We start from the raw sequence: 56178 nt of genomic DNA, 5'->3' as shown, positions 1-56178 counted from the left end.
TGCTCAATGCGCGGCGGGTGGCGGAAACCATGAGTCATAAAATCACCACCATTACGCATGAACAGGGTTTATCGGCAAATCTGGTCACCGCACTGTTAGTCATTTTTGCCAGCAAGCTTGGCATGCCAGTCTCCACTACCCATGTTTCGGTAGGTTCATTATTCGGCATTGGTTTGGTCAGCGGCAAGGCCAATTCAGGCGTGATCACGTCGATTGCCTTATCCTGGCTGTTGACCTTGCCGTGTGCGGCTGTCTGTTCCGCCGCAATCTCATACTACCTAAGCGCCTATCTTCAATAATAAATAATACGAGAGCTCTCATGACTACCAGTATCGAAATCAGCGAATCGGTTCGCCATTATTACGGTCAGGTACTGCAATCCAGCGACGACCTGAAAACCAGCGCCTGTTGCAGTATCGACGCCATGCCAAGCTATTTAAAAGCCTTGCTGGCCGGCCTGCATCCGGAAGTATTGGAACGGTTTTACGGTTGTGGTTCGCCGTTGCCGCCGGCCCTGGAAGGTAAGACCGTGCTGGATTTGGGCTGCGGCACCGGCCGCGACTGTTATCTGCTGTCGAAACTGGTCGGACCGACAGGCCGGGTAATCGGCGTGGATATGACGCCCGAGCAGTTGGAAGTCGCTGTGCGTCATCGCGACTGGCACGCCGAGCGCTTCGGGTTTGCCAACGTTGAATTTTTACATGGTCATATCGAAAACCTGCACACGGTCGGTATCGCCGATAACAGTATCGATGTGGTGGTCTCTAACTGCGTCATTAATCTGTCGCCGGAAAAGCCTAGAGTGTTGACGGAAATCTTCCGAGTGTTAAAACCGGGCGGCGAATTGTATTTCTCCGACGTGTTTGCCGACCGCCGTATCCCGATTGAATTGCGCCAAGACCCTGTATTGTTAGGCGAGTGTTTGGGCGGGGCTTTGTACTGGGAAGACTTCCGGCGCATCTTGCAGGACTTAGGCTGCCCCGATGTCCGCAAGGTCAAGCAAAATCCCATCAGCATCGACGACCCCGAGGTGTTCGCCAAAATCGGCATGGTCAACTTCGATTCAGTCACGGTGCGCGCCTTTAGAATGCCTCTGGAAGATCGTTGCGAAGACTTCGGCCAAGTCGCCGTCTATTTGGGCACTATCGACCTACACCCGCACAGTTTCGATCTGGACGATCATCATCATTTCGAGACCGGCCGGCCACTAAGGGTGTGCGGCAACACCGCCGACATGCTGGCAGGCAGCCGCTATGGCGATCACTTCCAAGTGTTGGGCGACAAATCCCGGCATTTCGGACTGTTCGATTGCTCGCCCAGACCCGGCAGCGAATCGGCCAAGGCTGATAGCGCATGTTGCTGAGCGCCGAGATGAACACATCCAATCAATTGAGCGAAGCATTATTGGCCGAACATCGGCCGGTGCTATATCGCTATGCCTTGCTGCAACTAAAAGATACTGAACTGGCTGATGACGCCGTGCAAGAAACCTTGCTGGCCGCTTGGCAAGCGTCTGCCAATTTTGAAGGCAAGGCTGGCTTACGCACCTGGCTCATCGGCATTTTGAAACACAAGATCGCCGATCACTGGCGGCGCAGTGCACGTGAAGTCGTCACCGCTGAGTTCGATCAAATAGATAACGACGCAGATGAAGTCGACGAAGACGATTTTTTCATGAGTAATGGGCATTGGATTGGTGGCCCGACCACCTGGAACGATCCCGAGGCGGCCCTCAAGCAACAGGAGTTCTGGGCCATCTATGAAACTTGTCAAAACAATCTACCGCCGAAAATGGCCAAGGTATTCATGTTGCGCGAGTTGGTCGGTCTGGAAGCATCCGAAGTCTGCGGAGAAACCGGCTTAAGCGACGCCAATTATTGGGTCACCATGCATAGAGCCCGATTGCGGCTGCGTGAATGCCTGGAAGTTCGCTGGTTCAATCAGTCAAAAAAGGAGAATAATCATGCGTAGTTGTCGCGATATTACCGCCCTAGTGTCACAGGGCTTGGACAAGAAACTCAGCGTTAGCGAACGCCTGGCGATTGGAGTGCATGTGATGATGTGTTCCCGCTGCCGTAACTTCCAGAGTCAATCCCAGTTCATCCGCAAAGCCGCGCTTGGTTATACGGTGCAATTGCAAAAGCGCTTGGATAAAAAAAACTGAGTGTCACATTCAGGCTTGAATGATGGTCGCTGAATAGATGCTATGCCGCGTCTCAGTAGTACTTTACTTGCAACGCCGCAATCAACGGACAACTCACCTCGTTCCGATTGGTTTGGCAACGTCCGATCAAATCCTGCAAGGCCATTTCCATACGGCGTAACTCGGCGATGCGCTGTTGGACATCTTCGAGTTTATGCTCTGCCAGTGTACGTGCCTCGTCGCAATGTTGGCTGTCCGCCAGTTTTAGCAAGTCGGCCACTTCTTCAAGACTGAACCCCAACCGTTGCGCGGATTTGATGAAAACGATCCGCTGAACGTCCGTCGCACCATAACGCCGGATACCGCCCAACGGCCTATCTGGTTCCGACAACAATCCCCGACGCTGATAAAAGCGTATCGTTTCCACACCAATCCTCGTCGCTTTGGCTAATCCGCCAATTGTCAGACTGTCCAGAGTTTTGTTCATTACTATTGACTCCGTACTTGACTACGGGAATAAGCTTACCCCAGTTTCATCAACCAGGAAAATCCATGCCCGAATCGCCCTACAGCCGTTACTTTTTGTTCGTTAGCGGACTGGGTGCCGCGCTGGCGTCTCTGTGTTGCCTGGGACCGCTATTGTTAGTGGCACTGGGTTTCAGCGGTGCTTGGTTAGCCAATCTGACGGTGCTGGAACCCTATCGGCCCTTTTTTATCGGTCTTTCGTTGCTTGCCCTTTTGTTTGCAGGACAACGCATCTTCCGGTCGATGCCCGCTTGCCAGGCCAGCGAATCCTGCTCTCAATCGCCACAACATAAACAGAGCATTGTCCTGTTTTGGGTCGTATCGACGTTGATTCTGCTGGCGTTGATTTTTCCTTATCTTCTTCCCTGGTTTTATTAGGCAACCATCATGAAACGATACTTTGCTATGTTGATGATGGCTGTCGCTGTTATCCAACCGGTTTGTGCCGAATCTCGTACCGCCGTACTCACAATCCCCGGCATGAGCTGTGCAGCCTGTCCGGTCACGATAAAAATGGCGCTGAATCGGATCACGGGCGTCACAGGCATGACATTCAACGTCGATAGTCGTCAGGCCATTGTGCATTTCGACGCGGCTAAAACCACTGTCGAAGTGTTGCTACGCGTCGCCGACGATGCGGGCTATCCCGCCACACTCAAAGAGTTAAGACCATGAATAACGTTATTTGGGAATCCACTTTAACCTGCCCGGAATGCGGACATCACAAAACCGAAGTCATGCCCAGCGATGCCTGCCAGTGGTTTTACGAATGCCAGGGCTGTCATAGCCTGTTAAAACCTAAGCCCGGCGATTGTTGCGTATTTTGTTCCTATGGGGACGTCCCTTGTCCGCCGATACAGTTGCACGGCAAGCAGGCCGGGTGTTGTGGCTGATCCTGACCTCATTCAAAACCGATCACGTAACCGCCGCAGCCAGCTTTTGCCGTTGCCAATATCGACCGGCAAATACGGCAGCGATTCATCCAGTAGTCTTGCCAGCAAATCATGATCAATCAGCGCTTGTAAATCCGCTGCACTGCCTTTTTGCATCGTTGGTTTTAGTGTCAGTTTGCCTTGCTGCTTTTCCAGAGCAAAGCCGTTACCACATACCCGGCAAAACACCTGGTCACCAGCTTTCTGGTGTTTATGCACCACTACAACCGGTCCGCACACCGGGCATTCGCGCATCGGAATACCGCTATCGCTATGTCCGATAATGCCATCCAGCTCATTGGATTTTGCCAACTCGATGAAATGGCGACCGAAATGCAGATCAAATTGTTGGTCCAAATTCATCTCGATCTGCTCGATGGCAGCTGTCACCGGCATACCCTTCCGATAAGGCCGGGTGCTGGTCATCGCGTCAAAGGCATCTGCAATCCCAACGATACGCGCGGATTCAGGAATCTTTCTACCGCCTAAACCGGACGGATAGCCCCGGCCATCAACGCGCTCATGATGACTTAGCACCGCATCCATTGCCAACGGCGCCAAAGGATGCCCCTCTAACACTTGAGCGCCCAAGGCCGGATGGGTTTTCATCACGGCATATTCCGCATCGGTAAGCTTGCCGGGATTATTAAGAATACTGTCCGGCACGCCGACTTTGCCCAAATCATGTAAAAAGCCGCCCAACCCAGCAACCACAGCGTCCTGTTTGGAAAACCCGCACGCCAATGCCAATCGCGTCGAATACTGCGACACCCGCCATAAATGCCCGCCGGTATAAGGATCGCGGGCTTCCACCAGAAACGCCATGCTATACAAGGTGTGCAGCAAATTTTGAGTGTGACTTGCATTTTGTATTGATTTCATCGGCATCTCCTGTTTGGCAATACTGTATTCAGTAAATTTTTCTTTGTCGTGAGAATGGATGATTTCCTTACACAGGTTTTATACGACCTGTGTAAGGATTTTGACCGGGATGCGACTGATAGATGCCCTGTTGCTAACTTAATCCGTTAAACCTCCAGCGATAGGATTACTTCTTTTATTAATAGCGCATCAAACTTGGGTGAAGTCTCTTGAAAAATCAAACAGTCTTTGATTTAGCATTGGCAAAGCACGTGGCCGGTGAAATTGTCGATGCCGCCATCGCTTACCGTGAAATGCTTGCCGCCGACCCGGATCATGTAGAAGCTTTGCACTATCTCGGCGTAGTCTTGCATCAGCAGGGAAATACAGCGGAATCTATCGAGATGATTTTGCGTGCCCTGCAACTAGATGCATCCAGCCCGGAACGTTACAACGATCTGGGGAACATTCTCACGGAAAACGGACGTTTCGCCGAGGCGCGCCAAGCGTTTTCCGCCGCGCTTGAATTGAACGCTACCGATGCCAATCTCTGGAACAATTTGGGGTCGGTGCTGCACCGGCTAAATGAGTTGCCCGAGGCGGAAACAGCTTATCGACATGCAGTCAGTCATAGTCCGAATTTCGTGCCCGCGCTAAACAACTTGGCTGCGCTGCTGGCGGAACAAAACAAAGTGGAAGAGTCTTCTTTTTTCGCTTGCCGAGCATATGTGCAGCCACCTCTGACCGACAAACCCTTGAAGATGCTAGGCATTGCTTACTATCGGCTGGGACTTGTCGCCGAAGCCGCCGACTGTTATCGAAGCTGGTTGGATGCCGAACCCGACAATCCGTTGGCCAGACATCACCTTGTCGCATGCACCGGTCAAGACATCCCGACTAAAGCCTCGGATCGTTATCTGATCAGTCTATTTGACGACATAGCTGAAAATTTCGATAGCAAACTGGTCGGTAATCTCGGGTATTGCGGTCCCGATATGGTCTGTAGCTTGCTGAATGACTGCTTGATGGCGAATGCAAATCTGTCGGTGCTCGACGGTGGCTGCGGTACGGGGCTGTGCGCGCCAGTATTAAAACCTTACGCACGTCTGCTCACGGGCGTAGATATTTCGTCGCGCATGCTTGGCAAGGCGGCGGAAAGAGCGCTTTACGACGATTTGGTAGAGTCGGAACTGACGGGTTATCTGACAAGGAAACAGCAAGCGTTTGATTTGATAACAATGGCCGACACCCTGGTTTATTTTGGCGACCTAAGCGAGATTTTCGTATTGGTCCGACAGGCATTGTCGCCGTTAGGGACGTTTTGCTTCACCGTCGAACAGACTAGCTCGGTTGAGGTCCCACTCGGTTATCAACTCAATACCAGTGGCCGTTACAGTCACAGTAACCGCTATCTCACAGACTTACTAAATGCAAACGGGTTCATGCTACTACGGGAACACGAGACAAACATCAGGCACGAGTTTGGCAAGCCTACGCCGGGCATGGGGTTCTTGGCACGGGCATTATGCTAAGAAAGCATCGAAAAAAATTTGTAAGGAATTCAAACTGACTCCGACTGATGGAGCAGGAAGGCATTGTTGCTTGTCCTCATTATTCATTAATCCACTGGAGAGAACACCATGAACAAAAAAACCTTATCTTTGACTTTGAGCAGTGCTTTGGCTTCGACTTTACTGAGCGCGGCCCCCATCATTCAAGCCGGCGAAAATCCGTTTGCCATGTCCAGTATCCATCCTGCCCAACAATTGGCGGCGGCGGACGGCAAATCTGCTGAAGGGGGTTGCAGCGCCAAGATGAAGGAAGGTAAATGCGGCGAAGGTAAATGCGGTGCCAACAAAATGAAGGACATGAAAGGCGCCGAAGGCGGTTGCAGTGCCAAAATGCCTGAAGGTGGCTGTAGCGCCAAGATGCCTGAAGGTGGTTGCAGCGGTAAAACCGCAAAATAAGCCAGAGGGACCGCCAATGACCACTTCCAATCCTTTCGGTCTTATAGGTTCCGGTTTAGGTTTGCGGCGCGCGCTGTTGCCCGCGTTGCAAACCGGCGTACCGGACAGTATAGATTTTTTCGAAGTTTCGCCGGAAAACTGGGTGGGCGTCGGTGGTCATCTCGGTAAGCAGTTTCGCAGCCTGACCGAGCGTCACCGTTTCGTGGCGCACGGTTTGGCCTTGTCGCTGGGTGGTCCCGCGCCGCTCGATACCGTATTTTTAGCCGAGCTGAAACAGTTTCTCGATCATCATGATTTTGCCCTGTACACCGAGCATTTGAGCTTTTGCAGTGACGAGGGACACTTTTATGACTTATATCCGATCCCTCTTACCGAGCAGGCGGTCAGGCATGTCGCCGGACGTATCCGCCAGACTCAGGATATTCTGGAACGGCCTATTGCTTTGGAAAACGCTTCTTACTATGTGCAGCCGCCGCAGGCGGAAATGGACGAACTAAGCTTTATCAATGCGGTATTGAGCGAAGCCGACTGTTATTTGCATCTGGATGTCAACAACATCTACGTCAACAGCGTCAACCATGGCTACGATCCGGTGGCGTTTTTACGCGGTTTGCCCGGCGAGCGCATCGTTTATGGGCATGTGGCCGGTCACGACCTGGAACCTTCGGGCTTGATCATTGACACCCACGGCCAGAACACCATCGAACCTGTTTGGGAGTTGCTGGCCGAGGCCTATCGACGCTTTGGCGAGTTTCCGACCTTGGTGGAACGCGACAGTAACATTCCGCCATTGGCCGAGTTACTGACCGAAGTGGAACGAATTCGTGCCTTGCAAAAAAACCATCGGCATGGCCGAAGCGCACAAGGCATCAGCGAGGTAGCGGCATGAGCCAGCCACCCGCATTTCAACAACAGCAACGGCAGTTTCTGCATTACTTGCGGCAACCGCAAACAGCGCAGCTACCTGTGGGCTTCGCCCCTGAGCGGCTGGCCGTGTATGTCGACCTGCTCTACAACAAATTCGACGAGAGCCTGACGGCCTGTTTTCCGGTGATTCACAGCATCTTATCCAAAGATGACTGGCGGGCGTTGCTGCTGGATTTCATTGCAAAACATCGCTGCCTGACACCCTATTACCGGCAGATTCCCGACGAATTTTTGCAGTATCTTCAACAGGAACGTGAGCATCCCGATGATTGGCCGTTTCTGGCCGAACTGGCGCAGTTCGAATGGATCGAATTACAGTTGTCAATTGCCGAGGCCGAGCTGGTCACGCGAAAGCAGTTGTCTGATGCCGAATTGCTGGCCAATGTGCCTGTGTTTGCACCGGTCATGCAATTGCTGCATTACCACTGGCCTGTGCAGGACATCGGTCCAAACTTTTTGCCGAGTGAACCGCCCGAAACAGCTACCCATGTCCTTGGGTTTCGCGATAGCGAGGATCAAGTGCAGTTTGTAACCCTGAATCTGGCCACGGCCAAGCTGATCCTGCTGTTAAATAACGGCTTGACTGGGCAACAGGCCTTGCAAGCAATGAGAGGCAGCGAACTCCCTGATGCGCAATTTTTAGAACTCACCCAATTCGGTCAGCAGATTCTGGCCGATCTACATAGCCAGGGCGCGATCATCGATATTCGCCCGGTTTGAACTTTGGAGCCTCACTGATGAACGACCTCGCTAAATCCGCCCAAGATCCTTGTACAGCTTGTCTGATTCCTTCCTGCATCGAGCGGCTATGCACTATGCCCAGCCTGCTTTCTCGCTGTTTCGACAGTAATTTACAGGGCTTGGCGCCAATTTTTCTACGTCTGTTGTTGGCTTACGAGTTCGGCGAAGCCGGCCTGGAAAAACTCCATGGCGATAACTGGTTTGCCGATGTGAGCTTCCCATTTCCGTTCAGCTTATTGCCCACGGATTTTAGCTGGACCTTGGCCACCGGCTTGGAGATCATCGCCCCGATTGCGTTGATATTGGGATTCATGACCCGCTTTTTTAGCGCGGCGCTAATGGTGTTGACCGTGGTGGCCATCGCGGCCGTACATTGGCCCGCCGAATGGCACACATTGGCCGAATTATGGAAAGGCTATGCTATTACCGATCAAGGTTATGGAAATTACAAATTGCCGTTGGTTTATTTGTTCATGCTCGGTTCGCTGCTGTTGAGTGGCAGTGGCGGCTTGGCTATTGATACTTGGTTGAAACAACGCACAGCAGCTTAAACATGAAAAAATTCTGCTGGATATTTTTAACGATGCTACCGATGAATCACGCGGCGGTTGCCGATAATAAACTGCCTATCGGCGAATTTAGCCAAAATCGCCTGGAGGGTTGGGAGCATAAAAGTTTCAAAGGCGAAACCCTATACCGTCTGCAAGCAATCGATGGCGTGACGGTATTGACGGCCGATAGTCGTGCCGCCGGTTCCGGCATGTTCAAAGAGCAGCATATCGATCTGGAACAAACCCCGTTCCTGAACTGGTCGTGGCGCATCGGCAAGCGTTTGGCTGGCTTGAACGAACAAAGCAAACCCGGCGACGATTACGCGGCGCGGGTGTATGTGGTAGTCAAAGGCGGTCTGGCGTTTTGGCAAACCAAGGCCATCAATTATGTCTGGGCCGGCAACACGAAAAAGGATACCGTCTGGCCCAATGCCTTTGCCGGTGATCATGCGATGATGTTGGCTTTACGTGGGCCGGAAGCCTCACTGAATGTTTGGCAAACCGAAAAGCGTAATATCCGGGCCGATTTCAAGAAACTATTCGGTGAAGACATCAGCACTATCGATGCCGTCGCCATCATGACCGATACTGACAACAGCGGCGGACAGGCTAGCGCCGCTTACGGCGACATCTGGTTTTCCAAGGATTAAGCATGCACGACACCAAACCTCTGCTGATCGACAGCGACTTTCCGGCCCTATTCCGCAAGCCGTTGGAAGTGTTGCAAATCAATCTCGGCTACCTGTGCAATTTGAGTTGCGTGCACTGCCATGTCAACGCCGGCCCCAAGCGTACCGAGATGATGAGTCGGGAAACCGTTGATCAGGTGCTGGCTTTGGCCGAAGCCTCCAACATTCACGCGCTGGATTTGACCGGCGGTGCGCCGGAAATGCATCCGCAGTTTTTGTATCTGGTTCGTTCTGCGCGCCGATTGGGTATTAAAGTCATAGACAGATGCAATCTGACCATTTTGGAAGACCCACGTTATCGATTTTTGGCCGATTTTCTAGCGGAACATGAGGTAGAGATCGTTGCTTCCTTACCGTGTTATTTGCAGGAAAATGTCGACAAACAACGCGGCAAAGGCGTGTTCAAAGACAGTCTGGCAGCCTTACAGCGCCTGAACCGCTTGGGTTATGGTCAACCGGACAGCGCCTTACAGCTTAATTTGGTTTTCAACCCGCAAGATGCTGTGTTGCCGCCCGACCAGCAGCAACTGGAACAAGCTTACAAACAGCACTTGCAACACCATTACGGCATCGTCTTCAACCGCCTGTTTGCCATCGCCAACATGCCGATTCAGCGCTTCGGCAGCACATTGATCAGCCATGGTCGCTTCGAATCGTATCTGACTTTACTAAAAGACAGCTTTCGCGCCGACAACCTTGAAAACCTGATGTGCCTGAATACCCTCAGTATTGACTGGCAAGGCACTGTCTACGATTGCGATTTCAATCAGATGCTGGATTTACCGTTGGGCGCCGCAGCCAAACCCAAACTACATATCAGCGAGTTGTCCCTCGCACAACTGCAAAACGCACCGATAGCCACCGCCGCCCATTGTTACGGTTGCACCGCCGGCCAAGGCAGCAGCTGCGGCGGAGCTTTGCTCTGAGTTTGGCCTTATCCGGGCTTAAGCAAGCAATTAAAAGCGCCTGCTTGGATGGTTTTGTGCATTGAATGAAACGTGCGAGAATTTACAAAATATAACCTTAATGATATATTTTGAACAAAGAGCGTGACTTAGCGTTTTTGTCGAGAGCGTTTAATTGCATGGCTTTATGCGCATTGATTTTTGCCGTACAGCGCGCTCAAAATCTACATTTTTGTTAGAGGTGATCCTGGATGTTTAAGTGGATGGGTTGCAATGACGCAGTAGGAAGTTGCTTTGCAAAATTACTTGATCTGCACCGAACTGCCACCCGGCTAGGCATATACCGCCGCTCCGGCAAGGTCGCCTTAGTCGTCGGCACCCTGTTGAATTTGATCAACCAACCGCAAGCAGTGTTCGGCCTGCTGTGTTTGGATTACCCGGCGATGCAAAGACTCGATGTGGTCAAGGCGCTATTAACCTATAGCGTGCCTTTTCTGGTGGCCACTTACGGCGCTTTAACCGCAATTGCTCATCAGCGGACAGACCCGTAAAGCCAACCATTCACTTCACTTCACTTTACCTAGCCCCATTCCCTTAACGCCATACAGGAACGCGACATGTCCATACCCACCGAATCCATAGGCAGTATTCCCCGTCCGCCGCAATTGCTCGAAGCACTGCGGGATTTTCGCGCGGGCAGCCTATCGCAACAACGTCTCGATGCCTGCTACGACGAAGCGGTACGCGACACATTGCAACGTCTTGCGGACACGGGTTCACCGGTGATCTCCGATGGCGAACAGACCAAGTCCAGCTTCGCCACCTACCCATTACAAGGTTTGCACAACATCGCCGAGGACGGCATCGTGATTCCTTTTGCCGACGGCCACACCCGGCAACTACCCAGATTAACCGCAGGACCGTTTCGCTACGGCGTCTATGCCGGCGCATTTGTGCAGGCCGCCAAACGCTACACCACGCGCCCACTCAAGCAGGCGGTGATTTCGGCTTCCGCCTTGAGCCTGCTTTATCCGCAACAAGGCATAGACGGCTACTCGCGGGACGCTTTTATCGATGACTTGATCAAGGAAACGGTGGCGGATATTCGCGGTTGTTTGGACCAAGGCGCACACCATGTGCAAATCGATTTCACCGAAGGCCGCTTGTCGGTCAAACTCGATCCGTCCAAGCAATTGCTGCGGAACTTTATCGACCTGAACAACCGGGTATTGGCACACTTTACCCCGGAACAACGCCAACGCATCGGCGTGCATACCTGTCCCGGCGGCGACCATGATTCCACACACAGCGCCGATGTCGATTACGCCGACCTGCTGCCGAGTTTGTTCCAGCTCGATTCTGGTAATTTCTATATGCAAATGGCCAGCGAACCTGATCCGGAACATGTTTTAGCCATCATCAAGGACAATATTCGTCCTAACCAACGGGTGTTTGTTGGCGTTATCGACGTGCTGAACCCCGACGTGGAAGCACCGGAATTAGTGCGAGATCGTGTATTGCGCGCAGCCGAATACATCCCGCTGCATCAGCTCGGCACCACCGACGACTGCGGTTTTTCGCCTTTCGAAGACGACACCTCGACCGGGCGGGACACGGCATTCGCCAAAATCAAAGCCCGCGTCATTGGTACGGAAATGGCTACCAAGGTGTTGAATAGCTGAATGCGGTGCGATTTGCGGTTCGAACGGGCCACAAAGCGTAATGGCTAAGGGGTAATGCACCGAATGTTAAACGAATCCATACGGCGGAATAAGGCTACGACAATTGAGTTCCTTCGTATTACGCTCTACAGCAATAAATGCCATTAACGTAATATTTGAAATGGCCCGGCAACTTGGTCACGGACAACTTGGATCCCAAACCAGGCGCCCTATGTTGGTCAAATCGACGTTTTTATTCACCGGACAGTCCGGGCAATCCTGGCGATTGGGGCGATTCTGACAATTCCCGCATTGGCGGATCAGCATATCCGCCCGTTCCAGATCGCGATCCAGTTCTTCCAAATCCTCCAGCAAGCCCCGGATTCTGGTGCGCAAGTCATGCAGGATCGGCCTCATCGCGGCTGATGCTGCTTTGCCGGAAGCACATCGCTGTCGGGTTTGAGCGAGTTTTTGCACCGATTCCAGCTCGATGCCGACCCGACCAAGCTGCAACGCGATAGCCATGCGCTTCAAATCTTTCCGGGCATAAAGACGGGTGCCGCCCTCGGTGCGGTCAGGAGCGATCAGTCCAAGTTCCTCGTAAAGCCGAATGGTTCTTGGCGTGGTGCCAAGTTCATCGGCCAATTCACCGATTTTAAGAACATCGCGCTGGTGTTTAGGCGGCAGGCGCATAATGGGTGACAAAATATAAGGTAGACGTCACATAGTGTAGGTATTGCACTAACCGAACACAAATTTTGCCTATCAGGAGTGCCTGAAAGAATCTTGATCTACTAAGTGGCGATGATGTCTATTAAACCAGTGAAATTAAATTTGCCGAGATAGTTGTCAGGAATGACTGGCAAACACGACTAACAGGCAAGCCCAATAGTACTTAAGGAACATAAATGTTTAGCCAGACAAACCGCCAACACCCTTCGAAGCCTAGCCCACTCAGAATTGGTAGGTCGGCATGAAAACCTCCAGACTTTTGTTATTGCTGGGTATTGCCGCATTGGTGGCAACATTTTTTGCCTTGGACTTGCAGCACTATCTGACGCTGGATAACTTGAAGGCACAGCAGACCAGTAACGCCGATTACCGTCAGGCTCACCCAGTACTGGCTATGGCACTCTATGCCGCGTTGTACATCGCGGTCACTGCGCTGTCATTACCGGGGGCGACGATATTGACCCTGGCTGGCGGCGCGGTATTCGGATTGTTATGGGGTACCTTGATCGTCTCGTTTGCTTCCAGCATCGGCGCAACCCTGGCGTTTCTGGCCGCACGGTTTTTGTTGCGCGACTGGGTCAAATCTCGGTTTAGCGCCCGCTTGCAGGCCATAGATGAGGGCGTGAGTCGCGACGGCGCTTTTTATTTGTTTACCTTACGTCTGGTGCCGTTGTTTCCGTTTTTCATGATCAATCTAGCGATGGGTTTGACGCCGATCAAGACCAGGACGTTTTACTGGGTTAGCCAGGTCGGCATGCTGGCCGGTACTGTGGTTTATGTCAATGCCGGTACCCAGTTGGCGAAAATCGATTCACTCTCCGCTATTCTGTCTCCAAGCTTGCTGGGTTCGTTTGCCTTGCTCGGTGTATTTCCTTGGGTGGCCAAACACATGCTCGAATTTTTCAAGCAACGCAAAATTTACGCGAACTGGCCTAAACCCGACCGTTTCGACAACAATCTAATCGTGATCGGTGCCGGCTCAGGTGGTTTAGTGTCGGCCTATATAGCTGCTGCCGTGAAAGCTAAAGTGACCTTGATCGAAAAGCACAAAACGGGCGGCGACTGCCTGAACACCGGTTGCGTACCCTCCAAGGCGCTGATTCGTTCGGCCAAGTTGTTGTCGCATATCAAACGCGCGCCCGAGTTCGGCATCGCCAAAGCCGAGGTTGAATTTGATTTTGCGGACGTGATGGAGCGGGTGCAACAGGTGATCAAAACTGTGGCGCCGCACGATTCCGTCGAACGATATACCGAGCTGGGCGTGGAGGTCATCGAAGGCTCGGCCAAAATCGTCTCGCCCTGGGCGGTGGAAGTGGCTACCGCCGAAGGTGTGAAAACCATCACTACGCGTTCGATAGTCATCGCCGCCGGCGCCCGGCCTTTCGTACCGCCGATTCCCGGACTGAAAAACATCGATTATCTGACCTCGGATAATATCTGGAACTTGCGCGAATTACCCAAGCGCCTGCTGGTGCTGGGCGGCGGCCCGATAGGCTGCGAATTGACGCAAACCTTCGCCCGCTTGGGCAGCCAGGTCACACAGGTGGAAATGGCGCCGCGTCTGATGCTGCGGGAAGATGCCGAAGTGTCGGACATCGTCCAGGCCCGTTTCCGCGCAGAAGGCGTAGATGTACGCGTCAATCACACTGCCAAGGAGTTCGTCGTCGAAAACGGCGAACACATTTTGCTGGCGGAAACTGACGGGCAAATCGTCAGAATCCTGTTCGACAAAGTGATTATCGCCATTGGCCGCACCGCCAATGTGCAAGGCTATGGTGTCGAGGAGCTGGGCATTGCCTTGTCACCGCGCCTTACCCTGGAAACCAACGCCTTTCAGGAAACCAACTATCCGAATATTTTCGCCGTCGGCGACGTCGCGGGACCGTATCAGTTTACTCACACCGCCGCGCATCAGGCTTGGTACGCAGCGGTCAACGCCTTATTCGGACACTTTAAGAAGTTTCGTACCGATTATTCGGTGATCCCCTGGTCGACCTTTACCGACCCGGAAGTCGCTCGCGTCGGTCTGAATGAACAGGAAGCGCAAGCGCAGAATATCGCTTATGAAGTATCGACCTACGGAATAGCCGATCTGGACCGGGCGATTGCCGACGGCGAAGCGCATGGCTTCGTTAAAGTGCTGACTGTGCCGGGCAAGGACAAAATACTCGGCGTCACCATCGTCGGCGAACATGCTGGCGACTTACTGGCTGAATGTGTGCTGGCGATGAAACACAACATTGGTCTGAATAAGATTTTAGGCACTATTCACATCTATCCAACCATGGCGGAAGCTAATAAATATGTAGCGGGCGTCTGGAAACGCAATCACGCGCCCATGGTATTGCTGGAATGGCTGGGCCGTTATCATGCTTGGCGGCGCAAGGCTTGAGGGACAAATTCAAGACATGACTTACCAGCTTAGTATCGTCATCCCAGTTCTCAACGAGGCCGGACAACTCCCTGCTAAATTACATGCCTTGCAAGGTCTGCGTGATCGTTGCCAGCTGCTGCTGGTTGATGGCGGCAGTCACGATGATAGCCCGGAAATTGCCAAGCCTCTGGTCGATAAGGTCATACTCGGTTCTCGCGGTCGTGCCATACAAATGAATGCAGGCGCTTCGCAAGCTGAAGCCGAGGTATTGCTGTTTCTGCATGCCGATACTCGGTTGCCTGACAATGCGATTGATTTGATCAACCAGGCCATGGCCGAAGGTTTTCAGTGGGGTCGTTTCGATGTGGCCTTCGACAGCCCTAAACCTATCTTCAAACTGATAGCCTTCATGATGAACCAGCGCTCACGGTTGACCAGCATTGCCACCGGTGACCAAGCTTTGTTTATAACCCACTCAGCATTTGCAGCGGCGGGCGGCTTTCCGGAGATTGCCCTGATGGAAGATATTGCCATCAGCGGCAAGCTGAAAATACTCGGTAAACCCTGTAGTTTAAAGGCCAAGGTGCTGACTTCGGCACGGCGCTGGCAACAACATGGACTATTCAAAACCATCCTACTGATGTGGTGGCTACGCTTGGCGTATTTTTTTGGTGCCGATCCCAATGATCTGGCCATGTGTTATGACGGGAGACGGTGATGGAAGCCATGCTGCGCTTTGGCGTGTTTATCGGTATTTTAGTGTTGATGGCGAGTTGGGAATTGCTAAGTCCTACTCGGTATTTAAGCATCCCACGCCGTCAACGCTGGAGCATCAATCTTGGTTTGGCGGCCTTGAATGCGGGTGTGATGCGCATCAGCATCGGTGCGGCGGCCTGGCTGGCAGCGAACTGGGCCGTCGACCAACAGCTTGGCCTGTTTAACAACTTACCCGTACCTGATTGGCTAAACATTTCGCTAAGCCTGCTTTTACTGGATTTGGCGATTTACGCGCAACATGTCGCGGCCCATCGTTGGCAATGGTTCTGGCGTCTGCATCAAGTCCATCACAGCGACCTTGATTTCGACACCACCACCGCCGTGCGCTTTCATCCCTTAGAGATCATGCTGTCCATGGCTTACAAAGTATTGCTGGTGATTGCACTCGGTGCCGATCCTCTGGCCGTCATCGCGTTCGAAATCATCCTGAATGGCTGCGCATTGTTCAATCACGGTAATGTCAGCCTGCCGCCGCTTTTCGAGCGGATGCTGCGTTATCTGTTGGTTACGCCGGGCATGCACCGGATTCATCATTCCGCCCGGCAACAGGAAACCGACAGCAATTTTGGCTTTTCCTTGTCGTGCTGGGACCGCCTGTTCAAGACCTACTGTCATCGATCACAGCAACCGCAAACCGAAATGACTATTGGCTTGAACGGATTTCAAGACCGACAAGAGCTGGGTTTCTTCCAGTTATTAGCCATGCCGTTTCGACCTTTGCGGAAGCGCTGATCTATGGTTTATCAATTTCCCGACAGCGTCCTGCTAATTTTTTGCAAAGCACCGATTCCCGGCCAAGTCAAAACCCGGCTACAACCGGCCTTGAGCGCAGAAAAGGCGGCTAAAGCCCATCGGCAGCTCACTTATATGACCCTGGATCGGGCCTTTCAGCAGTCTTTGTGTCCAGTCGAACTTCATTGTGCGCCGGATACCAGCCATGCCTTCTTTCAAGATTGTGCATGCCGCTACCCGGTCACACTCAGGACTCAGCACGGTTCCGATTTAGGGGAACGCATGCAGCAAGCCTTCGAAGATGCATTGGGCCGACACCGGCATGCATTGCTGATGGGTTGCGATTGTCCTAGTCTTTCCGGTGACGACCTGCGTTGGGCACTGACGGCGTTAAACCAAGGACACGATGCGGTCATTGCACCCGCTGACGATGGCGGTTACGTCATGATCGGCTTAAACCAGGTGCAACCGGGACTGTTTGGCGACATGAGCTGGGGTCATGACCAGGTCATGTCGGCCACCCGTCGCCGGGCCAAGGACATCGGCTTGAACCTTGGCGAACTGGACAGTCAGTGGGACGTAGATATTTACCAAGATTGGCAACGCTACTTACTGTTGGTAAATGGCTGAGGCGGCAGAAGACTCCGCCGCGCCCAAAACCTTGAATTTACGGATTACCTCGACTCATTGACCTTAAGGCGTCGGTGGTCACGGGTTGTCCGCCAACGCCCCATTCGCCTGACGCGACATCTTCGATCAATACCCAGGTGACCGGGCGCAGGCCTTCGCCTTCCACCGAGACAATAGCATCGGTGACTTTGCTGATGATGGCCTGTTTTTGTTCTAGCGACAAATAGCCGCTAATGCCTTTAATCTGTACAAGTGGCATAGTGTTACTCCTGATTTAATGATTGAGTATAAAAACTACGATGCGCCAACTCGAAAGAAGTGACGCATCCCCTGGTATCCGCTTATGCTGCCGCTCGATCCAGGAATACGTTATAGGTCATAGGCTCGCTGAACATTGGCCAGTTGTGTTCGATTGAAGCGTCGTACTGCTCTAAGCCGATAGTGGCGCTGGCATCGGTAATTCCGAACACGCGATAGCCTTTGTCGTAAGCAGCGCGCATCGTGGATTCGATACAAATGTTGGTTAACTGTCCTGCCAGGGCAATGGTGGTGATGCCATGTGATCGCAAAACAAAATCCAGATGTGTGCCGGCGAAGGCATCGATGCCTGATTTACCCTCAACGACAATATCGTCGGCTTGAATGTCGATGCCTTCGGCAAGGGCACTGCCCCAGGTACCTTTGATTAACGCACCGGCATTTTTTACCGCTTGCAGAATGCCGTATGGCTCATCGCCCATTTCCCGATAATCGGCCGAGAAGCCGATAGGCACATGCACGATCAGCATACCGCTAGCCCGTGCCGCCCGGATCAACTCGTTTTGGTGGGCTTTGACATCGTAGGTTTCCAATACCGGCTTCAATAACGGGTATAGTTTGCCGCCTTCTGTGAGAAAGTCGTTTTGCAGTTCCAATAAAACCACTGCGGTTTGTTTTACTTTCATGGTGTTTACCTATTGATGAGTCAATCGATCAAGCACACTGCCGACTGTTGCATTGCGCTGGTTCGTCCCAAGCTTCGGCCTGGAATGCGGTGTCCAATGGGATATTGATAATGTGGTTGGTGTAGTTGCTGAGGGTTTTGAATGCCACGCCCAACACCACTTCCAAAACCTGCGCCCGGCTGTAGCCTGCCGTGATAAATTTGTCTAAGGTTTGACCGCAAACTACGCCACGGTTTTTCACCACTGCACGGGCAAATCCAGCCAATGCCTCCAATTTGCTGTCAGGCAGCGGTTTACCGTTGCGCAGGGCTTCGACGATAGCCGAATCGGCTTTGACCATCTGTTTAGCGATCATCGAATGCGCGGCGACACAATAAGTGCAATTATTCTCGGCGCTAATGGCCAGCAAAATGACTTGCTGTTCGGTCGGGCTAAACGACGTTTGGTCAAACAAAGCCGTCAACTCGATGTAAGCTTTCAGAGCCGCCGGCGCTTCGGCCAAACCGCCGTGCAAATTGGGCACGAAGCCGTATTTTTTTAGCGAGCCTTCCAGTAAAGGTTTTGCCGTGGCATTGGCGGTCAGGATGGAATGAATTTGAAATTGGGACATGATGTCTCTCCTTTAATTTAAAAACATGAGGTGTAATGCCGATGCGAATTCGTTTCGACGGGGATAGGTTAAGAAAAACCATTGCTTCATCCCATGCGCACACTTCCGGCGTACTTGTCCGATATTCCGGGAGTAAACGATGGATGCCTTGACCCCGTTGATTAATGGATTGAATCTGCACGCCAAATTGGTCTATTCCGGTGGGGTGTGCGGGCGTTGGTTGATGGACCATAACTCGGAAACCTCGGTGTGGTTTCATTTAGTCAGTAAGGGACGCGGCTTTGTCCACTCGCCGCACTGGGCTGCACCCTTATCGCTGGATGTGGGTGATCTGATTCTGTTTTTGCCGCATGCCGCGCGGCATTTTCTGTCGTATAGCGCCGAAGATTTGCCGGATAACGATTGCGACACCCGAATGGCGCCTTGGGCTGAGGGTGACGTGGGGTTCGTCTGTGGCGAAATTCAACTGGCCGCGCCAAAATCCCTGTTGTGGCAGGCGCTGCCGGCCGAAATAGTCATACGGCAAAGCCAAGCTGGAGCGATCCTGACGCGATTGCTCGAACTAGTAATAGCTGAAGCGTCAACACCGCGGTTTGGCAGCGATTCGGTCGTGGAGCGCTTATGTGATAGTTTGTTCGTCTTGGCAATTCGGCATTGTATCGAGCAAGACTGGGTGCGCGAGGGTGTGTTTGCCGCCATGCAGGACAAGCGCCTAGCCAAAGCGCTGAGCTTGATTCACGAGCAGCCTTGGCAAGCATGGACGCTCAACACATTATGCACCCAGGCTGGTGTTTCCAAGTCAGTGTTGTCGGAGAAATTTGCCGCCTTGATTGGCCATTCGCCCATCGAATATCTAACGATATGGCGCTTGCAAATCGCTGCGCACTGGTTAATGGAGCCGAACATGACCGTAGAGCGCGTAGCGGAAAGGAGCGGCTACGAGTCGGTGCCTGCGTTCAGCAAAGCCTTCAAACGCCATATTGGGGTAGCACCTGGTGCCTTTAGACGCGTTTAGAAATTTGTCTGATATGGGAGGGTAAATTCTTGAAAGTCCGAACTTAGATCACAAGCGGCCATTCAACAGATTGATTCTTCATTATTCTGGATGTCTGGTTTTGGCCGATTGTGTTGAAAAAGGCGGTTATTTGAGTGTGAGCCGGAAGGGCGTTTTGATTGATTGCCGTAGTTTTGCAGAAGCTGGCAGGTGAGTTTTTTGCTTTCTGGTGCGTAAATACGGCTTATATTGCCGTTATGCTGGTATTAATTGGGGTACTGGCTCATTGATGGCCAACCTCTTCGCCATTCGCCTTAGATTTTGGGCAGTCGCTGCCAGTAGGAACTCATCTTTGGCATTACTGAAGCCTCGTAAACGTAGTTTGTCCATCTTCAATATGCGCTTGAGATGGGCAAACAGCATTTCCACCTTCTTGCGCTCCTTGCGTGACTGCTTATAAGCATCGGTTTTGGTAATGGCTCGAGCGACATCACGGGCTGATTCATGGGGGCTTCGATCGATTTGACGATTAGCCATGTTAGGACAACACTGCGATTTGAGCGGACAGGCTTGGCAATCCAATTGGCTGGCGCGATAGCGATAAGGGTTTTTCTGTTTGCTACGCCAAGCGGGTTTCAGACACTTACCCGCTGGACAGATATACTGATTATTGTCCGCCTCATAAGTAAAGTCAGAGCGGCCGAAGGTGCCATCAGTGCGTTCTGACTTATCGAATACGGGTACATGTGGTGCTATATCTTTTTCATCGACTAACCATCCGAGCATGGCAGCTGAACCATAATTGGTATCGCCCACCAAACGTTCGGGCTTCAGACCAAACGTCTCTTCTACCCGATCAATCATGGTCCGAGTCGCCTCCACTTCGGCGGCTTTATTAACCGCTGAGGCTTCTACGTCGAGGATGATGCCGGCTTCCAAGTCGATCAAGTAATTGGTTGAATAGGCAAAGAATGCGGGGCCACCGGGTGCCGCCGTCCAGGTAGCCGCTGGATCAGTCAGTGAAAGCGTCCGGGTGGGCTCTTTGGGGTTATTCGTTTCTTCTAGTGCCGCGAGATATTCACGGACCGGACGTTCTGCTTGAGCGGGATCGCCCCAGTCAATGTCGTCACCATTTTCTACTCGACGCTGCCGTTGTGCATCGGCTTTGATGATGCTGGCGTCGGTGGCAAAACCCTCGCCACGCACCAAGCCTTCCGCCATGCATCGTTTCAAGACCGTTTCAAATACGAGCCGAAAAGCCTGACTGTCCCGGAAACGGCCCAGGCGATTCTTGGAAAAGGTGGAATGATCCGGCACCGGATCGTCTAAATCCAGTTTGCAAAACCAACGGTAAGCCAAGTTGACATGTACTTCTTCACACAGGCGACGTTCGGAACGAATGCCAAAACAATAACCGAGGATTAACATGCGGATCATGAGTTCGGGAGCAATCGATGGCCGACCGATGGGGCTGTAATACTCTGCCAATTGCTGACGAAAATCACCCAAGTCCAGAAAATGGTTAATGCCTCGCAGCAGATGATCTTTGGGAATGTGGTTTTCGAGACTGAAACAGAAAAACAACTGCTCCTGAATCCCGGATTGTTGTCCCATCATGGCGTCACCTCATGATTGCGTGGCTGTTCGCTGTATTTTACTACTTTAGGAACCGTATATCAGGGGACTTTTTCAACAGAATCGGCCGTTATGACACAGTGATAATTTCAATTTGCTCGCCGAATTCCGGACATTCGAATGGATTACAGGATGTATTAATCGTTGAAATTGAATGGCCATCCCGACCGACAGGTAATCGCCGTATCGGGGTCTATCTTTCTAGCAAGCCCATTGGAACAATGCTCGTAATCTTGCAATCTCAACCGATGAATTTGTTATTGGCTTCGGCTTCAATTACCCTGCAATAACGTTGCACCGCATCTCGAATTTTTCCCAATCGATCGAGCTGTTGCCGGATATGGGCAAACTCGGTTTCCAGTTCTTCAACTAATTCCGCTTCCCAGGTGGGTTCGCCCTTCAGCAGATTGCCAAGCTGATAACGATAGCCACGGCCTTTCTTAACGTACTGCGCAATGGGCTTGGTTTGACCCTTTTGCCGCAACGTGGCCATGCGGTACCACTCAATGCTGAAAGCGCGTTGGTTTTCCCGGCAGCGGATGCGGACGCCGATTCGGCCCGATTCGCTTTTGCTGTGTTTCTGGCGCTGGCTTTTCAATTGGCGCCAATAATCATCGACCAATACTTTGGCTTGCGCCTGGAGATGATCGCACCGGGTTTCGATCCAATGCAATATGTCTTGTTCGGTGAGAGTGGACTGAGCGTTGACGGGTCGTTCGCTGGACATGAATTTTCCTATTACTTAACTGTAGGGATAGACATGGACAATGCCTAATGGAGTTTTCTGTTCATTGCGAACCTTGGAAAGCGCCTTACTGCATAGCCATATGCACATTGAATCCCTACCGCAGTAGGCATTTCACTGTCATTTTCCCGATGGTTCATTTAGGCATTGCCTTGGCAAAACGGCGTGATTCATGCCTACCTAGGAAATAACTTCGGCTTTCAGGCCGATTACCGTTGCCTCGTTTCCCTACTAGCGTAGGCAAATCGAAAGTCGATTTCCTGTTGGGATTTACGGGTCATCGCCCGTTCGCAATAACGCCGGCATTTTAGGCAACCGACATGGGATGCCGATTGCAGTTGACGCCGAATTTGCGATCGTCTGCCGTTACGGTGGGATTCTGCGATAGCTTTTCGAACCATCTTGCAGCTGATGGCGTTTTCGTCGTCAGCTGCAAAAGTCGCTGGGAAGATCTGACGGACAATGGCGCGATGAACCGAAATGCCATTTCTTTACCGATCATCTTGAGCTTGTGTCTCAGAGCCTCTCTGGCGATGGGTAAGGACGACACGTCCGAAGTTTCCTATTTCGTCGACAAGCAGCGCGGCTGGTTTTGGTATGAGGTGTTGCCTGAGCCGGTTAAAAATGCCCAACCCGAAATTCAAGACGATCAGCAAAAGCCCAAACCTGACATCAAACCGCCCAGCGTCGTTCAGGCTGAAATTGAACCAAAAACACAAGCCAAGCCCTCTGCAGAACCCCAACCAATGTCCTCGGCCTGGTTGAAGCAAAACCTGGAGCATTACCTGAACCAGGCTATCGACGATCCCAGTCCCGAGAATGTAGCGGCGTTTTATTACCTGCAGCGTGTGATGATGGACAAAGCAGAGCGTTTTACCAACGCGGCCCGTTACGTGGTGATGTCCGATCCGCAACTCGATGAAACGGTGCGCCGTCCGGTAGCGACCTATGCGGCTAACGAAGCCAATCATAAAGCCAGTGTGGTCGCCGAACAGGCTTTGAAAGCGATTGCCGCCCAAGCCGGTATTTTGTTTTTCTTCCGGTCCGATTGCCCTTATTGCCATGTGCAGGCGCCGATTCTGGCCATGCTGGAAAACGCCTACGGTTTCAAAATCTATCCCGTGTCGCTCGATGGTTTACCGATGCCGAACGGCTTTTTCAGTCAGTTCAAACGTGATAACGGTCAGGCTGCGATGTTGGGGGTTGAGCAAACCCCGGCGCTGTTTCTGATGAAACCGCCCAAGCAAATTGTACCGTTGGCGCAAGGCGCATTGTCGCTGGAAGAAATCACCGGTCGGATTCTGCTAGCCGCCAAGGAAGCGGGTTGGATCGATGCTTCGCAATATCAAACCACTCAGGGTATTCGCAATACGCCGATGCTGTTACCAACGGCTGGCAGTATCAGCCCTGCGGTCACTCAAGATCCACTGTCACTGATCCAGGCACTGCAACGCAGTGCGCATTTGGGGAGTACACCATGACGTCATTTTCGTTTCGATTACGCTATCGACAAGTCGTTGTATTGATTTTGTTGGTTGAGAGTTCAGTTCCAGCTTACGCCGACCTGCAACAGGAAATGGACAGCATGTTCGGCACAATGACCAACTACTCGGCACCGACTGCGCATCTGGGGCAACGCCGTGGCGTAATAACCGGCGGCAGTTTGGTGGCGCGCAATGGCATCACCAACACCAATCTGGTCTCGTTCGTACCGCCGTCGTTCAGTGCCGGTTGTGGTGGTATCGATTTGTTCGCCGGTAGTTTCAGTTTCATCAACTTCAACCAATTCGTGCAATTGATGCGTAACGTGGCCGCCAATGCTTCAGGCTATGCCTTTCAACTGGCGGTCGGCGCCATGTGTCCCTGGTGTGCGTCGGTGATGACCGACCTGCAAAAGAAAATCCAGGAAATGAACCAGATGTTCAGCAACTCCTGTCGGTTGGCGCAGGGCTTGGTCAACGATACGGTCAAAGCCTTCGATCTGCAAAGCAAAACCAATCTGTCCAATGCCGCGTTTACCCAGGGCATTTCAGATGTGTTTTCCAGTTGGACCAATACCAGCACCTTGGGCGATCCGGTACAGCAAATCAAGCAGAACGATCCTACCGACATGACCAAGGTGATCCAGGGCAATCTGGTCTGGCGAGCCTTGGTCAATCAGAACGCCGGCGGCTGGTTCCGGTTCGGCGGCAATAGTTTGCTGGAAGCGGCGATGAGCATATCCGGTACGGTGATCGTCGATGCGCCCCAGGCCGCACCCGATGGCAAAGGCGAAAACAATGCCATCAGCGCACCGCCGCCGGTGTTGCGGATTAAGGATTTGATGTACGGCAATGACGCTGGTAACAGCTATCAAACTGTAAGGATGTACACCTGTTCGGATGGCCACGATGCCGATCAGTGTCTCAAACCCATTGTCCAGAACGTCAACCTGATCGGCTTGAAGCAACGGGTCATGGACATCCTGTTGGGATCGGCCAATAGCGGCAACGGCCTGATCTACAAATTCTCGACCAACAGCGGCCAAATCACCGACAGTGAAAAAGCCTTCATGCAAACCGTGCCGGATGCCATCGGCGGCATGATTCATAACCTGGCGCGGGAAGACGCCGGCATTGCCAAACTGTGGGCCGAAGAAGCGGCACCGGTGATTGCCTTGGAACTGGCGCAACTGATCGTCAACGATTTGCTCAATGCCGTGCAAACCGCCGCGCACATGAACGACCACGCCTACGCCAAATTGCTGATGGATGCCTTGAAGGATGCAAGGGAGCAAATCCAGGATGAATACGTCACCATCGCCGGCCGCTACGGCAATCCGCAAACCTTGATGGCGTTTTACCAGCAGTTGATGACCACCGTGAAGCCTAAACACTACGGCACCGTGGCCCAATTGCCGGCGTCTGGCACCGCTTGGCCAACGCCTTAATGGAGTCAACCGCATGAGGCTCTGTCCGAATAGCACTACAAGACTCGCTTACCAGTGCTTTCTATCAATCGTAGGCGTGTCTTGGTTTTATCCTATTTCTTTAAAGGCAATCGGCCATGTTTGAAATCTTTTCCGTGGGCGATTCCGCCTATCTGCAAGCCGTACTGAATGCCATTGCGATGATTTCCGGTACCGGCGATTACCGTACTGCCGCAGCCGTGGGTGGTTTGATCGGCGTCATCATCGTCATGCTGCGGGCGTTGTTGCAATGGGATGGTCGCGGCATTCGTTACCAAGATTTATTATTGGCCTACGTGTTGTGGCTGATGCTCTATGCGCCGTCGGTGCGGGTGTCGATCGAGGATGCGTATACCGGCAGCGTTGTAGTGGTCGACAATGTTCCGTTGGGGCCAGCGGTTGTCGGTAGCGTGATGTCAAACATGGGCTATCGCACGACACGCTTGTTCGAACAAGGCTTTGGCACACCGTCGATGACCGGCAATGGTTTTGCCGACAGTTTGCAGACCTTGACCGCGGTACGGAAGAATCTATTGTCGCGGGTGAATCTAGGCGCGGCTAACGTACCGAATGCCAGCAGCGATATGGAAACCTCGTTCGCCAATTACGTGCGCGAATGCACGTTGACCGGTGTCGATCTGAATCAAAAATCGGTGGACGCCATCTTACGCGATGCTGATCCGTTGAATGCGATCAGGTTTGATTCCGACATTTACATGACGCAAATCTATGTCGGCGGCCAACCGCAAACCAAAACCTGCACGGATGCCTGGGCCGACTTGAGTGGGGTGGCCACCGGTAATTTCGCGACGGCGCTGGAAGGTTTACTGCAGCCCTCACTTGGTGTGCCGGCGGCAGCCGACACGGTGCCGAAAATTCAGGACGCCTTCGATGCCCTGGCGGGGCCAGGTGTAGTCGATGCCGCCGATTACATGCTGATGTCGGCCATCATGCCAATGTTCGAGAAAGGCGTCATCGGCCGGCATGAAGACGGCTTGCATTGGAACAAAGCGGCGATGGTCGAGCAAGCCATTCAGCAACGCAATACCCAATGGGCTGCCGAACAAACGCTGTTTGCCAAGATCGTCCGGCCGATGATGGCGTTCATCGAAGGGCTAAGTTATGCCATCGCGCCGATCATGGCGTTTGTGGTGATGCTGGGCAATGTTGGCATTCGGATGAATATCGGTTACTTCTCGATGTTGCTGTGGATCCAGTTGTGGATGCCGATTCTGGCGGTAATCAATCTGTTCATCCAGATGTCGGCCGCCGGTAAAATGGCGGCGCTGACCACGGCCACCTACAACCTACCGTCAATGATGGGTATCTACCAACTGGACATGGAGTTGCAGCAATGGCTGTCGATTGGCGGCATGTTGGCCGCATCGACGCCGGCCATTACCTTGATGCTGATTTATCGCGGGGCAGTGACTGCCACCCATTTCCTGGGACGAATGGATGGCGGCGATTACGTGAACGAAAAAATCGCCACGCCGGATGTGATCAGCCCGGCGCCAGTCTTGAATGCCCAGGCGCAACATCAATACAGTCCGTTGTCGGCGGTCACCCAAACCGGAGTCGACAAGGTCCTGCCGGCCTTTACCGCCGGCAAGGATATGAGTACGGCAGTGTCGTCGGCCTATTCCGCATCGGAACAAGCCACCAGCAGCTTCATGCACAGCGTGTCATCCACGGCCTCGAAATCGGCCAGCATCACCAGCGATGCCTTTGACAGTCGGTCGCTGGGCAATCAAATCGCCAGCAGTTCCAGTTATACCGATGCCTATAACCGTCAGTTCGGTGAAGCCTTCGCCAAGAAGCATGCCGATACCGGTGTATCGGCCGATCAATTCTCGGCGTTGGTGGCCGGCAGTGCCAATGCTGGGGCCAAGCTGGGTAGCGACCAACTCAGCGGCGCAATATCTGGCCGCTTGCAGAACGATTTCAAAGTCAGTCAGGACAAGTCCGATGCGATTGCCGCGGACATCAGCCAAACGGTCAACGACAGCCAAGGCTACCAAGCCGGCTTAGCCAAAAGCCTGGCGATGGATGCACAAACCGGTACCCGAAACGTCGCCTCAATGGGACTGCAAAATCAATCGTTGTCCTCGTTGCAACACAACGCAACTGATGCGGTATCCGCCAGCGAATCCTATCAACAAACCCTATCGGCCCAACAACGATTCGGAACACAAGCCAGTTTCGGTGCGGCGGAAACGGGATACAAAATCGCGCATGATTCTGGCTTGATGGAACGTCTGGATCGCACGCTGGATCAATACGGCTTGCGAGGCGATACACAGCGATTGGCCTCGCAATGGAAAGCCGCCGGTTGGATTAGCGATGCCGATCAGGCCTATGCCGCCGCCGGCATGTCGTTATTGACCGGCTTCTCCTCACCCAGTTACCGCACGCTGGACGATCAGCAATCGCACCAGGCGCAACTCTCGGGTTATCAACTGCTCGGCGATGCTTTTAATGCGCCGCAAGCCGATCAAAGCTGGAATGCCAGCCGGAATGAATCCCTGAAAGCCAGCGCTCCGGAAGCTGGCAGGGTTCAGGCATCAGTCGAACAGGCCAATCTCAAAGACCCACGCGCTGAAACCGAATCGCTAAATCAGCGTGCTCAGGCGCATATTGGTTCAGCGACGGAAAAAATTGCCGGCGGCGAAGCCCATATCGACGCACAACATGATCGTAATTTGGCAGAGCGTGAACAAAATTCAAGAGAAGGTTTCGGTCAATTGGCGAATGTCAAAGCGGAGCACTTTAGGCAATCGATTGCGGCAGCGGCCAATGACACGCCTTCGGTAGCGGAGGCAACATACGATTACCTGGGAGGGAGTATTTATAATACCGCCAAGAATATCGAAGCCGTGGGTTCTTCTGGTGCTGAAAGCATTAAAGAATTTACTTCAAATACTACAGAAGCTTACTCGAACGGAGCAAGCTTTTGGGATTCCGTAAAATACGGAGCCTCTAAATCTTACTCCGGTTTTATTCAAACTACCCAGGCTTGGGCAGACCAAAGAATTAATGAAATCGGTGACAAATTAACGCCAAGTCAAAAAACATATTACCGAGCAGCAATGTTTGAAGCATTCGCTGGAATATCAGTTGGTGGAGGATATAGCGGAAATTTGGCCGCAGCAAAACAACAATTGATCAAAGAGGAAGGAGACATTGATGGCAACAATATTTCAAAGTTATTGATGAGTGCAGCCGGCCAAAATCGCATGGATCTCATAGATCAGATTAGTAGCTTTAATCGAGCTAGAGGACTAATTAATTATTAAGAACCATGAATTATTTGTTGCGAAGAATTTGTCCAAAACCAACAATAAGCCCTCGCAGAATCATGGCAAATGAGAGCATAATAATTGGTACGGTAAGTTCATTGTTAATACTCCCCAGTACCCAGGCTACAAACACTAAGGTAGCCCAATAGTAATTACTTTCATGGGAAAGACGATTTGCCAATTGTTCAATACACTGAAAAACTAATTCTGCTAATGCTAGAGCAGTAAAAGTAACGAAACCAAAAAGGGCAAATGTAGAAAGTGTTTCAGGCAGCATGTCTTTTGAACTGCCCATGAATGTTAATCCAAATAATCCAGCTGCCAAGCTAAAAAAATTAAAGTGCTTTGTAGTTAATGTGCGGGTATGAAAACGCTGCAAAAACTTCTGTAATCCACTCGGAAACCGCGCAAACGTTGCGCCGCAAAATGGGCAAATCGATTTTGTTGGTTGTCCATAATAGGTAATGACGCGCGGCACCATGATTCGATGGCATTCGGGGCAATCGACAGTTCCATGACGGCCATTAAACATTGAGTGATTGGATCGAGATTGAATCGACTGGCTGGGGTGTTTGAACCGATCTGAGAGTGATGACTGTGTCGGCATAGTATTCTCCATGCTTAAAGCGTTTTGATAATCCTATCGCGAATGAACTAACGTTCCAAGTCGGTTTTTTATATCAAAGCCATTTCCATATAGATCCGGCCCTCTAAAGTTTTAACTTTTACTGGGTTGGCTTTGATGAAGTCCTTCTGTAACAAGGCTTATAGCCAAAAGTAAGCCGAGAGACTTCAATCATCACGGGGCCGGATCAATAATGAAAAGAAAATTAGCCTGGATATTGATTCAATTACTCGTCAACACTCGCCAGAATTTTGTTGATTACCGTAGCCGAAATTCGAAAATCCGATCGATGCAGGACTTCAAACGCGGCTCGAGCAGACGAAATCAAACCTCGTTTCTTGGCTAGGCCAATAACGGCGGCCGTACCGACGACCTGCAGTTGATATTCTTTGGCCACTGCCCGGCCGGCACGTTCGTCCATGATCAGCAAATAGTTTTCGGGTGACGATAGCGCGATGTTGATGCAATCCGTTTCACCAGCGTCCAGATCAATGTCCAAACAAGGCGTGATGGATTCATGCCATACCGTTAACCAACCTGAATCGAATGCGTGAGCCAGCGATTGTTCACCAGGTGCCGATTTGCCGGGTAAAACTTCTTGTTTAACCGATTCGGGTACGAAAACCTGACGAAATAACTGGGGCAGCCAGATTAAACCCTCCACCAACGCCAGTCCGATCAATGGACTGGCATCGACAATTACTTTCTTGGTCATTGGAAATCAGGCTTGGTTGAGCCACTGGTCCAGAGTATCCAAATCGTCCTCAATTTCATCGGCCGTTTGATCGATGACAGGAATGCCCAGACGCGAGACGTGCGCGATAAAGTTGGCCAAAGGCATATCGGCCAGTTTGGCGGAGCGAGCAAGGGATAAGTTTCCGTCTTTGAATAAGGCTGTCGCCAAGGCTTTGCGCACACCCGGCATACCAATGATTTTGGTGGATTTGAGGCCGACCATCAACGCGTCCGGTTCGTTTCGATTCATGACCAGGACCATATCCTCGTGAGCCATACGCAACGCTTCGCTAGGGTTGTTCTTTAGACCGCTGACATTCACTGTTTTCATAGCCTGATTACATAGGAAGATTGAATGGGTGGATTATAGTCCTCTGAATTGAAATGGGTGCATAAAGTTATCTCCCTGGATGATGAGTTGCCCGGATAATGAATCGCCCCCAATGCGGCCACGACAACGCTCTTTTTAGGATCAATTCTTAGGTAATCATTCTGGTCTTAGGGATTTGGTTTAGCACGCACATTTGACAGACCTGCTGGTATTTGCAGCCATGAATGATCAGATAGGGGGTATGACAGGTCGTACAGTAAGGCAATTCTGCAAGTCCGTCTCTCAGTGCTTCGGCGATAATCCAGGCTTCATCGAAATTTGCTGGCCGTATGCGGCCAAACGGTCGGCGTTCTTGGATATGGCTTGGATAGAATGCACAAAAAGTATCCCAGGCAAACACTAGGGCGTTTAGGTCCATTTCGGCGGAGATAGCACTTGAGCAAGCGCTTCGATAGATTGATGCAAATAGCGCCATGTAAAGAAACGACTCACGTGACTGTGGCATAGCTAGGATGCTAGGGACTAGGCCAGCAACCGGACTTTCTCCGTGTAGGGAAAAGTAGAGATTACATAAGTCTTTCTGTCGAAGGGTTTTGATGACCCGGCCGGCAAATTTTGTGCGTAATCTTCGTTTCAGCAATTGATAAGCCCAATACTGATCTTTAAGCCGAGTAGCAAATGGGCAATGGTTGCTCATGACTCAGGCGGGTGGGCAGACAAGAGCATCAGAAGATCGATGGTTCGTGCGTCGAGTGCATTGGGATCTTCATTTTTTTCGACGTTTAGAAATTTGCTCCATTTATGGGGATTGAAACGGGGGACAAAGGTCAGGCAATCACTTCTAGCCAAGCTTTTTAATTGTGCGAGTGGCATCTTTCGGAGTAACGAAACCGCTTCGTTCGTTAAGCCTAAGCAGAACATGGCTTTCTGTTCGCTGCCGGAAAAAATTAAGGATTGAGCGACAATGAGGTAGTCGAGATTGAGTTTGTAGAGATTCTCATCCATTCTGCAATCCTCGATTGGCTAAAGAATTGCGCGAATTTGATTTGCCAGGGCAATAACTTTCCGTCCGTACTGGATGGCTGCCGGCTCATTTTTCCAACTGAAATATCGGCCTATGCCATGTGCAAGATTGCCAGGCACTGATTGGATGGCCTCGGAGAGTACACTTGCACCGATTTCGAGATTGGTGCTTGGTATCAAGAGTTGCTCTGGTTTCGCAACACGGTGGCCATGCCACCGAAGATTGACTTGCATCATGCCAACGTCGATATTGCGTTTACCTTGATCCATCAATTGATTGAGCAATGCTTCGGCTTCCTGCTGGCTGCCAGGAATATAGGCGTTGCCAGCGTTATTGATGGCCCAGGGCGAGGGTATGACTTTATTCTGGTCATCGTTTTTTCGCGATTCGGTGAGCGCAACGGCATAGAGAATGTAGGGGTCAATGCCATGTCTCCGAGCAACTTGGCCCCACAGCGTGTTCCGTAATGTGGTTTTTGAACCAGGAGACTGTTGGTTGCTGCTGTTTATTTGAATGGCTCCATTAGCCATTGATTCCATGGGTTGGCTGATGATGCAAAAGCCGACAATCATGCCAATCCGAAAATGCTTAACAACATTTTGAAATGGAAACTGAAGCTTAAGATTTTTTGAAGGAATATTGCACATCGCAAGCTCGCCGTAATGGTCTTGATGCGAGTTTACGACGTTGCCAAAGATTCTATACGCTCGAAAAACCGCTCTTTTCGCGGTTTTTCGCTGGTCCTCTGAATTTGGCCTTGCTTGATCTTGCGGTCGGTACGGAGCGTGATGACTGGAGCGGACTGAAGTTGGATTAAGTTTAAATGTGCAACCAGGATGTTTTTATGGCGCGATTTTTGGTTTAATGACATATTAAATGGCGCATTAAAACTAATCGCGACACCAAAAATCAAATCATGCCAAAAATAGTCCCATCAGAAGAGCTGGAACGAATCGAAAAGCTGATTGCTCAATATCCCGAAGGTATTGGCGCGAAAGACATTGCGCAATGGCTAGATTTCGAAATTAAGGGCCGCACTTTACAACGTCGATTGGCCACATTGGTGGCAGAGCGTCGCATTGTTAGCGAAGGCGATGGACGAGCACTGAAGTATAAAGTCGTAAAGCCTGGTACGGGTATCGCCACAGTTGATGGTGTGGATGACTCAAACCGGCATGGCGTTGACGAAGTTTACATTCCCATTTCGCTTGAAGGCGAAGAGATCAAGTTCTTTATTCGTCAACCACGAACTCAAAGGCCTCCCGTCAGCTACCAACCGGATTTCCTGGGGCAGTACTATCCAAACCACACCTATTACTTATCAGCTGGTTTACGCGAACAATTACATACCTTGGGCAGGTCGCCGTCTGAGCAAACCCCGGCAGGAACGTTTGCCCGTGACATTCTGAATCGCCTGCTCATCGACCTTTCTTGGGCTTCTTCCCGCTTGGAAGGCAATACCTACAGTCGACTGGATACTGAACGCTTGATTGAGTTCGGTCAGGCGGCTGAAGGCAAGGATGTCATGGAAACCCAGATGATCCTCAATCATAAGTCGGCCATTGAATATTTGGTACGCGATACCGAGCATGCCGGTGTTACGGCCGAAACCATCGTTGCCTTACATGCTTTTTTATCGGATGGTTTGTTGGCGGATCCAATGAGTTGTGGTCGCCTGCGTAATCGGGCGGTCGAAATTGGGGGTAGTGTATATTTGCCTATTGCGATGCCGCAACGGATTGAAGAGTTGTTCGGGATTGTCATGACCATGGCGGCGGAAATCGCCGATCCGTTTGAACAATCGTTTTTCCTGATGGTGCATTTGCCCTACTTGCAGCCTTTCGAAGACGTCAACAAACGGGTTTCGCGCTTGGCGGCCAATATCCCGCTGATTCAACACAATCTTTGTCCACTGTCCTTTATCGATGTGCCTCAACAGGCTTACGTGGACGCGGTCCTCGGTGTCTATGAGCTGAATCGAATTGAATTGTTGAGAGATGTCTATATTTGGGCTTACGAGCGTTCCTGTCAGCAATACGTCGCCGTGCAACAGCAGCTCGTGCCGCCGGACATCGTTAGATTACGTTACCGAAACGAACTGGCCGAGGTTATAAGAGCCATTGTCCGGGATGGACTGGCGACAGATGCAGCATCAATCTTGGCAGGCATTCCAAATTCTGTGTCCCAGGAAGACAAGCAGAAATTCATTATTTTGATACAAACCGAACTCAAAACGTTACATGCAGGAAATGCTATCCGTTTCGGCTTGCGTCCTCTGGAGTTTTCGGTATGGCAGGAAAAAGGAATAAAACTCATTGATTGAATTAAATCAAAAAATAATTAATGGCTAATTTATTGTCGATCTAATAAAAATCAACTGAACGTATTTTTATGAGCATTCAACTCGATTAAATGTTTTTCCCATTTTAATAAGGCGCTTCGTTTTTCCTGTAAATAATCATATCTATCATAATGTTTTGAGCTTACGTCATTTAGAGCATGATTTTGTATCCTATCTCTGATGCTTTTTTCTATGCCAATTTCTCCCATACGAGTTTTTACTGTTCTTCTTAAATCTCTCGGTGTAAAAGTATCTATGCTGCTTATTCGAGTGATTGCGTGCGCCAAAGATGTTTTGTGTATCGGTTTTTCTTCATTATATCGGCTTGGAAAAAGATAGTCAGAGTTTCCAGAATATGGCCATAATTCAGCAAGTAATTTTTTTGCTAATGGAGTAATAGGCAATATCAGCCAGCGTTCGTTTTTCACGCGTTCTGGTGGGGCGCTCCAAATCATGGCTTCAAAATCAAACTCATGTTTCATTGCGCCGCAGAGCTCCCAAGAACGGCAGCCATATAGTAGCAGTAGTTTTGTGGCTAGATGGAATTGCTCATGAAGGCATGTTTCGTTCCAAAGCACTTTGATTTCTGAAAATGATAATGCTCTTTCTCCGGCGACTTCGGCACTTGTGTCTTTTGGAATTGCATCGACAGGGTTTGTTTGTATTTGAAAGGTAAAATCATTTGATAGGTTTTTTGGATCATTATCGTGATAAACCCCTAATTCAAAAGCTCTTCTTAAGTAAGACCGAATCCGATTAGCCTGAACATTCGAGCCTCGCGAAATAATGGTGTAAAGTATTTTCCTTATATGGGCTGGAGTTACGTCTTTAGCTTGTAAGTCCAAAATGTCTTTACAGTTGTAATGAAGATCGGCCTCGACTTTTTCAAAAGTTCGCTTTCCTGAATCAACCATGTGCTTGATGTAGTAATCAAACAAATCAGCTACGCTGCCAAGTCTGAGCTCAATGCGGGATTGTGGGTCAACTCCGCGATCGATCTCCCGTCTCAGTTCACGACACTTATCTCTTGCCTCAGATAGACTAATCGATGGATACCGGCCCAGGCTTGCGAATTTTTGTTTACCATCTGGACCTGCATACTGAATAAAAAAGGTTACGCTTCCAGCTGGCGTCACTTTGACGCCAAAGCCTTTATCGGGCCCTTTTTCATAAAGTCTATATGCCGACGGTTTTGCCTTAAGTCCTTTGATCGATTTGTCAGTAAACATAATTTCGTGGTCACTTTGTGGTCACTTGAATTCCGCAACATAAGGTCACAGAATGAAACAACCATGAACGGAAGATGTGATAAAGTTCAATATAATCGGGCATTTAGGAATGTTCTGCAACCTGCAGAAATACGTGGTAACATGGTCTTTAGCGACTGTTAATCACTAGGTCGGCGGTTCGAGCCCGTCCGGGGGAGCCAAATAAATTAAGGCCTCACATGCAAATGTGGGGCTTTTTTTTGCCCGAACGGGAGTCTCCGGGTCGGTATTGGGTTTCGTAAGATTTCAATGGGTTGGCTAATGCGGTCGCCACTGACGATAATTTCAGAAGTCACCGGTTCGGCATGAATGACAATTCGGAACCGTTATTATTTTCCCGTCAATAACCCGCCGCTGCTGTTATGTGAATCTTGTTTAGATTTCTTAATAGCCTTCTTTTCTTTCTGAGTGTGCGCTGGTTTTTTCTTGTCTTCTTTATTGCTTTTTGGGGACTTACTCATGGCAATTTTTCCGAGTGATGACTGATACTGACCCAGCCTAGAGATTTTTTGTGTCAAAGTCGGTGCGCTGGCACACTTAGGGTGTAAATCGCGAAGGCTTTTCTGCTGTTATTTATGGTCGGGCATCCAACAAACAAATCAGTGAGGGCTTTTTGTCACATTGATGTCATAGGGCATTTGTAAGCTAACGCTTTAAACAAATGAAAATATGAGTCAGCAAAAATGAACGAATTTTTCTACAAGAAGCCGACAGAGCTTTCGGAGATTGAGCGGGTGATAAACGATTTGACGGAAGACCGAACCCATCCGCTAAATAACAGCAGACATCCCTATCACCGAGATTGTGTTCAGGCATTTAATGATTTAATGGCATATGCTGACAGTATTCGCCAACACACCGGATTTCTTACCAGGACATTCTGAGAATACCCGCCGAACATTGACTATGTCATCGCGTTGAAGCCGGCGTCGACTGATTGCGATTGTCCATTTACGGACGAACATTCTGGCCCCCCTGTGATCGCAAAAAACTTCGATATTAGGCGGCTCTGCTGGCAAACAAGACGACGTTGCGGGTGTCCGACTGAGGCCATTCTTTAAAGTCGATGGGCAACTCTAACAAGGGCCCCGTCACGCAAGACTTTATCGATCCATCTATCGCAACGTACAGCCGTTTATTGTGCTTAGATGATTTGAATTGGTGATCTAAGTATGCGGGAGTGGTGTCCATTACTGCCGTGTAGGGGAATTGAGAGAGCTTAACTTTATAGGGCGTTTCTTAAAATTGTCTTAAGAAAGATTCTAGTTATTAGACGGTTATGTCATCTATCAAGAAATAGCTTTTATAAAATGCGGTAGCCGGGGATGGAGCCACTCAAATGGCTCTGTCGAATTTGCTGACAAAACTGACTTGGAAGTTTTGCTGGGTGATGCCGGATGCAATGTGTTTGCTATGGCGAATGTATGAATCGTAAATCCCTTGACCATCATGGGATTGCATATTGAGGTAGCCGTCGTAACCCTTCGGCGCCAAGAAGGTGTGATTAATCTGTTGGTCAGGGTCATATGTTTTTTTAGGGGCATGGTCGTTTCCTGATGATTTTAAACGCTGACATTACATCTTTATTGTCCGGTAATCTGTGATCTAGTGTCCGTAATGGTGATTGTCGGGTTCTATTCGTATTCACAAATCGTTAATGGTTGGGGGTTTCAGCTGTTTGCCAATGCACGCCAGAATTGTCACATTATCGTCACATATTAGACGTATGCTTGACATGATCGCAGCGGCGTTGGTTCAAGAATACGTCCCTCTGCGACTATTAGTGGCAGAAACATAATTTTGTAAACACCTATCAATTCGCCCCTCCTTATCCAATTACTTGTTTGTATTGTTCTAGCCAGAAACTCTGGGCTACCTGCAATAACTTCACGATGAAAGATCATGCCAACTTTAAATATTCTTGTCGTTGACGACGAGGAATCCATCAGGGACATGCTACTGATGGTGCTGGAAAATGCCGGAATGAATGTAACCACTGTTGCAACGGCCGAAGAGGCGCAGCAATCATTAGCACAGATGTCTGTAGATTTGCTGGTTCTGGATTGGATGTTGCCGGGAATAAGTGGTATCGAAATGACGCGGCGCTTAAAAAACGATCCGAAATTCACTGCGCTACCCGTTATTCTTCTGACGGCACGCGCGGAAAGAAATGATCGGATTCGCGCGTTTGAAGTCGGCGTCAATGATTACATTACGAAACCTTTTTCGCCACGAGATTTGATTATCCGAATCAACTCGGCCATTAACATCAGCAGAAACCTAAATTGATCGGCGTCGACCAATTAAGCCAGGTTGTTTAGTCAAGGGTTTTTGAATTTTGGCCCCTTGCACCAATTGCGTGCCTCACTTACTGACTTAAACACTCTGGATGTATAGGGCAATGGACTGGTGTGAACGAATGCATTGATTTGAGACGACAACTATTCTGACACGGGGGGAATTCTAAACTTTGGAACTGAAAGCCGCCCGATCGCCACCTTTCCAGAAACGCATCAGAAAGGCAGCCAATGCCTGCTCCGGCATCGAGCAAACGGCAATGGCCACTTCCGGCCCAGACTGTGTCAAAACGCCAGCTTTGGTATAATTTGGCTCAGGATTTATTGATGGGAGCCAGCCGATGAATCGATTCATTAAAGGTGAATGCCGTACTCAAATTACCTTGCTACCGGAAAGTCTGGATGACTATGTGGTCGAGACCAATCCCCTTCGTGTTGTTGATGTCTTTGTGGATGAATTGGATCTTAAGCAACTCGGTTTCGAAGGTGTTCAACCCGCCATTACCGGCAGACCCGCGTATCATCCAGCCGTTTTGTTGAAGATTTACATCTACGGCTACCTCAATCGCATCCAATCCAGCCGTCGTTTGGAGAAAGAAACGCAGCGTAATATCGAGTTGATGTGGTTAACCGGACGCTTGATGCCGGATTTCAAAACCATCGCCACGTTCCGCAAAGAGAACGGTAAAGCCATCCGTAATGTCTGCCGCCAATTTGTCATGCTCTGTCAGCAGCTGGGTTTATTTTCAGAAGCCCTGGTGGCCATAGACGGCAGCAAGTTCAAAGCGGTTAATAACCGCGACCGCAACTTCACTAGCGCCAAATTGCAACGACGTATGGAAGAAATCGAATCCAGTATCAATCGTTATTTAACGGCGCTGGATACCGCCGACCGTCAAGAACCCTCTGTAGCGCAGGCGAAAACCGAGCGTTTGCAAGACAAAATCGCCGCCTTAAAAGCGCAGATGCAAGCCCTGAAAGACATTGAGGTTCAGCTTAATCAGACACCCGATAAACAGATTTCCCTGACCGACCCTGATGCCCGTTCCATGAAAACGCGGGGGACGGGCATCGTGGGTTATAACGCTCAGACCGCTGTTGACACTAAGCATCATCTGATTGTGGAGCACGAGGTGATCAATGAGGGTGTGGACCGTAGTCAGCTTTCAAACATGGCGAAAAAAGCCCGCAGTGCCATGGGGGTTGACGATTTAACCGTCATCGCCGATCGCGGTTATTTCAAAAGCGAAGAAATCCTCGCCTGCCACGAAGCCTGCATTACCGCGATTGTGCCCAAGACCGTGACATCAATCGCCACAGCCGATGGCCGTTTTGGCAAAGCGGATTTCATTTTTGATGCCGAGAAAAACGAATACCGCTGTCCGGCTGGGGAGGCTTTGATTTGGCGCTTTTCCACTATTGAGAAAGGCTTGAAATTACATTGCTACTGGAGTTCGGCCTGCCAAAACTGTGCGCTCAAGGAACAATGTACGCCCAGCCCACAACGGCGTGTCAAGCGTTGGGAGCATGAGGGTATTCTGGACGCCATGCAAACTCGCCTGGACCTAGCGCCTGAGAGTATGCGTATTCGCCGGCAAACTGTCGAACATCCTTTTGGCACGCTCAAAGCCTGGATGGGCGCCACTCATTTTTTGATGAAAACCTTGGCGCACGTTCGCACCGAAATGAGCCTGCATGTGCTGGCCTATAATTTGAAGCGAGTGATCAATATCATAGGTCTTGAAGCGCTGATTGACGGTATAAAAGCCAAGATGGCATTGTGTCGTCCTAGTGAATCAGCCATAGCCGGTTAGTGGCTATTTCAGAGTACGGTTGTGTAAAGCCCATCTGTCAACAAGGCTTTCCAGGGTTCCATTTTGGAAATGGTAAATTCTTGTTTGTCTCGAGCTAAGCTCTCTCCTTCAGCCCGCGTCAGCTTTAGAGCGCCAAAATCCCTTATCCATGCTCGAACAATCTCAATTTGTGCGTTTTTACACGGTCTGGGCCGGGAAAAGACCAGCCATGAAAATTGCGGTTTTGGCTGGCGTAAAAAACTGACCAAACTGAGACTTTTTGTTCGCTTCGGTTTTGCCGGATATATGTATTCTTGCTTGCTCAATCGACAACAACATTGCGTCCTCAGGTATGCGCGCTAAAAAAAATTATATAGTTAATCACACCACAAACGTTAATTACTCACGACGTTCGGTGTTTCGCGGGAATGCTTGGCATCGGGATATTTTACGAACAACCAGACGCGGGCCGATACCTGCGAGGTTGAATGATGCCCATCGCTGAGCGGCGCCAAACAGGTGTGTGCGATAGCGTACAGACCCTGCCAGATCATCGGGTTAAGCTCTGATCTCCACTATTCGCGGAGGTTTATCATGAATCTGGCAATCGAACCCTTACTGGCGCTGGTGATCGGCATTTTGATTTTAGTCGTGCCCCGGTTTCTGAATTATTTCGTGGCGGTCTATTTGATTGTCGTGGGAGTGTTGGGGTTGATACACCGCTAGGTGCATGCTTAGTTCGAGCTGTTCTGCACAGTTTCACGTTAACGTCCTCACTCCTTAAGGAGCACTACCATGTCACTTAGCACACTGATACTCATCATACTGATCCTGATGTTGCTGGGCGTAATCCCGGTTTGGCCGCACAGCCGATCTTGGGGCTATGGACCCAGCGGCGGCTTAGGCTTGGTGTTGATCATCATATTGATTCTACTGGTACTCGGCAGAATCTAGTTACACCTCTCCAAAGAAACGTTGGGCTCGATTCCCTTCGGCCCAACCAGTCTTTTTGCCAACCGCCTCCCAGCGAGGCCCAATCAACCTCGCCGACAGGCGATTGTCACCACATTCATCAGAACGGAGCACTAATCCATGGCCAAGCGGCGAGAACAACGGCGGCATGTTAGAAGCGAGCATCCGGGCGGCGAGGAAGCACCGATTCGTTTTGAATTATTCAATACCGAGCGCTTGGAGCAGCATGCGGTCAGTCTGGCAAAAGCCCAAAAAATCACCACGCTGAAGAAGGGCCATAAGTTAATTCCTCGGGTACGCGAGAATGCCCTGGTCTTGCTGGAAGCGTATAAATCCGTGGCCAAGGCAGTACGCGAGCAGCATGCCATCACGCCCGCTGCGGAATGGCTGTTGGATAATTTTCATGTCATCGAAGAGCAGGTCAGCGATATTCATGTCGATCTGCCGGAAAGCTATTCGCGCGAACTACCCAAACTGGCCGAAGGCGTGTTGGCCGGCTATCCGCGCGTTTACGGCATCGCCTGGGCCTTGGTGGCGCATACCGACAGCCGCTTCGCGCCGGACTTGCTGAATCTGTTCGTCAAGGCCTATCAAAGCGTCGAGCCGCTAACCTTGGGCGAACTATGGGCCATCCCGATTACGCTGAGGGTGTTGCTGGTCGAAAATCTCCGGCGCTTGGCGGTCAGCATCATGCGTTCGCAAAACGGCCGGCGCTTGGCGGACCAGTTTGTCGATCACGTCGAACAAGTTGTCGCCCGCAGCGATAGTCCGGATCCAGTCATTCCGGCTGGCGTGTTGCCGGCCGAACAGTTGCGCCAAGCCTATGCCGTGCAGATTTTGCAGCGCTCGCACGATCCGCATCCGGCGATTGCCTTGTCTTTGAAATTCCTCAGCGATTGGCTCGGCGAGCAAGGCCTGAGCCTAGACGATATTGTGCACCGGGAACACGCTGCGCAAATCGCCGACAACATGACGGTACGCAATATCATTACCAGCATGCGCGCCATCTCCGCGTTCGATTGGCCGCAGTTTGTCGAAGACGTCAGCCTGGTGGATGCCTGTTTACGCGCGCATGACGGCTATGCGGCCATGGACTTTCTGACGCGCGACCGTTACCGGCATGCCATAGAAGAACTTGCCAAGCGCTCGCCAGTATCCGAAGTTGAGATTGCACAATTGGCCATCGCTGAAGTGCAAATCGCCATAGATCAAGACAGTGGCGACGAACGGCAAATGGAGCCGGGATACTATCTGATCGGTGCCGGCCGTTATGCGTTCGAAGCAAAAGTGCATTACCGTTCGCCTTTTAAACAAAGGCTGTTGCGCACCTATGTCAGTCATGCCGGGCTGGCCTATGTCGGCAGCCTGGGATTAATGACGCTGTGTTTATTGGCCTTGCCGTTGAGCCTATCCAGCGCCGCCGGATTGAACGGCTTTCAATTAGCCTTACTGGTTTTGGTCTTGGTATTTCCGGCATCGGATATCGCCGTTGGCCTGCTGAATCATTTCATTGTGGCCGGCCTGCCGCCCAATCATTTACCGCGTCTGGAACTTAAAGAGGGTGTGCCGGAAGCCTTGAGCACCTTCGTGGTCGTGCCGACTATGTTTGTCAGCGAAGCAGGGGTTAGACAACAAGTCGAACAAATGGAAATCCGCTATCTGGCCAACCCGGACGGTGCGGTGCGGTTCGCGCTGTTGTCCGATTGGACCGATGCCGAGCAGGAAACTCAAGCTAACGACGATAAGCTGTTGAGCGTGGCGATTGGGGCGGTCAATGCCTTGAACGCCAAGTACGCTCAGCAGCGCTTTTTTGTGTTTCACCGTAAACGTTTGTGGAACGCCAGTGAAGGCAAATGGATGGGCTGGGAGCGTAAACGCGGCAAGTTACAGGAATTTAATCGTCTGCTGCGCGGCGCCACCGATACCTCGTTTCTGCCGATTGCTGGTCAACCTGCCGCCGCGCCGCCCGGCGTGTGCTACGTCATCACTCTGGATGCCGATACCAAGCTGCCGATGGGTGTGGTCGCGCAATTGGTTGGGGTGGCGGCACATCCGCTGAATAAGCCGGTGTTCGATGCCGACAGCCAGGCCATCGTGGACGGTTACGGTATCTTGCAGCCCAGAGTCACTCCTACCTTGCCGCAACGCCAGGAACGCTCGATGTTTCATCAAATTTTCGCCGGGGCCTCCGGCACCGATGCCTATTCCAGTTCGGTATCGGAGTTGTATCAGGATCTGTTTGGGCTGGGCACCTATAGTGGCAAGGGCTTGTATCATGTCGACAGTTTCGAGGCTGCGCTGGCCGGGCGGGTGCCGGACAACACTCAGCTCAGTCACGATTTATTCGAGAGCGTTTATGTACGTTGCGGCCTGGTCAGCGACATAGAGTTTTTCGAAGAATTCCCATCGCACACCGAAGTCGCAGACTCGCGCGGCCATCGATGGGCGCGTGGCGATTGGCAATTGATACCGTGGATTTTCGGCGCGCGCGGTAAAGGCATGCCACTGATAGGCCGCTGGAAAATGCTGGATAATCTGCGCCGCTCCTTGTCGGCGCCGGCGGCGTTTTCTGCGCTGGTTGTCAGTTGGGCCATACCGCAGGCGCCGCTAGTGATTCTGGTCGGCTTTGTGCTGACCGCGCTGGCTTTTCCGGCGGTTTTGGCATTTACTGCCGGTTTCACAGCACCCCGGCGCGGGGTTTCCGTCGCGACCCATCTGCGCGGCGCCTTAGAAGACGTAGCTTGGGCCTTGTGCAATAGTCTGGTGGCGTTGACCATGCTGGCCCAACAAGCCTGGTTGATGACCGACGCTATCGTTACCACACTGGTGCGCTTGTTCATCACCCGCCGCAAACTGCTGAAGTGGGTGACTGCGTTGCAGGCCAAGTCAGGGGCAGGGTATGCGTTGAAGAATTTGATCCGCCCGCTCAGCCATTCATCCTCGGTGGTGTTTGGTGCCGGCGCGTTGGTGGTGCTGTGCAACCCGGACGCGATAGTCGCGGCCGCGCCGTTTTTACTGCTGTGGTGGCTGGCGCCGGTGGTGGCGCGGGCCTTGAGCCTGCCGCCCAAAATCGATATTGCCGAAGCATTGTTGCCGGCCGATAGCGCACAATTGCGTTTGTATGGCAGACGCATCTGGCGGTTTTTTACCACCTTTGTCACCGCCGAAGAACACTATCTGCCCCCGGATAATTTTCAGGAAGATCCGCAAGCGGTGATTGCCCACCGCAGTTCACCGACCAATTTCGGCCTGTATTTGTTGTCGGTGGTATCCGCGCGGGATTTCGGTTGGTTGGGCTTGACCGATACCGTCGAGCGTCTGGAAGCGACGCTGGCCACCCTGACCGACTTACCTAAACTGCACGGGCATTTTTACAATTGGTACGACACCCGCAACTTGCAGATGCTGGAACCGCGCTACGTGTCCACCGTCGATAGCGGCAATCTGGCCGGCCATTTACTGACGTTGGCGCAAGCCTGCCGGGAAATAGCCAGCAAGCCGCTGGATTTAAACAACGCTTTGCTTGGACTGGCCGATACGCATCGCTTATTGCTCAACGCGTTGGCCAACATCAACGATGACCGCCGCATCGTGACTGTTACGTTGCGAGAACTACGACAAAAAATCACCATCCTTGGCGAACTGCTGGCAAGTCGGCCCGTCGACACGGCCGGCTGGAGTGTGCTGTGGCAGCAATTGACCGTTTGCGCTAATGCTTTACTTGATCTGGCCAATGCGCATGCCGTCGAACGCGGCGATAGCCTGGACAACGAAGTGTTGGCCTGGGCAGCCTTTTTATGCGACGACATTCGTTCGCATGCCCGCGATGTGGCTACGTTGATACCGTGGATTCATTTTCCCGAGCAATACCCGTCACTATGTTCGCAAAGTGCCGAACTCAGTCAACAATTCGGTTTGGAAACGCCGCTATGCAATCTGCCCGGCAGTTACACGATTTGGGCAAATCACGAAGAATATTCACAACCGGAAGCAGCGACAGCCGATAAAAAAGCCCTGATTGTGCTGTTACGTCGGGCCGGCGAACAAGCCAAGGCTTTGCACAAACGTGTTGAGTTTATGGTTGAGCAGCTGGAAGGCTTGTTCCGGGACATGGATTTTCGGTTTTTGTACGACACCAATCGGCATATGTTTGCCATCGGTTACCGGGTCGCGGAAGGGGCTATCGATCCGAGTTATTACGATTTGCTGGCTTCCGAAGCCAGACTGTCCAGTATTATCGCCATCGCCAAACGGGATGTACCCAGCAGCCATTGGTTTCATTTGGGCCGACGGGTGACGCGCGTTGCACATGGTACGGTATTGCTGTCCTGGTCCGGTTCGATGTTCGAATACCTGATGCCGTCGTTGGTGACTTTTACTCCGCGCTATAGTCTGCTCGATCAGACTTGCCGCTTGGTGGTAAAGCGGCAGATTGCCTACGGCAAGGAACGCGGCGTACCGTGGGGCGTGTCCGAATCGGCGTTCAATGGCCGCGATTTGTATTTTACCTATCAATATTCCGCGTTCGGCGTGCCTGGACTAGGCATGAAGCGTGGACTTGGCGAAGAGCTGGTGATAGCGCCATACGCCACGGCCCTGGCGGCCATGTATCTGCCGCATGCCGCCGTAGAGAACTTCGCCCGTCTGGAACTCGAGGGAGCACTGGGGCGATACGGCTTCTATGAAGCGCTGGATTTCACGCCTATTCGATTGGCGGAAGGTCAGCGCGTCGCCATGGTGCGCTGTTATATGGCGCATCATCAAGGCATGTCGCTGGTGGCGTTTGCGAATGTGGTGCACGACGGTTCGATGCGGCATCGCTTTCACCGCGCCGCGCTGATTCAGTCGGCGGACTTGTTGTTACAAGAACGTATCCCGCACGGCGCGGACACCAGTGTACTGCCCTTGTTGCAAGAACTATCCGATGTAAAAGAAACCGTGCAACCGCCGGTGCGCCGAGTACCGTCGCCGATGTCCTCCGTACCGTCCACGCTGCTGCTGTCGAATGGGGTATACGCGGTGATGATTACCGCTGCCGGCTCGGGTTATAGCCTGTGGCGGAACCTGGCGGTCACCCGTTGGCGGGAAGATACTACCCGCGATGCCTGGGGTAGTTATCTATATCTGCGGGATGTCGATAGCGGCCAGGTCTGGTCGGCCGGCTATCAACCAACTACGGCTACCCCCGAACACTATGACGTGGTATTTGTTGAAGATAGAGCGCGGATTACCCGTACCGACGGCTCGATAGTGACCACTTTGGAAATTGTGGTATCGCCGGAAGACGATGCGGAAATCAGGCGGCTAAGTTTGACCAATAACAGCATGCATGAGCGGGAAATTGAAGTAACCTCTTATGCAGAAATCGTTTTGACGACGATGCAGGCCGATATAGCTCATCCGGTGTTTTCCAATTTATTTGTGCAGACCGAATACCTGCCGCAGACCCGGGCATTACTCGCGCATCGCCGGCAACGCTCCGCCGAAGACCCGCAATTCTGGGCCGCGCATGTGCTGGCCGACCGGCAAACCGGCGATGGTTTGCAATACGAAACCGACCGGGCCCGTTTCATCGGCCGCGGTCAATCCCTGCGCGCACCATTGGCGGTGATGGATGGCAGGCCGTTAAGTAACACCGTCGGCTCGGTACTCGACCCGATATTCAGTTTGCGCACCCGCATTAAAATCGCAGGGGGGGCGACTGAGCACTTGACCTTCACCACGCTGGTGGCTGCGTCAAGACAGGCGGCGGCAGATTTGTCTGACAAATATCACAATCTAATGGCCTGGGAACGGGCGTCGGCCTTGGCCTGGACCCATGCTCACGTACAACTGCATCATTTACATACCAAACCCGACGAGGCGCAGTTGTTTCAAATGCTGGCCAATCGTTTGCTCTATGCGGATCCGTCGTTACGGCCAGCCGGTAAGTTCCTCCAATTGAATGCGCTGAATGTCACCAGTTTGTGGCGCTACGGTATTTCCGGCGACAGACCCATCTTATTGCTGCGGGTCGGTGAGCCGGAAGATCGCGGTATTGTCGAGCAATTGCTGCGCGCGCACGAATATTGGCGGATTAAAGGCCTTGCCGTGGATCTGCTGATTCTGAATGAAAAGGAAGTGTCTTACGTCGAGGATTTACAGAATTTGCTGGAAACGCTGGTGCGGGAAAACCAGGCGCGTTCGGCCTCCGCGGAGCACGAGCAGCAGGGTGCTATTTTTGTGTTGCAGGCCAGGTTGTTATCTCTGGAAGATCGGCGCTTATTGCAAACATCGGCAAGAGCTATGTTGGTCGGAAATCGCGGCACCTTGGCCGAACAATTGTTACGGCATCCACGACCAGCCATGCCCTTCATTAGCAAGCAGCCATTATTGCTGCCGGCTGTCGAAGCACCGGCCTTGGCCGTGCCGCCGCTGGAGTTTTTCAACGGTCTGGGCGGTTTTGCGAAAGACGGCCGCGAATATGTCATCGTGCTGGATAAAGGCCAGAGCACACCCGCGCCTTGGATTAACGTCATCGCCAATCCCGAGTTCGGTTTCACGGTGTCCGAGTTGGGTAGCGGCTGTACCTGGTGCGGCAATAGCCGGGAAAACCAGTTAACGCCTTGGTCGAACGATCCGGTCGGCGATGCGCCGGGCGAAGTATTTTATATACGCGACGAGGACAGCAACGAATTGTGGACACCGACCGCGCTGCCGATCCGCGTCGACAATGCCGGCTATTTGATTCGGCACGGCCAGGGCTATAGTCGCTTCGAGCATCATTCGCATGGCATTCATAGCGAATTGTTGCAGTTCGTCAGCCCGGACGATCCGGTCAAAATCTCTGCATTGACCTTGACCAATGTCTCGGGGCGCCGCCGCCGCTTGAGCGTGACCGCCTATCTGGAATGGGTGCTCGGCGCCTCGCGTAGCGTCACCGCGCCGCATATCGTCACGGAACTGGATGCGGAAACCGGCGCCATGCTGGCTTATAACCCTTGGGATCAAGAGTTTGGCGAGCGGATTGCCTTTGCCGACTTGGCCGGACGGCAGACTGCCTGGACGGCCAATCGCAGCGAGTTTCTCGGCCGCAACGGCAGTCTGGACGCGCCGGCCGGCTTGTTGAACCGCAAACCGCTGAAAAACCGGGTCGGTGCCGGCATGGACCCCTGCGCGGCTTTGCAAACCAGCATAGAGCTGGCGGCGGATGAAAAGATTGAGATCGTATTTTTTCTGGGGCAGGGCAAGGACAAAGCACATGCTGTGGAATTGATTCGTCGGCATCGTGCGGTTGACCTTGCCAGGGCATTTGCCGAAGTCACGCAGTCGTGGCAGACCATACTGGGTAAGGTACAAGTCAAAACCCCGGATCGCGAGTTGGACGTGCTGTTGAACAGTTGGCTGTTGTATCAAACCCTGAGCTGCCGGATGTGGGCCAGGGCTGCCTTCTATCAGGTGGGCGGTGCGTTTGGTTTTCGCGATCAATTGCAGGACAGTATGGCCTTGGCGGTGACCAGGCCGGATTTAACCCGCGCGCATATTCTACGAGCAGCCGCGCGCCAGTTTGAACCGGGCGATGTGCAGCATTGGTGGCATCCGCCTACCGGTCGTGGCGTACGTACCCGTTTTTCCGACGACCGGGTTTGGCTGCCCTTTGTGGTGGCGCATTATCTCAAGGTCAGCGGCGATACGCTGATACTGGAGGAATCATTACCGTTTCTGGAAGGGCCGGAGTTGGTGGCGGAACAGGATGATGCCTATTTTCATCCTACCGAAACCTTGCGAGCAGCCAGTCTGTTTGAACATTGCGCGCGCACGTTGGATTTAAGTCTGGCCACCGGCGCGCACGGTTTGCCCTTGATCGGTAGTGGCGACTGGAACGACGGCATGAATCGGGTCGGCAATCGCGGGCAGGGCGAGAGCATTTGGCTGGCCTGGTTTCTGATCAAAACTCTGTCAGAGTTTGCCGTGATAGCCGAAACACGTGGCGACAACGAACGCGCTGTGCGTTGGCTTGAGCATGCCGGACAACTGCGGAGTGCCGTCGAAACGGAAGGCTGGGACGGCGCCTGGTACCGGCGCGCCTATTTCGACGACGGCTCGCCGTTGGGTTCGGCGACTAACTCCGAATGTCGCATCGATTCTATTGCACAGAGTTGGGGCATCATCTCCGGCGCCGCCGACCCGGAACGGGCGCGGCGGGCGATGGAGTCGGTACGCGAATATCTAGTGCGCTACGGCGACGATCTGCTGTTGTTGTTCACGCCGCCGTTCGACAAGACCGAGCGCGATCCCGGCTATATCAAAAGCTATCCGCCCGGCATCCGCGAGAACGGCGGGCAATACACGCATGCGGCCATCTGGTCGGTGATTGCCTATGCCATGCTCGGTGAAGGCGATCAAGCTGGCGAATTGCTGCGCATGCTGAATCCAATTAAGCGCACTACCAGCCGTACCGGGGTCTATGCCTATAAGGTAGAACCCTATGTGCTGGCGGCGGACATTTATTCCGAAGCCCCGCACGCCCGCCGAGGCGGCTGGACTTGGTACACCGGCGCGTCCGGTTGGTTTTATCGGGCCGGCTTGGAATCCATTTTGGGCTTACAAGTATGCGGCGACCGTTTGCTGTTCGAACCGTGCATACCCCGTGCCTGGCAGAGTTACAGCGTGACTTATCGGCATGGCGCCAGTGTGTACCAGATCAGCATTGATAACCCGAATGGTGTGAGCCGAGGTATTGCCAGCATGACACTAGATGGTGTGGCACAAATGCCTGGCGAGGGTATCAGGTTGTTGGATGACGGAAAATCACATCAGGTGTCGGTGGTGCTTGGCAGCTAGCGCTTTTGCCGGCAACTCTGTTCGTTGCCGTACCGACTGCGCTTGGCTTTGCAGCTATGGTAAGGATTGAGCGTTGTAAAACATAGTCCGCGCTTAGGTCATGGCTAATTCAGTTGTGGTCCACCATTTTGGAGATCAACATGAATAAAGTCCCTAAGAAAGACTCGGTCGAAACCGGGAAAAGCCAAGCTGGAGAAATTACCGGAAATACTCCCGATGACAAGACGATGGAAGTCGAAGACGACCTGAAGATGAGTGCCGGCAAAGATCGGGTCGGTTTTGTCGCTCTCCGGCGCAAAGCGAAGAAAGGCGATAAAAACGACCGTTATTGAACGCGCAATCTAAATACTACGCCAAGGATACAACTATGAATATTATCACCGTAATATGCGCCGGCATGCTGTTGAGCGTTAGTGCTATCCATGTTTATGCAGCGGAAAGTCATATCGCGCTGGCGCTGGAGCATGCACAAACAGCCGCTAAGTCCGGTGACGCAAAAACCATCGTGAATCATGCGGATGCAGCGAAGAGTCATATCAAAGTGCTCGACGAGCATTTAAAAGCCGGTGTCACGAGTCTGGATGCGGCTATCGCGCATGCTAAACAAGGTCACAGCGAATTAGCGAAAAAATCGGCAGAAGAAGCTGTTCTACATTTGAACGCCGCTCAATAGGGCCAATCAGTTCTGCGATTTCAAGAAAAACGGCAGGTGAATTTCCCTGCCGTTTTTTTGTGCCTGTATTGACGCTAAGAATAGGCAAAAAAATAGCCGGTCGCATGCATGTCGCACGGCGCCGGCTACTTATCTAGGGTTTAGGCGTAAACCGTGGATTTACGACGTCCAACATATAAGACGCCCAGCAAGGCGCTGGTCATCATCCATATTGAAGCCGGTAACGGCACTGCTGCCGGTCCGTCGCCGCTCGCTTGTGACGGGCTAATATCGAACGCGTACAAAAAGTGCAGATTGTTAAACTCCGAGGCATCCGCAAATGCCAGTAAGTTAGCGTCCGAGCCTAAATCAACGTTGCCGAATGCAGCACTCCAAACTCCGTCGGACAGCATCCCAATTTGGAAATTACTGGAACCCAGCAAAGTCCCGGATGAAGTGCCGGTGCCAATAGTGTAGTTAGCGCCGTTAGCCGTAAATGACACTGCGCCGACGCCGGTAAACGCGACGACAGGTGCTGCCGCACCGATAACGGCCGTATCTTCGAAAATACCGAAGGTATCGGAGAGAGAAGGAAAGGGGAACGAGGACTGGCTAAACGACAGAAAATTAACGTCGCCGTCGTTTGGCGCCCAAACGCCAGCAGAACTAGCACTGGAAGCCGCCAATAGGCAAATGGCGAGCGAGGTCTTTAAATAAGGGATCGTTTTCATAGGTATTTCTCAATAGGTTTAAGTTAACAAAGCGCCATCCAATGGCTCTTACCCTCAGCCGGCTTTACCAGGAAACGCCGGCTTTCACAGAGTTCATTCGACCGTTTGTATGGGAGAGGTCGACATCCGCACAGTCTGTATTCCTCACTTATCCAGCGGATAGGCAAGGGGAGAGCTACCTGCCGGATAGTCTCGCGGCGGTTAAAAATCGTGGTGCTAGTGTTTGATAAGGATCGTGTAACCCGAGCGGTCAACACGATTGCGGCGGCTGGAACGTTAAGAGGGGTGTTTCCGTTCTTAGGGTTGCGATTTGTCGGAAGAACGGGCGCGGTGCGCGGCACATTGAAAGTGTTAAATCCAATGGCCGTGGTTAACGGTAAGTATTTGAATAATCTGCTTAGGATTTGATTTGCTAAACCTATGGTAGGAGTTTAAGCAATAACGCCGCTGGCGTCGGTACGTTAGCCAACATTAGAAAAATGAATTGCGTCCAGTGTCGGGCTGTCATTGACCTCAGGCGGCATGCGCTATTAATTTCAGGATTTCTGGAGTTAATCGGGTAAGCGTTCGGCTCGGGCCGGGCGTGAGTCGGACAAGTCTTCTGTTTTGTCTTCAGGCCTCAAAAAGCTGTATATCTAGCTTCCAATCTATGTTCGTTGCCGCACCGACTTTGCTTGGGTTTGTTGATATTGTTCTTACTAAGCAGCGGGAGAATCTTCCGCGCTTGGTCATGGCGTTTTGCTCATGGCTAATCCAGTTGGAGATCATCATGAATAAAGATCAAGTAAAAGGCCGCGTTGAAGAAGTTAAAGGCAAAGTCAAAGAAGCTGCCGGCGTGATATTGGACGACAAAGAGTTGGAGTTAAAAGGCAATGTCCAGAAAAATTTGGGTAAGGCCCAGTCCGGCTTCGGCGATCTGAAGCAAGATATTAAAGACGAGCTATAAGCCGCTGCATTTGCGCGCCATCCTGAGTTTATTTTGGCAGTTAGGGGAGAACGATCATGCTTGAAACTGTAGCCGTACTATTTATCATCCTTTGGGCGTTGGGTTTGGTGTCTGCGTACACGCTTGGCGGATTCATTCATCTATTGCTAGTAATCGCGCTTATAGCGATTGTGCTTCGCATAATTCAAGGTCGAAGGGCTTTATAAGTATTGCGAAGCAAGTGTTTGCTTTTATCGATTGTTTGGTTTGGCTCTGTGCCAGAGCTAATTTTGGAATGGCTAGTCGTAGAGTTTTGATACGGCTGGTCAAGCCGGGCTTATCCAAAATCATTTACGAGGGAACAACATGAGTGCAGTCAAAATCATGGCCACGCTGTTGATTATTGCCGGGGTATTGGGCCTGATCTACGGTGGTTTCAGCTATACCAAGGAAACGCAGCAGGCCACGTTAGGTCCGTTCGAACTGTCGGTAAAAGATACTCAGACTGTCAATGTGCCGGTTTGGGCAGGCATAGCGACCATAGCGGTGGGTAGCGCGTTATTGTTTGCGGCAAGTAGGAAAAATTAGGCAAGCGTGGCGGGCTTGCCAAAAGCCGCTAAACGTTAGCCCGGGTCTCCCGCTTTATTGGTAGTCCTAGTCTCGCGATTATGTCGCCGTGCAACAGCAGGTTTGCTTCGCGATTGCTGAAAGCGTTTCGTCAGCCAGGTTATTGGCAAGGCGTTGTATAACGAATGTGCCGAAAGCAGCAGGCTCAGAACAGTGCGTAAATGTGTGCTTGCCGGGACGTTGCGATTTTCAATAGGCTCCGGCAGTGGGGCCGTGCGGGGCGGCGTCGGGCATTTACTGAGTTCGCCGGCTATAAATCCTATGCCGCTTGCGAACACCAGGGTGGCGGGCGCGGTCATTTGTTTGTAGATATTTTCCAGCAGGGATGTGGTGCGATTTCCGAGCGACTGGCGACGCTTCAACACTTGCCGTTCCGCAATTTTGATTTGCGCATTCAAAGAGCCGACAGGCTTTATTCGTTGCTTCCAGGCCAGCCTCATCAGATAAGGTCCTTACTGGCATAGTCTTTAGACACGGGTTTAAGGCTGTGCTGTGTGGCCGGGAATTGTAGATAGCGGCTACGGCGGCGGATCACGCCAAACAGGATTAATGCCAGCAGTAAATTGCCTGCTACTGCCAGTAATATGGCACTACTGGCCTGTAGATCATGCTCAATAAACCACTGTACTCCGGCTGCCATTAAGCCTAACCAGGCGGTACTCAGCAGCAAAGCAAGCATCACAGCGGCCGCGAGCATCGTAGTCAGGCTTTGGCCGGCCCGCCGCGTTTCCAACGCGGCAAGCCGGAAGCGATCATGGCTTAAACCCTGTAAGTCTTCCCACAGCAGTTGAATGTCCGCCAATATGCCGATGTCGTCGGACGGCTCGGCATGCGTGGCGGACTGCCCCGCGCTTTCCTCGGTCCTTGTGGACGCATTCGGGTCCATGGACAACGGGCAGTTAGCGGCTGCTCAACAGGCGGCTCAACAGAAAGCCGCTGGCTACCGCAATCCCCAATGCCGTTACCGGATTGTCGCGGATATAGACCTGGCAGTTTTTCACGATGCGCTGCTCGGCGGTTTTTAGCTGTTCGCTTTTTTGGTCAAGCGATTCAGCGGCTTGGTGAGAGGCACTGGCGATTTTATCGACCGCTTCGTGGGCGAAGTTGGAGGCTTTATCAATGGTTTCCATAATGTTTTCCTAGGTTATTTAAGACGCATATCGTTTTTGACCGACTCTACGCCTTTGACACCGCGAGCAATTTCCACGGCTTTATTGATGTCGGCCTGGCTGCCGACGAAGCCGCTCAATTGCACGACACCTTTAAAAGTTTCCACGTTGATCTGGCCGGATCTCAGGTTGGGTTCGTCGAATAACATTGCTTTCACCTTAGTAGTGATGACGCTGTCGTCGACATATTCGCCGGTGCCTTCGTGTTTATGCGTCGATGCGCAACCGGAGGCAGCGAGTAAAGTGAGGGCCACAATAAATGCGGCAAACAATCGGCTGAGGTTTTTCATAGGTAATTCTCCCGGACTAAAAATAAGATGAGGCTGTGCGGCTAATGCTTAGCCGTAATCTGGCGAATACTTGCAAGCGTAAATCGGACGAGTCCGGCGTGGCGGTTTAGGCGACTAACGGATACTCGCGCATATGCGGCAAGTAAAGGCGGGGGCTGAGGTGGTGAAACCTTGAATGAACTATAAGCACAAAGCCAGCCTTAGTCGGTGCGTTAGCGTACATACACCGCTAACGCCGGCCTTTGCAGAAGATGGGATTGGCAGCCGAATAACGCATACCGGGAAATTTATCTGTTTGCCGCTTATGTGTGCTACCGCACCGACGGAGGGTTGCTGTTGCGAATAAGCTACTTATGAGCTTATTTACAACAATGCCATCCGTTTCGCGCTAGTTCTCCTTGCGGCAACCTGGTGTTAGTTACCCATTTCGATCTTTACCATAAAGGAATAATTATGCTTAACAGACATGTATTGCCGATAGCCGCCTTAGCTGGTCTGGCTATGGTGCCGCAAACCCAAGCCGCTGATCAATCGCAAGATAATCGCTGGTATGTCGCACCGTTCGCGACGTTTATCAATAGCGGCGGCGACCGACGGGCGAGCGACGGTTGGGGCGGCGGTGTTGGTGTGGGTAAAATCATCGATCAACATTTTAACGTTGAGTTAAAAGGTTTTTATCAAGGTTTTGGCGGCGATAACGGCCCTTGGGATTTGGCCGGTGGTAGTGCCGATGTGCAGTATTATTTGTTCCGGGATAAATTCTCGCCATATGCAGTACTAGGCTTGGGCGGTATGAACACCTGCGCATCCGCCAACTGCGGCATCGGTTTTATCGGCGAAGCCGGCGTCGGTGCCACTTACGAGGTGAACGATAATTTATTGATACGTAGCGATGTACGTTACCGCTACAACAATAATTTCAATGCTCATGTACAGCCGGGCACCGACGAATTTCACGATATGACGGTCAATCTGGGTGTGGTGATTCCGTTTGGCGACAAACCTAAATATGCGGCAAAGTCCGACGCTCGCATGGCACCGCCGCCGATCGTGGCGGCATCTAAACCCGATTGCAGCGTACTGGATGCGGATGCCGACGGCGTCAACGATTGCTTGGATAAATGCCCTGGTACCATCAAAGGCGCCATGGTTGATCCGAAAGGTTGTGCGGTTCGATTGATACTGAAAGGTCAGCATTTTAAATACGATTCCGCTGAATTGAGTTTAAACGCCAAAGAACTTTTGGATGGTGTCGCCAAAGATTTGATCGCATTCCCGCAGAAAAATGAAATTCAGGTGCAAGGTCATGCCAGCAGCGAAGGTAGCGATTCCTATAATATGAAGCTCTCGCAACGCCGGGCACATTCAGTCGTTGAATATCTGAAATTGAAAGGCGTCTCCAACAAATTGTCCGCAAAAGGCTATGGCGAAACCCAACCCATTGCCGATAACGAGACGGAAGCTGGTAAATCAGAAAATCGCCGGGTCGAGTTGATCTGGATTGAATAAGGATTGCCAATTGCCTAAATTGGGCTTTGTTGCATAACTTAAGTACTCGATAAAAGTTGCAAAGCCCAAATCAAAGGAAGTCAGCAAATTTCAGGGAAGAATTTAAAGGGCAACGGCTGAGAAAATCGAGTCCGTAAAGGAATAGACTTGAGATACTGGCGGATAGCTTTATAGCAAGATAAATTCAGGCAAAAGGAGGGTGTCCTGAATTTTTTTTGTAAACGGGATTTAATTATCGGTAGGGCATCTTGTCGTCAAACCGAATCAAAGCCGCTTTCCAGTCATGCAATGGCATCGTCCATTTTTGACTGATAGTCATCAGGGCCAAATAGAACAATTTCGATAAGGCCTCTGTAGTGGTCAACTCAAAATGGGGGGATTGCCGACAGAGCTCTAACTTGTACAAACTTAAACGTTACCATGTCTTTTTTGAGGACCTTACGCATCCTCGATTCGGCTACCATCGCGATGAATCCGGCGTCGTAACTATCAAGCGCCGTCGATTACACTTATCCATTTGCGGTAGGACATTCAACCGTCGTTGGCAAAAAGCTCTTATAGTGCACTGAAAAGCCGCTCCCGCATCACGACAGAGGCCATGGCGTGTTGCAGTTTCCTTAAATCAGGAATGTTTTTTAGTATCGTCTTTATGGGTTTCAGTTGATCGTTTTGACTGGCTTGTCCCTCCCAACTTTCCCGAGCAGTCATTTCAATTTTTCCAGAAATTTAATTTCCATGGGCTGATTAAAGTTATCCCAGGCATTTTTGCATAAATCGATTTTGTCGTCGGCCAACATGTCATCTAATCGGTCCGGTATGACCAGAGTCAGCTTGGTTGATGATTATCTGCATTGACTCGTTTAATTTCCAACGTTGACTATAATTTCCAGCGATTCCGGTTCTAATTGAAATAGTTTTAGGGTGTGTGGAGCTTCAAGCAATTGCGGCTTTTCTTGCTGTATGGTGAATCTTTATTGGGAAGGCAAAATCATGGTAAAGCGCTTAACGGGATGTCTATTTGCTGTTTTTTTTACCGGCTGTGCAACGCTTAGCCAACAAGACTGCAAGCGGGGTGATTGGTTTGGTTTGGGGGTTCAAGACGGCCGTTCCGGTGCGACCAGTGATAGGCTAAATGATCACCAGAAAGCATGTTCGGAATACGGCGTCGCGGTGAATGATTCGCAGTATTTTGCTGGCCGCGAACAGGGTATAAGAGAATACTGTCGGATCGATAACGCTTTTGAAGAGGGTTTGCAAGGGCACGATTATCGCCATGTTTGCCCGCCATCTATTGACGGTGTATTTAGCCGGTACCACGCAGCGGCTTACGCTGTGCATAAAGAACGTGCCGAACTGGATAGGATAGATAATGAACTTTCCAGCAAAGAAATCAGCTTGGGGGATAACAAGTTAAACGACAAAGACCGGGCCAGAATTCGTAACGATATAAGCCACTTGAGGCGTAACCGAGATCGCGCTCGGGATGATCTTTACTACCACGAACGGCAACTCAACGAGTTTCGCCATGAATCTCAGTCTTATCGCTGAGCCGCTTGTTGGGATTCGGGGGGATTCGTTGCAAGGATCCGGATGAAGCTTCCCCGAATCAAGCACAGATAACTCATGATCAAAATGCGGTATCTGTTGCGCAAGACGGTCATTGATGATTTTTGACGTAACTCTGCGTTTAAGTTTCCGGGGATCGTCTCTGCCGCTAAAGCCGGGCTCGTTCAAGCTCCAGGCAA

General features: G+C 51.5%; 59 protein-coding genes (1 of these 59 cut by a window edge). 37 read left to right on the top strand and 22 right to left on the bottom strand.

All coding sequences use genetic code 11. The features are described from left to right. The 4 genes in view from G006_RS0108695 to G006_RS0108680 are tightly spaced (at most 20 nt apart) and all read left to right on the top strand, a layout consistent with a single transcriptional unit that may run on beyond the window. Positions 1–299, top strand: partial view of an inorganic phosphate transporter gene (locus G006_RS0108695; protein ID WP_020482796.1) — the final stretch only. Its footprint begins 826 nt before the window's first position; the window shows 299 of its 1125 coding nt (coding positions 827–1125); its start codon lies beyond the left edge, outside the window; its stop codon occupies positions 297–299. A 20-nt stretch (positions 300–319) separates the two neighbouring features. Beyond that, entirely contained in the window at positions 320–1363 is a 1044-nt protein-coding gene (locus G006_RS0108690; RefSeq protein WP_020482795.1) for a methyltransferase domain-containing protein, read from the top strand. Between the two features lie 8 nt (positions 1364–1371). Next, positions 1372–1971 carry a sigma-70 family RNA polymerase sigma factor gene (locus tag G006_RS0108685; protein ID WP_033194137.1) on the top strand — a complete coding sequence of 200 codons (600 nt, stop codon included), beginning with the start codon at positions 1372–1374 and terminating at the stop codon, positions 1969–1971. Further along, on the top strand, positions 1964–2164 hold the full coding sequence (locus G006_RS0108680; protein ID WP_020482793.1) for a zf-HC2 domain-containing protein: 201 nt from the start codon (positions 1964–1966) through the stop codon (positions 2162–2164). Before G006_RS0108685 ends, G006_RS0108680 begins: the two co-directional genes overlap by 8 nt. Positions 2165–2216: 52 nt before the next feature. Here G006_RS0108680 and merR read toward each other — a convergent pair whose 3' ends face one another. Then, complete coding sequence (gene merR, locus G006_RS0108675) at positions 2217–2630, bottom strand: Hg(II)-responsive transcriptional regulator (protein ID WP_020482792.1); 414 nt, start codon at positions 2628–2630, stop codon at positions 2217–2219. 65 nt (positions 2631–2695) lie between these two features. On the opposite strand from merR, the gene G006_RS0108670 reads away from it, so the two are divergent. Genes G006_RS0108670 through G006_RS27675 form a run of 3 tightly spaced genes read left to right on the top strand, consistent with a single transcriptional unit; the run spans position 2696 to position 3561 of the window. After that, positions 2696–3046 carry a mercuric ion transporter MerT gene (locus G006_RS0108670; protein WP_020482791.1) on the top strand — a complete coding sequence of 117 codons (351 nt, stop codon included), beginning with the start codon at positions 2696–2698 and terminating at the stop codon, positions 3044–3046. Between the two features lie 9 nt (positions 3047–3055). Beyond that, entirely contained in the window at positions 3056–3343 is a 288-nt protein-coding gene (locus tag G006_RS0108665) for a cation transporter (RefSeq protein WP_020482790.1), read from the top strand. Continuing rightward, on the top strand, positions 3340–3561 hold the full coding sequence (locus G006_RS27675; protein ID WP_081607905.1) for a GDCCVxC domain-containing (seleno)protein: 222 nt from the start codon (positions 3340–3342) through the stop codon (positions 3559–3561). The genes G006_RS0108665 and G006_RS27675 overlap by 4 nt, the downstream gene beginning before the upstream one ends. A gap of 12 nt (positions 3562–3573) precedes the next feature. Here G006_RS27675 and G006_RS0108660 read toward each other — a convergent pair whose 3' ends face one another. Continuing rightward, positions 3574–4482 carry an HD-GYP domain-containing protein gene (locus tag G006_RS0108660; protein WP_020482789.1) on the bottom strand — a complete coding sequence of 303 codons (909 nt, stop codon included), beginning with the start codon at positions 4480–4482 and terminating at the stop codon, positions 3574–3576. Between the two features lie 209 nt (positions 4483–4691). Between G006_RS0108660 and G006_RS0108655 the strand changes: the two genes are divergently transcribed. From G006_RS0108655 to G006_RS0108615, 9 genes are all read left to right on the top strand, one after another. Next, positions 4692–5993 carry a tetratricopeptide repeat protein gene (locus G006_RS0108655; protein WP_020482788.1) on the top strand — a complete coding sequence of 434 codons (1302 nt, stop codon included), beginning with the start codon at positions 4692–4694 and terminating at the stop codon, positions 5991–5993. Positions 5994–6101: 108 nt separating this feature from the next. Beyond that, positions 6102–6428 carry an HvfA family oxazolone/thioamide-modified RiPP metallophore gene (locus tag G006_RS0108650; protein ID WP_020482787.1) on the top strand — a complete coding sequence of 109 codons (327 nt, stop codon included), beginning with the start codon at positions 6102–6104 and terminating at the stop codon, positions 6426–6428. Between the two features lie 16 nt (positions 6429–6444). Further along, positions 6445–7317: an HvfB family MNIO-type RiPP peptide maturase gene (locus tag G006_RS0108645; RefSeq protein WP_020482786.1), complete on the top strand. Its 873-nt coding sequence runs from the start codon at positions 6445–6447 to the stop codon at positions 7315–7317. Further along, the gene (locus G006_RS0108640; RefSeq protein ID WP_020482785.1) at positions 7314–8075 is read left to right on the top strand and encodes an HvfC family RiPP maturation protein; all 762 of its coding nucleotides are present in this window, start codon (positions 7314–7316) and stop codon (positions 8073–8075) included. The genes G006_RS0108645 and G006_RS0108640 overlap by 4 nt, the downstream gene beginning before the upstream one ends. A 17-nt stretch (positions 8076–8092) precedes the next feature. Further along, a complete protein-coding gene (locus tag G006_RS0108635; protein ID WP_152428829.1) occupies positions 8093–8647 on the top strand; it encodes an HvfX family Cu-binding RiPP maturation protein in 555 nt (184 codons plus the stop codon). 2 nt (positions 8648–8649) lie between these two features. Beyond that, positions 8650–9297: a DUF3047 domain-containing protein gene (locus tag G006_RS0108630; protein WP_020482783.1), complete on the top strand. Its 648-nt coding sequence runs from the start codon at positions 8650–8652 to the stop codon at positions 9295–9297. Positions 9298–9299: 2 nt separating this feature from the next. Next, positions 9300–10262, top strand: coding sequence for an arsenosugar biosynthesis radical SAM (seleno)protein ArsS (arsS, locus tag G006_RS0108625; protein ID WP_020482782.1), 963 nt, complete (start codon positions 9300–9302; stop codon positions 10260–10262). 230 nt (positions 10263–10492) lie between these two features. Further along, entirely contained in the window at positions 10493–10792 is a 300-nt protein-coding gene (nrtS, locus tag G006_RS25275; protein WP_020482781.1) for a nitrate/nitrite transporter NrtS, read from the top strand. A 66-nt stretch (positions 10793–10858) separates the two neighbouring features. After that, positions 10859–11923 carry a cobalamin-independent methionine synthase II family protein gene (locus tag G006_RS0108615; RefSeq protein ID WP_020482780.1) on the top strand — a complete coding sequence of 355 codons (1065 nt, stop codon included), beginning with the start codon at positions 10859–10861 and terminating at the stop codon, positions 11921–11923. A 177-nt stretch (positions 11924–12100) separates the two neighbouring features. Here G006_RS0108615 and G006_RS27025 read toward each other — a convergent pair whose 3' ends face one another. Further along, a complete protein-coding gene (locus G006_RS27025; protein WP_020482779.1) occupies positions 12101–12595 on the bottom strand; it encodes a MerR family transcriptional regulator in 495 nt (164 codons plus the stop codon). 280 nt (positions 12596–12875) lie between these two features. On the opposite strand from G006_RS27025, the gene G006_RS0108605 reads away from it, so the two are divergent. From G006_RS0108605 to G006_RS0108590, 4 genes are read left to right on the top strand one after another with little or no spacing between them, the layout of a single operon-like run. Next, positions 12876–15026, top strand: a complete 2151-nt coding sequence (locus G006_RS0108605) for an FAD-dependent oxidoreductase (protein WP_020482778.1) — start codon at positions 12876–12878, stop codon at positions 15024–15026. A 16-nt stretch (positions 15027–15042) separates the two neighbouring features. Next, entirely contained in the window at positions 15043–15726 is a 684-nt protein-coding gene (locus G006_RS0108600) for a TIGR04283 family arsenosugar biosynthesis glycosyltransferase (RefSeq protein WP_020482777.1), read from the top strand. Further along, positions 15726–16517: a sterol desaturase family protein gene (locus G006_RS0108595; RefSeq protein ID WP_020482776.1), complete on the top strand. Its 792-nt coding sequence runs from the start codon at positions 15726–15728 to the stop codon at positions 16515–16517. The genes G006_RS0108600 and G006_RS0108595 overlap by 1 nt, the downstream gene beginning before the upstream one ends. Positions 16518–16520: 3 nt before the next feature. Further along, the gene (locus G006_RS0108590; RefSeq protein WP_020482775.1) at positions 16521–17147 is read left to right on the top strand and encodes a TIGR04282 family arsenosugar biosynthesis glycosyltransferase; all 627 of its coding nucleotides are present in this window, start codon (positions 16521–16523) and stop codon (positions 17145–17147) included. 37 nt (positions 17148–17184) lie between these two features. Here the strand turns inward: G006_RS0108590 and G006_RS0108585 are convergent, their stop codons facing one another. The 3 genes from G006_RS0108585 to G006_RS0108575 form a co-directional block, all read right to left on the bottom strand. Further along, on the bottom strand, positions 17185–17406 hold the full coding sequence (locus G006_RS0108585; protein ID WP_020482774.1) for a tautomerase family protein: 222 nt from the start codon (positions 17404–17406) through the stop codon (positions 17185–17187). A gap of 82 nt (positions 17407–17488) precedes the next feature. Continuing rightward, on the bottom strand, positions 17489–18091 hold the full coding sequence (locus G006_RS0108580) for an isochorismatase family cysteine hydrolase (RefSeq protein ID WP_020482773.1): 603 nt from the start codon (positions 18089–18091) through the stop codon (positions 17489–17491). Positions 18092–18119: 28 nt separating this feature from the next. Then, positions 18120–18701 (bottom strand): carboxymuconolactone decarboxylase family protein, encoded by a 582-nt coding sequence (locus tag G006_RS0108575; RefSeq protein ID WP_020482772.1) that lies wholly within the window; start codon positions 18699–18701, stop codon positions 18120–18122. A gap of 139 nt (positions 18702–18840) precedes the next feature. Here G006_RS0108575 and G006_RS0108570 point away from each other — a divergent pair, with 139 nt between their 5' ends. Next, positions 18841–19716 (top strand): helix-turn-helix transcriptional regulator, encoded by an 876-nt coding sequence (locus G006_RS0108570; RefSeq protein ID WP_020482771.1) that lies wholly within the window; start codon positions 18841–18843, stop codon positions 19714–19716. A 234-nt stretch (positions 19717–19950) separates the two neighbouring features. Here G006_RS0108570 and G006_RS25265 read toward each other — a convergent pair whose 3' ends face one another. Next, positions 19951–21312, bottom strand: a complete 1362-nt coding sequence (locus tag G006_RS25265; protein ID WP_051067675.1) for an IS1182 family transposase — start codon at positions 21310–21312, stop codon at positions 19951–19953. 259 nt (positions 21313–21571) lie between these two features. Beyond that, complete coding sequence (mobI, locus tag G006_RS0108560; protein WP_020482769.1) at positions 21572–22057, bottom strand: conjugative transfer protein MobI(A/C); 486 nt, start codon at positions 22055–22057, stop codon at positions 21572–21574. A 488-nt stretch (positions 22058–22545) separates the two neighbouring features. On the opposite strand from mobI, the gene G006_RS0108555 reads away from it, so the two are divergent. The 3 genes from G006_RS0108555 to G006_RS0108545 all read left to right on the top strand — a co-directional run bounded on the left by G006_RS0108555 (position 22546) and on the right by G006_RS0108545 (position 28318). Next, a complete protein-coding gene (locus G006_RS0108555) occupies positions 22546–23556 on the top strand; it encodes a conjugal transfer protein TraF (protein ID WP_026146931.1) in 1011 nt (336 codons plus the stop codon). Further along, entirely contained in the window at positions 23553–25004 is a 1452-nt protein-coding gene (locus tag G006_RS0108550; RefSeq protein ID WP_020482767.1) for a conjugal transfer protein TraH, read from the top strand. The genes G006_RS0108555 and G006_RS0108550 overlap by 4 nt, the downstream gene beginning before the upstream one ends. Positions 25005–25120: 116 nt before the next feature. Next, the gene (locus tag G006_RS0108545) at positions 25121–28318 is read left to right on the top strand and encodes a conjugal transfer protein TraG N-terminal domain-containing protein (protein WP_020482766.1); all 3198 of its coding nucleotides are present in this window, start codon (positions 25121–25123) and stop codon (positions 28316–28318) included. A gap of 10 nt (positions 28319–28328) precedes the next feature. Here G006_RS0108545 and G006_RS28280 read toward each other — a convergent pair whose 3' ends face one another. The 6 genes from G006_RS28280 to G006_RS0108515 all read right to left on the bottom strand — a co-directional run bounded on the left by G006_RS28280 (position 28329) and on the right by G006_RS0108515 (position 31683). Next, positions 28329–28928 (bottom strand): hypothetical protein, encoded by a 600-nt coding sequence (locus tag G006_RS28280; RefSeq protein ID WP_026146930.1) that lies wholly within the window; start codon positions 28926–28928, stop codon positions 28329–28331. Positions 28929–29172: 244 nt separating this feature from the next. Beyond that, positions 29173–29661, bottom strand: coding sequence for a DUF3368 domain-containing protein (locus G006_RS0108535; RefSeq protein WP_020482763.1), 489 nt, complete (start codon positions 29659–29661; stop codon positions 29173–29175). Positions 29662–29667: 6 nt separating this feature from the next. After that, positions 29668–30012, bottom strand: coding sequence for a UPF0175 family protein (locus G006_RS0108530; RefSeq protein ID WP_026146929.1), 345 nt, complete (start codon positions 30010–30012; stop codon positions 29668–29670). Positions 30013–30160: 148 nt separating this feature from the next. After that, complete coding sequence (locus G006_RS0108525) at positions 30161–30517, bottom strand: hypothetical protein (protein ID WP_327036676.1); 357 nt, start codon at positions 30515–30517, stop codon at positions 30161–30163. Between the two features lie 188 nt (positions 30518–30705). After that, complete coding sequence (locus G006_RS0108520) at positions 30706–31017, bottom strand: flagellar transcriptional regulator FlhD (protein WP_020482760.1); 312 nt, start codon at positions 31015–31017, stop codon at positions 30706–30708. Between the two features lie 18 nt (positions 31018–31035). After that, complete coding sequence (locus G006_RS0108515; protein ID WP_020482759.1) at positions 31036–31683, bottom strand: transglycosylase SLT domain-containing protein; 648 nt, start codon at positions 31681–31683, stop codon at positions 31036–31038. Positions 31684–31952: 269 nt separating this feature from the next. Here G006_RS0108515 and G006_RS0108505 point away from each other — a divergent pair, with 269 nt between their 5' ends. Next, positions 31953–33359: a Fic family protein gene (locus G006_RS0108505; RefSeq protein WP_020482757.1), complete on the top strand. Its 1407-nt coding sequence runs from the start codon at positions 31953–31955 to the stop codon at positions 33357–33359. Positions 33360–33409: 50 nt separating this feature from the next. On the opposite strand, the gene G006_RS0108500 is transcribed toward G006_RS0108505, so the two are convergent. The 3 genes from G006_RS0108500 to G006_RS29340 form a co-directional block, all read right to left on the bottom strand. Continuing rightward, a complete protein-coding gene (locus G006_RS0108500; protein ID WP_020482756.1) occupies positions 33410–34606 on the bottom strand; it encodes a tyrosine-type recombinase/integrase in 1197 nt (398 codons plus the stop codon). Positions 34607–34974: 368 nt separating this feature from the next. After that, positions 34975–35106, bottom strand: coding sequence for a hypothetical protein (locus tag G006_RS29345; RefSeq protein ID WP_020482755.1), 132 nt, complete (start codon positions 35104–35106; stop codon positions 34975–34977). Positions 35107–35980: 874 nt separating this feature from the next. Further along, positions 35981–36106 carry a hypothetical protein gene (locus G006_RS29340; protein ID WP_020482754.1) on the bottom strand — a complete coding sequence of 42 codons (126 nt, stop codon included), beginning with the start codon at positions 36104–36106 and terminating at the stop codon, positions 35981–35983. Between the two features lie 441 nt (positions 36107–36547). On the opposite strand from G006_RS29340, the gene G006_RS25260 reads away from it, so the two are divergent. The 7 genes from G006_RS25260 to smbP all read left to right on the top strand — a co-directional run bounded on the left by G006_RS25260 (position 36548) and on the right by smbP (position 49203). After that, positions 36548–36934 carry a response regulator gene (locus tag G006_RS25260; RefSeq protein ID WP_020482753.1) on the top strand — a complete coding sequence of 129 codons (387 nt, stop codon included), beginning with the start codon at positions 36548–36550 and terminating at the stop codon, positions 36932–36934. Between the two features lie 349 nt (positions 36935–37283). Then, on the top strand, positions 37284–38756 hold the full coding sequence (locus G006_RS0108475) for an IS1182 family transposase (RefSeq protein WP_020482751.1): 1473 nt from the start codon (positions 37284–37286) through the stop codon (positions 38754–38756). A gap of 573 nt (positions 38757–39329) precedes the next feature. Next, the gene (locus G006_RS27665) at positions 39330–39461 is read left to right on the top strand and encodes a DUF3096 domain-containing protein (RefSeq protein WP_020482748.1); all 132 of its coding nucleotides are present in this window, start codon (positions 39330–39332) and stop codon (positions 39459–39461) included. Between the two features lie 69 nt (positions 39462–39530). After that, a complete protein-coding gene (locus G006_RS27660) occupies positions 39531–39689 on the top strand; it encodes a DUF3309 family protein (protein WP_020482747.1) in 159 nt (52 codons plus the stop codon). Positions 39690–39827: 138 nt separating this feature from the next. Continuing rightward, complete coding sequence (locus tag G006_RS0108450) at positions 39828–48530, top strand: GH36-type glycosyl hydrolase domain-containing protein (RefSeq protein WP_020482746.1); 8703 nt, start codon at positions 39828–39830, stop codon at positions 48528–48530. A 140-nt stretch (positions 48531–48670) separates the two neighbouring features. Continuing rightward, positions 48671–48862 (top strand): hypothetical protein, encoded by a 192-nt coding sequence (locus G006_RS0108445; protein ID WP_020482745.1) that lies wholly within the window; start codon positions 48671–48673, stop codon positions 48860–48862. Positions 48863–48897: 35 nt separating this feature from the next. Further along, positions 48898–49203 (top strand): small metal-binding protein SmbP, encoded by a 306-nt coding sequence (gene smbP / locus G006_RS0108440; RefSeq protein WP_020482744.1) that lies wholly within the window; start codon positions 48898–48900, stop codon positions 49201–49203. Between the two features lie 140 nt (positions 49204–49343). Here the strand turns inward: smbP and G006_RS0108435 are convergent, their stop codons facing one another. Next, positions 49344–49913 (bottom strand): hypothetical protein, encoded by a 570-nt coding sequence (locus tag G006_RS0108435; protein WP_020482743.1) that lies wholly within the window; start codon positions 49911–49913, stop codon positions 49344–49346. Between the two features lie 769 nt (positions 49914–50682). On the opposite strand from G006_RS0108435, the gene G006_RS0108430 reads away from it, so the two are divergent. The 3 genes from G006_RS0108430 (at position 50683) to G006_RS0108420 (ending at position 51426) form a co-directional block, all read left to right on the top strand. Then, positions 50683–50859 carry a CsbD family protein gene (locus G006_RS0108430; protein WP_026146928.1) on the top strand — a complete coding sequence of 59 codons (177 nt, stop codon included), beginning with the start codon at positions 50683–50685 and terminating at the stop codon, positions 50857–50859. A gap of 56 nt (positions 50860–50915) precedes the next feature. Then, positions 50916–51065, top strand: a complete 150-nt coding sequence (locus G006_RS28270; protein ID WP_020482741.1) for a lmo0937 family membrane protein — start codon at positions 50916–50918, stop codon at positions 51063–51065. Positions 51066–51204: 139 nt separating this feature from the next. After that, positions 51205–51426: a hypothetical protein gene (locus G006_RS0108420; protein ID WP_020482740.1), complete on the top strand. Its 222-nt coding sequence runs from the start codon at positions 51205–51207 to the stop codon at positions 51424–51426. Positions 51427–51461: 35 nt separating this feature from the next. Here the strand turns inward: G006_RS0108420 and G006_RS25250 are convergent, their stop codons facing one another. The 4 genes from G006_RS25250 to G006_RS0108400 are packed head-to-tail and all read right to left on the bottom strand — an operon-like array spanning position 51462 to position 52924. After that, entirely contained in the window at positions 51462–51905 is a 444-nt protein-coding gene (locus tag G006_RS25250; RefSeq protein ID WP_020482739.1) for a hypothetical protein, read from the bottom strand. Further along, entirely contained in the window at positions 51905–52351 is a 447-nt protein-coding gene (locus G006_RS25245) for a phage holin family protein (RefSeq protein ID WP_020482738.1), read from the bottom strand. Before G006_RS25245 ends, G006_RS25250 begins: the two co-directional genes overlap by 1 nt. A 13-nt stretch (positions 52352–52364) precedes the next feature. Further along, positions 52365–52595 carry a DUF883 family protein gene (locus tag G006_RS0108405; protein WP_020482737.1) on the bottom strand — a complete coding sequence of 77 codons (231 nt, stop codon included), beginning with the start codon at positions 52593–52595 and terminating at the stop codon, positions 52365–52367. A gap of 14 nt (positions 52596–52609) precedes the next feature. After that, complete coding sequence (locus tag G006_RS0108400) at positions 52610–52924, bottom strand: BON domain-containing protein (protein WP_020482736.1); 315 nt, start codon at positions 52922–52924, stop codon at positions 52610–52612. A 453-nt stretch (positions 52925–53377) separates the two neighbouring features. Between G006_RS0108400 and G006_RS0108395 the strand changes: the two genes are divergently transcribed. Together G006_RS0108395 and G006_RS27015 are read left to right on the top strand one after the other, a co-directional pair. Next, the gene (locus G006_RS0108395) at positions 53378–54433 is read left to right on the top strand and encodes an OmpA family protein (RefSeq protein WP_020482735.1); all 1056 of its coding nucleotides are present in this window, start codon (positions 53378–53380) and stop codon (positions 54431–54433) included. Positions 54434–55423: 990 nt separating this feature from the next. Further along, entirely contained in the window at positions 55424–55981 is a 558-nt protein-coding gene (locus G006_RS27015; RefSeq protein ID WP_160167669.1) for a DUF2799 domain-containing protein, read from the top strand. The last annotated feature ends 197 nt before the right edge of the window (positions 55982–56178 follow it).

The organism is Methylomonas sp. MK1 (genome assembly GCF_000365425.1).
Taxonomy (GTDB): Bacteria; Pseudomonadota; Gammaproteobacteria; order Methylococcales; family Methylomonadaceae; genus Methylomonas.
Note: the sequence above shows the minus strand (reverse complement) of the source record. Positions and strands in the feature narration are given on the sequence as shown.

Bases quoted from the DNA above. Each gene is read 5' to 3' on its own strand.
- G006_RS27660 (WP_020482747.1), top strand. From the start codon at position 39,531: ATGTCACTTAGCACACTGATACTCATCATACTGATCCTGATGTTGCTG.
- G006_RS0108605 (WP_020482778.1), top strand. From the start codon at position 12,876: ATGAAAACCTCCAGACTTTTGTTATTGCTGGGTATTGCCGCATTGGTG.
- G006_RS0108575 (WP_020482772.1), bottom strand. From the start codon at position 18,701: ATGTCCCAATTTCAAATTCATTCCATCCTGACCGCCAATGCCACGGCA.
- G006_RS29340 (WP_020482754.1), bottom strand. From the start codon at position 36,106: ATGCAATCCCATGATGGTCAAGGGATTTACGATTCATACATTCGCCAT.
- smbP (WP_020482744.1), top strand. From the start codon at position 48,898: ATGAATATTATCACCGTAATATGCGCCGGCATGCTGTTGAGCGTTAGT.
- arsS (WP_020482782.1), top strand. From the start codon at position 9,300: ATGCACGACACCAAACCTCTGCTGATCGACAGCGACTTTCCGGCCCTA.
- G006_RS25260 (WP_020482753.1), top strand. From the start codon at position 36,548: ATGCCAACTTTAAATATTCTTGTCGTTGACGACGAGGAATCCATCAGG.
- G006_RS25245 (WP_020482738.1), bottom strand. From the start codon at position 52,351: ATGGACCCGAATGCGTCCACAAGGACCGAGGAAAGCGCGGGGCAGTCC.
- G006_RS0108535 (WP_020482763.1), bottom strand. From the start codon at position 29,661: ATGACCAAGAAAGTAATTGTCGATGCCAGTCCATTGATCGGACTGGCG.
- G006_RS0108435 (WP_020482743.1), bottom strand. From the start codon at position 49,913: ATGAAAACGATCCCTTATTTAAAGACCTCGCTCGCCATTTGCCTATTG.
- G006_RS0108670 (WP_020482791.1), top strand. From the start codon at position 2,696: ATGCCCGAATCGCCCTACAGCCGTTACTTTTTGTTCGTTAGCGGACTG.
- G006_RS0108690 (WP_020482795.1), top strand. From the start codon at position 320: ATGACTACCAGTATCGAAATCAGCGAATCGGTTCGCCATTATTACGGT.
- G006_RS25250 (WP_020482739.1), bottom strand. From the start codon at position 51,905: ATGAGGCTGGCCTGGAAGCAACGAATAAAGCCTGTCGGCTCTTTGAAT.
- G006_RS0108445 (WP_020482745.1), top strand. From the start codon at position 48,671: ATGAATAAAGTCCCTAAGAAAGACTCGGTCGAAACCGGGAAAAGCCAA.
- G006_RS28270 (WP_020482741.1), top strand. From the start codon at position 50,916: ATGCTTGAAACTGTAGCCGTACTATTTATCATCCTTTGGGCGTTGGGT.
- G006_RS25265 (WP_051067675.1), bottom strand. From the start codon at position 21,312: ATGATGGGACAACAATCCGGGATTCAGGAGCAGTTGTTTTTCTGTTTC.
- G006_RS0108530 (WP_026146929.1), bottom strand. From the start codon at position 30,012: ATGAAAACAGTGAATGTCAGCGGTCTAAAGAACAACCCTAGCGAAGCG.
- G006_RS0108630 (WP_020482783.1), top strand. From the start codon at position 8,650: ATGAAAAAATTCTGCTGGATATTTTTAACGATGCTACCGATGAATCAC.
- G006_RS0108680 (WP_020482793.1), top strand. From the start codon at position 1,964: ATGCGTAGTTGTCGCGATATTACCGCCCTAGTGTCACAGGGCTTGGAC.
- G006_RS0108405 (WP_020482737.1), bottom strand. From the start codon at position 52,595: ATGGAAACCATTGATAAAGCCTCCAACTTCGCCCACGAAGCGGTCGAT.
- G006_RS0108395 (WP_020482735.1), top strand. From the start codon at position 53,378: ATGCTTAACAGACATGTATTGCCGATAGCCGCCTTAGCTGGTCTGGCT.
- G006_RS0108520 (WP_020482760.1), bottom strand. From the start codon at position 31,017: ATGGATGAGAATCTCTACAAACTCAATCTCGACTACCTCATTGTCGCT.
- G006_RS0108525 (WP_327036676.1), bottom strand. From the start codon at position 30,517: ATGCCACAGTCACGTGAGTCGTTTCTTTACATGGCGCTATTTGCATCA.
- G006_RS27665 (WP_020482748.1), top strand. From the start codon at position 39,330: ATGAATCTGGCAATCGAACCCTTACTGGCGCTGGTGATCGGCATTTTG.
- G006_RS0108545 (WP_020482766.1), top strand. From the start codon at position 25,121: ATGTTTGAAATCTTTTCCGTGGGCGATTCCGCCTATCTGCAAGCCGTA.
- G006_RS0108645 (WP_020482786.1), top strand. From the start codon at position 6,445: ATGACCACTTCCAATCCTTTCGGTCTTATAGGTTCCGGTTTAGGTTTG.
- G006_RS0108595 (WP_020482776.1), top strand. From the start codon at position 15,726: ATGGAAGCCATGCTGCGCTTTGGCGTGTTTATCGGTATTTTAGTGTTG.
- G006_RS0108600 (WP_020482777.1), top strand. From the start codon at position 15,043: ATGACTTACCAGCTTAGTATCGTCATCCCAGTTCTCAACGAGGCCGGA.
- G006_RS0108400 (WP_020482736.1), bottom strand. From the start codon at position 52,924: ATGAAAAACCTCAGCCGATTGTTTGCCGCATTTATTGTGGCCCTCACT.
- G006_RS27015 (WP_160167669.1), top strand. From the start codon at position 55,424: ATGGTAAAGCGCTTAACGGGATGTCTATTTGCTGTTTTTTTTACCGGC.
- G006_RS0108590 (WP_020482775.1), top strand. From the start codon at position 16,521: ATGGTTTATCAATTTCCCGACAGCGTCCTGCTAATTTTTTGCAAAGCA.
- G006_RS0108550 (WP_020482767.1), top strand. From the start codon at position 23,553: ATGACGTCATTTTCGTTTCGATTACGCTATCGACAAGTCGTTGTATTG.
- G006_RS0108615 (WP_020482780.1), top strand. From the start codon at position 10,859: ATGTCCATACCCACCGAATCCATAGGCAGTATTCCCCGTCCGCCGCAA.
- G006_RS27675 (WP_081607905.1), top strand. From the start codon at position 3,340: ATGAATAACGTTATTTGGGAATCCACTTTAACCTGCCCGGAATGCGGA.
- G006_RS0108650 (WP_020482787.1), top strand. From the start codon at position 6,102: ATGAACAAAAAAACCTTATCTTTGACTTTGAGCAGTGCTTTGGCTTCG.
- G006_RS28280 (WP_026146930.1), bottom strand. From the start codon at position 28,928: ATGCCGACACAGTCATCACTCTCAGATCGGTTCAAACACCCCAGCCAG.
- G006_RS0108660 (WP_020482789.1), bottom strand. From the start codon at position 4,482: ATGAAATCAATACAAAATGCAAGTCACACTCAAAATTTGCTGCACACC.
- G006_RS0108685 (WP_033194137.1), top strand. From the start codon at position 1,372: ATGAACACATCCAATCAATTGAGCGAAGCATTATTGGCCGAACATCGG.
- G006_RS27025 (WP_020482779.1), bottom strand. From the start codon at position 12,595: ATGCGCCTGCCGCCTAAACACCAGCGCGATGTTCTTAAAATCGGTGAA.
- mobI (WP_020482769.1), bottom strand. From the start codon at position 22,057: ATGTCCAGCGAACGACCCGTCAACGCTCAGTCCACTCTCACCGAACAA.
- G006_RS0108420 (WP_020482740.1), top strand. From the start codon at position 51,205: ATGAGTGCAGTCAAAATCATGGCCACGCTGTTGATTATTGCCGGGGTA.
- G006_RS0108555 (WP_026146931.1), top strand. From the start codon at position 22,546: ATGAACCGAAATGCCATTTCTTTACCGATCATCTTGAGCTTGTGTCTC.
- G006_RS0108665 (WP_020482790.1), top strand. From the start codon at position 3,056: ATGAAACGATACTTTGCTATGTTGATGATGGCTGTCGCTGTTATCCAA.
- G006_RS0108515 (WP_020482759.1), bottom strand. From the start codon at position 31,683: ATGTGCAATATTCCTTCAAAAAATCTTAAGCTTCAGTTTCCATTTCAA.
- G006_RS0108475 (WP_020482751.1), top strand. From the start codon at position 37,284: ATGAATCGATTCATTAAAGGTGAATGCCGTACTCAAATTACCTTGCTA.
- G006_RS0108430 (WP_026146928.1), top strand. From the start codon at position 50,683: ATGAATAAAGATCAAGTAAAAGGCCGCGTTGAAGAAGTTAAAGGCAAA.
- G006_RS0108585 (WP_020482774.1), bottom strand. From the start codon at position 17,406: ATGCCACTTGTACAGATTAAAGGCATTAGCGGCTATTTGTCGCTAGAA.
- G006_RS0108580 (WP_020482773.1), bottom strand. From the start codon at position 18,091: ATGAAAGTAAAACAAACCGCAGTGGTTTTATTGGAACTGCAAAACGAC.
- merR (WP_020482792.1), bottom strand. From the start codon at position 2,630: ATGAACAAAACTCTGGACAGTCTGACAATTGGCGGATTAGCCAAAGCG.
- G006_RS0108500 (WP_020482756.1), bottom strand. From the start codon at position 34,606: ATGTTTACTGACAAATCGATCAAAGGACTTAAGGCAAAACCGTCGGCA.
- G006_RS0108635 (WP_152428829.1), top strand. From the start codon at position 8,093: ATGAACGACCTCGCTAAATCCGCCCAAGATCCTTGTACAGCTTGTCTG.
- G006_RS0108640 (WP_020482785.1), top strand. From the start codon at position 7,314: ATGAGCCAGCCACCCGCATTTCAACAACAGCAACGGCAGTTTCTGCAT.
- G006_RS0108450 (WP_020482746.1), top strand. From the start codon at position 39,828: ATGGCCAAGCGGCGAGAACAACGGCGGCATGTTAGAAGCGAGCATCCG.
- G006_RS29345 (WP_020482755.1), bottom strand. From the start codon at position 35,106: ATGAGTAAGTCCCCAAAAAGCAATAAAGAAGACAAGAAAAAACCAGCG.
- nrtS (WP_020482781.1), top strand. From the start codon at position 10,493: ATGTTTAAGTGGATGGGTTGCAATGACGCAGTAGGAAGTTGCTTTGCA.
- G006_RS0108570 (WP_020482771.1), top strand. From the start codon at position 18,841: ATGGATGCCTTGACCCCGTTGATTAATGGATTGAATCTGCACGCCAAA.
- G006_RS0108505 (WP_020482757.1), top strand. From the start codon at position 31,953: ATGCCAAAAATAGTCCCATCAGAAGAGCTGGAACGAATCGAAAAGCTG.